56 protein-coding genes (2 of these 56 only partly in view) are annotated in these 55,376 nt (G+C 65.7%); 22 read left to right on the top strand and 34 right to left on the bottom strand.

What is annotated here, in order from left to right:
* The 4 genes in view from ACSQ12_RS18625 to ACSQ12_RS18610 are tightly spaced (at most 35 nt apart) and all read left to right on the top strand, a layout consistent with a single transcriptional unit that may run on beyond the window.
* Window positions 1-204, top strand: the 3' end of a protein-coding gene (locus ACSQ12_RS18625) for a carbohydrate ABC transporter permease (RefSeq protein WP_436066425.1). The gene continues 714 nt to the left of window position 1, outside the view; 204 of the gene's 918 nt are visible here — the last part of the coding sequence; its start codon lies beyond the left edge, outside the window; the stop codon is at window positions 202-204.
* 35 nt (window positions 205-239) lie between these two features.
* Window positions 240-1,301, top strand: a complete 1,062-nt coding sequence (locus ACSQ12_RS18620; RefSeq protein ID WP_436066424.1) for an NAD(P)-dependent alcohol dehydrogenase — start codon at window positions 240-242, stop codon at window positions 1,299-1,301.
* 2 nt (window positions 1,302-1,303) lie between these two features.
* Window positions 1,304-2,299: a carbohydrate kinase family protein gene (locus tag ACSQ12_RS18615; RefSeq protein ID WP_436066423.1), complete on the top strand. Its 996-nt coding sequence runs from the start codon at window positions 1,304-1,306 to the stop codon at window positions 2,297-2,299.
* Window positions 2,300-2,302: 3 nt separating this feature from the next.
* Window positions 2,303-3,781 carry a mannitol dehydrogenase family protein gene (locus ACSQ12_RS18610; protein ID WP_436066422.1) on the top strand — a complete coding sequence of 493 codons (1,479 nt, stop codon included), beginning with the start codon at window positions 2,303-2,305 and terminating at the stop codon, window positions 3,779-3,781.
* 170 nt (window positions 3,782-3,951) lie between these two features.
* Here ACSQ12_RS18610 and ACSQ12_RS18605 read toward each other — a convergent pair whose 3' ends face one another.
* The 7 genes from ACSQ12_RS18605 to ACSQ12_RS18575 all read right to left on the bottom strand — a co-directional run bounded on the left by ACSQ12_RS18605 (window position 3,952) and on the right by ACSQ12_RS18575 (window position 10,801).
* Window positions 3,952-5,328, bottom strand: coding sequence for an MFS transporter (locus ACSQ12_RS18605; RefSeq protein WP_436066421.1), 1,377 nt, complete (start codon window positions 5,326-5,328; stop codon window positions 3,952-3,954).
* Between the two features lie 87 nt (window positions 5,329-5,415).
* Window positions 5,416-5,868 (bottom strand): MaoC family dehydratase, encoded by a 453-nt coding sequence (locus ACSQ12_RS18600; RefSeq protein ID WP_209742347.1) that lies wholly within the window; start codon window positions 5,866-5,868, stop codon window positions 5,416-5,418.
* The gene (locus ACSQ12_RS18595) at window positions 5,869-7,062 is read right to left on the bottom strand and encodes a thiolase family protein (protein ID WP_436066420.1); all 1,194 of its coding nucleotides are present in this window, start codon (window positions 7,060-7,062) and stop codon (window positions 5,869-5,871) included. It lies immediately after the preceding gene.
* The gene (fabG, locus tag ACSQ12_RS18590; RefSeq protein ID WP_436066419.1) at window positions 7,062-7,838 is read right to left on the bottom strand and encodes a 3-oxoacyl-ACP reductase FabG; all 777 of its coding nucleotides are present in this window, start codon (window positions 7,836-7,838) and stop codon (window positions 7,062-7,064) included. Before fabG ends, ACSQ12_RS18595 begins: the two co-directional genes overlap by 1 nt.
* A 62-nt stretch (window positions 7,839-7,900) precedes the next feature.
* Window positions 7,901-9,097: an acyl-CoA dehydrogenase family protein gene (locus tag ACSQ12_RS18585; protein WP_436066418.1), complete on the bottom strand. Its 1,197-nt coding sequence runs from the start codon at window positions 9,095-9,097 to the stop codon at window positions 7,901-7,903.
* Complete coding sequence (locus tag ACSQ12_RS18580; protein ID WP_436066417.1) at window positions 9,094-9,558, bottom strand: acyl-CoA thioesterase; 465 nt, start codon at window positions 9,556-9,558, stop codon at window positions 9,094-9,096. The genes ACSQ12_RS18585 and ACSQ12_RS18580 overlap by 4 nt, the downstream gene beginning before the upstream one ends.
* Window positions 9,551-10,801, bottom strand: a complete 1,251-nt coding sequence (locus ACSQ12_RS18575; protein ID WP_436066416.1) for a CaiB/BaiF CoA transferase family protein — start codon at window positions 10,799-10,801, stop codon at window positions 9,551-9,553. Before ACSQ12_RS18575 ends, ACSQ12_RS18580 begins: the two co-directional genes overlap by 8 nt.
* 174 nt (window positions 10,802-10,975) lie before the next feature.
* Here ACSQ12_RS18575 and ACSQ12_RS18570 point away from each other — a divergent pair, with 174 nt between their 5' ends.
* Together ACSQ12_RS18570 and ACSQ12_RS18565 are read left to right on the top strand one after the other, a co-directional pair.
* Window positions 10,976-11,884 (top strand): LysR substrate-binding domain-containing protein, encoded by a 909-nt coding sequence (locus ACSQ12_RS18570; protein WP_436066415.1) that lies wholly within the window; start codon window positions 10,976-10,978, stop codon window positions 11,882-11,884.
* A gap of 117 nt (window positions 11,885-12,001) precedes the next feature.
* Window positions 12,002-13,207, top strand: coding sequence for an acyl-CoA dehydrogenase family protein (locus ACSQ12_RS18565; RefSeq protein ID WP_436066414.1), 1,206 nt, complete (start codon window positions 12,002-12,004; stop codon window positions 13,205-13,207).
* Window positions 13,208-13,309: 102 nt separating this feature from the next.
* Here the strand turns inward: ACSQ12_RS18565 and ACSQ12_RS18560 are convergent, their stop codons facing one another.
* Window positions 13,310-13,558: a hypothetical protein gene (locus ACSQ12_RS18560; protein ID WP_436066413.1), complete on the bottom strand. Its 249-nt coding sequence runs from the start codon at window positions 13,556-13,558 to the stop codon at window positions 13,310-13,312.
* Between the two features lie 175 nt (window positions 13,559-13,733).
* A complete protein-coding gene (locus ACSQ12_RS18555) occupies window positions 13,734-13,907 on the bottom strand; it encodes a CsbD family protein (protein WP_436066412.1) in 174 nt (57 codons plus the stop codon).
* 195 nt (window positions 13,908-14,102) lie between these two features.
* Between ACSQ12_RS18555 and ACSQ12_RS18550 the strand changes: the two genes are divergently transcribed.
* The 4 genes from ACSQ12_RS18550 (at window position 14,103) to ACSQ12_RS18535 (ending at window position 17,487) form a co-directional block, all read left to right on the top strand.
* A complete protein-coding gene (locus ACSQ12_RS18550; protein WP_436066411.1) occupies window positions 14,103-14,699 on the top strand; it encodes an adenylate kinase in 597 nt (198 codons plus the stop codon).
* A 366-nt stretch (window positions 14,700-15,065) separates the two neighbouring features.
* Entirely contained in the window at window positions 15,066-16,427 is a 1,362-nt protein-coding gene (locus ACSQ12_RS18545; protein WP_436066410.1) for an MFS transporter, read from the top strand.
* Window positions 16,424-17,227 carry a putative hydro-lyase gene (locus tag ACSQ12_RS18540; protein ID WP_436066409.1) on the top strand — a complete coding sequence of 268 codons (804 nt, stop codon included), beginning with the start codon at window positions 16,424-16,426 and terminating at the stop codon, window positions 17,225-17,227. Before ACSQ12_RS18545 ends, ACSQ12_RS18540 begins: the two co-directional genes overlap by 4 nt.
* On the top strand, window positions 17,224-17,487 hold the full coding sequence (locus ACSQ12_RS18535) for a hypothetical protein (protein ID WP_436066408.1): 264 nt from the start codon (window positions 17,224-17,226) through the stop codon (window positions 17,485-17,487). The genes ACSQ12_RS18540 and ACSQ12_RS18535 overlap by 4 nt, the downstream gene beginning before the upstream one ends.
* Window positions 17,488-17,564: 77 nt before the next feature.
* Here the strand turns inward: ACSQ12_RS18535 and ACSQ12_RS18530 are convergent, their stop codons facing one another.
* From ACSQ12_RS18530 to ACSQ12_RS18515, 4 genes are all read right to left on the bottom strand, one after another.
* Window positions 17,565-18,137 (bottom strand): MOSC domain-containing protein, encoded by a 573-nt coding sequence (locus ACSQ12_RS18530; RefSeq protein WP_436066407.1) that lies wholly within the window; start codon window positions 18,135-18,137, stop codon window positions 17,565-17,567.
* A 323-nt stretch (window positions 18,138-18,460) separates the two neighbouring features.
* Window positions 18,461-19,741 carry an alkaline phosphatase family protein gene (locus ACSQ12_RS18525; protein ID WP_436066406.1) on the bottom strand — a complete coding sequence of 427 codons (1,281 nt, stop codon included), beginning with the start codon at window positions 19,739-19,741 and terminating at the stop codon, window positions 18,461-18,463.
* Window positions 19,738-21,390, bottom strand: coding sequence for an alkaline phosphatase D family protein (locus tag ACSQ12_RS18520; protein ID WP_436066405.1), 1,653 nt, complete (start codon window positions 21,388-21,390; stop codon window positions 19,738-19,740). Before ACSQ12_RS18520 ends, ACSQ12_RS18525 begins: the two co-directional genes overlap by 4 nt.
* A 123-nt stretch (window positions 21,391-21,513) precedes the next feature.
* Window positions 21,514-23,388, bottom strand: a complete 1,875-nt coding sequence (locus tag ACSQ12_RS18515; RefSeq protein ID WP_436066404.1) for a Na+/H+ antiporter — start codon at window positions 23,386-23,388, stop codon at window positions 21,514-21,516.
* A gap of 74 nt (window positions 23,389-23,462) precedes the next feature.
* Here ACSQ12_RS18515 and ACSQ12_RS18510 point away from each other — a divergent pair, with 74 nt between their 5' ends.
* On the top strand, window positions 23,463-23,822 hold the full coding sequence (locus ACSQ12_RS18510) for a TfoX/Sxy family protein (RefSeq protein ID WP_436066403.1): 360 nt from the start codon (window positions 23,463-23,465) through the stop codon (window positions 23,820-23,822).
* A 40-nt stretch (window positions 23,823-23,862) separates the two neighbouring features.
* On the opposite strand, the gene ACSQ12_RS18505 is transcribed toward ACSQ12_RS18510, so the two are convergent.
* Window positions 23,863-24,339, bottom strand: a complete 477-nt coding sequence (locus tag ACSQ12_RS18505; protein WP_436066402.1) for an NUDIX domain-containing protein — start codon at window positions 24,337-24,339, stop codon at window positions 23,863-23,865.
* Window positions 24,340-24,404: 65 nt separating this feature from the next.
* Between ACSQ12_RS18505 and ACSQ12_RS18500 the strand changes: the two genes are divergently transcribed.
* Together ACSQ12_RS18500 and ACSQ12_RS18495 are read left to right on the top strand one after the other, a co-directional pair.
* A complete protein-coding gene (locus ACSQ12_RS18500) occupies window positions 24,405-25,178 on the top strand; it encodes an oxygenase MpaB family protein (protein WP_436066401.1) in 774 nt (257 codons plus the stop codon).
* 81 nt (window positions 25,179-25,259) lie between these two features.
* Window positions 25,260-26,180, top strand: coding sequence for a DUF817 domain-containing protein (locus ACSQ12_RS18495; RefSeq protein WP_436066400.1), 921 nt, complete (start codon window positions 25,260-25,262; stop codon window positions 26,178-26,180).
* 9 nt (window positions 26,181-26,189) lie between these two features.
* Here the strand turns inward: ACSQ12_RS18495 and ACSQ12_RS18490 are convergent, their stop codons facing one another.
* Entirely contained in the window at window positions 26,190-27,380 is a 1,191-nt protein-coding gene (locus ACSQ12_RS18490) for a hypothetical protein (protein ID WP_436066399.1), read from the bottom strand.
* A gap of 564 nt (window positions 27,381-27,944) precedes the next feature.
* Between ACSQ12_RS18490 and ACSQ12_RS18485 the strand changes: the two genes are divergently transcribed.
* Window positions 27,945-28,208, top strand: a complete 264-nt coding sequence (locus ACSQ12_RS18485; RefSeq protein ID WP_043484223.1) for a GlsB/YeaQ/YmgE family stress response membrane protein — start codon at window positions 27,945-27,947, stop codon at window positions 28,206-28,208.
* Window positions 28,209-28,309: 101 nt separating this feature from the next.
* Here ACSQ12_RS18485 and ACSQ12_RS18480 read toward each other — a convergent pair whose 3' ends face one another.
* Together ACSQ12_RS18480 and ACSQ12_RS18475 are read right to left on the bottom strand one after the other, a co-directional pair.
* Window positions 28,310-29,509, bottom strand: coding sequence for an NYN domain-containing protein (locus tag ACSQ12_RS18480; RefSeq protein WP_436066398.1), 1,200 nt, complete (start codon window positions 29,507-29,509; stop codon window positions 28,310-28,312).
* Window positions 29,510-29,612: 103 nt separating this feature from the next.
* Window positions 29,613-30,311 carry an HAD hydrolase-like protein gene (locus tag ACSQ12_RS18475; protein ID WP_436066397.1) on the bottom strand — a complete coding sequence of 233 codons (699 nt, stop codon included), beginning with the start codon at window positions 30,309-30,311 and terminating at the stop codon, window positions 29,613-29,615.
* 99 nt (window positions 30,312-30,410) lie between these two features.
* On the opposite strand from ACSQ12_RS18475, the gene ACSQ12_RS18470 reads away from it, so the two are divergent.
* Complete coding sequence (locus ACSQ12_RS18470; protein ID WP_436066396.1) at window positions 30,411-30,884, top strand: Lrp/AsnC family transcriptional regulator; 474 nt, start codon at window positions 30,411-30,413, stop codon at window positions 30,882-30,884.
* Window positions 30,885-30,897: 13 nt separating this feature from the next.
* Here the strand turns inward: ACSQ12_RS18470 and ACSQ12_RS18465 are convergent, their stop codons facing one another.
* Together ACSQ12_RS18465 and ACSQ12_RS18460 are read right to left on the bottom strand one after the other, a co-directional pair.
* Window positions 30,898-32,307 carry an aldehyde dehydrogenase family protein gene (locus tag ACSQ12_RS18465; RefSeq protein ID WP_436066395.1) on the bottom strand — a complete coding sequence of 470 codons (1,410 nt, stop codon included), beginning with the start codon at window positions 32,305-32,307 and terminating at the stop codon, window positions 30,898-30,900.
* The gene (locus ACSQ12_RS18460; RefSeq protein WP_436066394.1) at window positions 32,300-33,349 is read right to left on the bottom strand and encodes a homoserine dehydrogenase; all 1,050 of its coding nucleotides are present in this window, start codon (window positions 33,347-33,349) and stop codon (window positions 32,300-32,302) included. The genes ACSQ12_RS18465 and ACSQ12_RS18460 overlap by 8 nt, the downstream gene beginning before the upstream one ends.
* A gap of 300 nt (window positions 33,350-33,649) precedes the next feature.
* Between ACSQ12_RS18460 and ACSQ12_RS18455 the strand changes: the two genes are divergently transcribed.
* Complete coding sequence (locus ACSQ12_RS18455) at window positions 33,650-35,107, top strand: amino acid permease (protein ID WP_436066393.1); 1,458 nt, start codon at window positions 33,650-33,652, stop codon at window positions 35,105-35,107.
* Between the two features lie 111 nt (window positions 35,108-35,218).
* Entirely contained in the window at window positions 35,219-35,995 is a 777-nt protein-coding gene (locus tag ACSQ12_RS18450; RefSeq protein ID WP_436066392.1) for an IclR family transcriptional regulator, read from the top strand.
* Here ACSQ12_RS18450 and ACSQ12_RS18445 read toward each other — a convergent pair.
* From ACSQ12_RS18445 to ACSQ12_RS18435, 3 genes are read right to left on the bottom strand one after another with little or no spacing between them, the layout of a single operon-like run.
* Complete coding sequence (locus tag ACSQ12_RS18445) at window positions 35,988-36,749, bottom strand: IclR family transcriptional regulator (protein ID WP_436066391.1); 762 nt, start codon at window positions 36,747-36,749, stop codon at window positions 35,988-35,990. The genes ACSQ12_RS18450 and ACSQ12_RS18445 overlap by 8 nt on opposite strands.
* Before the next feature lie 44 nt (window positions 36,750-36,793).
* Window positions 36,794-37,543: a cyclase family protein gene (locus ACSQ12_RS18440; protein ID WP_436066390.1), complete on the bottom strand. Its 750-nt coding sequence runs from the start codon at window positions 37,541-37,543 to the stop codon at window positions 36,794-36,796.
* A complete protein-coding gene (locus ACSQ12_RS18435) occupies window positions 37,540-37,974 on the bottom strand; it encodes a hypothetical protein (RefSeq protein WP_307864368.1) in 435 nt (144 codons plus the stop codon). The genes ACSQ12_RS18440 and ACSQ12_RS18435 overlap by 4 nt, the downstream gene beginning before the upstream one ends.
* 162 nt (window positions 37,975-38,136) lie before the next feature.
* Between ACSQ12_RS18435 and ACSQ12_RS18430 the strand changes: the two genes are divergently transcribed.
* The 3 genes from ACSQ12_RS18430 (at window position 38,137) to ACSQ12_RS18420 (ending at window position 40,431) form a co-directional block, all read left to right on the top strand.
* A complete protein-coding gene (locus ACSQ12_RS18430; protein WP_436066389.1) occupies window positions 38,137-39,513 on the top strand; it encodes an NtaA/DmoA family FMN-dependent monooxygenase in 1,377 nt (458 codons plus the stop codon).
* 75 nt (window positions 39,514-39,588) lie between these two features.
* Entirely contained in the window at window positions 39,589-39,921 is a 333-nt protein-coding gene (locus ACSQ12_RS18425) for an ArsR/SmtB family transcription factor (RefSeq protein ID WP_011693378.1), read from the top strand.
* A gap of 12 nt (window positions 39,922-39,933) precedes the next feature.
* A complete protein-coding gene (locus tag ACSQ12_RS18420) occupies window positions 39,934-40,431 on the top strand; it encodes an SRPBCC family protein (protein WP_436066388.1) in 498 nt (165 codons plus the stop codon).
* A gap of 120 nt (window positions 40,432-40,551) precedes the next feature.
* On the opposite strand, the gene ACSQ12_RS18415 is transcribed toward ACSQ12_RS18420, so the two are convergent.
* Complete coding sequence (locus tag ACSQ12_RS18415; protein ID WP_436066387.1) at window positions 40,552-40,749, bottom strand: hypothetical protein; 198 nt, start codon at window positions 40,747-40,749, stop codon at window positions 40,552-40,554.
* A gap of 416 nt (window positions 40,750-41,165) precedes the next feature.
* Between ACSQ12_RS18415 and ACSQ12_RS18410 the strand changes: the two genes are divergently transcribed.
* The gene (locus ACSQ12_RS18410; protein ID WP_436066386.1) at window positions 41,166-41,882 is read left to right on the top strand and encodes a DUF2306 domain-containing protein; all 717 of its coding nucleotides are present in this window, start codon (window positions 41,166-41,168) and stop codon (window positions 41,880-41,882) included.
* Here the strand turns inward: ACSQ12_RS18410 and ACSQ12_RS18405 are convergent.
* The 10 genes from ACSQ12_RS18405 to ACSQ12_RS18360 form a co-directional block, all read right to left on the bottom strand.
* Window positions 41,842-43,617, bottom strand: a complete 1,776-nt coding sequence (locus tag ACSQ12_RS18405; RefSeq protein ID WP_436066385.1) for a thiamine pyrophosphate-dependent enzyme — start codon at window positions 43,615-43,617, stop codon at window positions 41,842-41,844. The two genes, ACSQ12_RS18410 and ACSQ12_RS18405, sit on opposite strands and share 41 nt — an antisense overlap.
* Window positions 43,618-43,864: 247 nt before the next feature.
* Window positions 43,865-45,379 carry an amino acid permease gene (locus ACSQ12_RS18400; protein ID WP_011693374.1) on the bottom strand — a complete coding sequence of 505 codons (1,515 nt, stop codon included), beginning with the start codon at window positions 45,377-45,379 and terminating at the stop codon, window positions 43,865-43,867.
* A gap of 75 nt (window positions 45,380-45,454) precedes the next feature.
* On the bottom strand, window positions 45,455-46,399 hold the full coding sequence (locus tag ACSQ12_RS18395; protein ID WP_436066384.1) for a glutaminase: 945 nt from the start codon (window positions 46,397-46,399) through the stop codon (window positions 45,455-45,457).
* Entirely contained in the window at window positions 46,396-47,994 is a 1,599-nt protein-coding gene (locus ACSQ12_RS18390) for a PucR family transcriptional regulator (RefSeq protein ID WP_436066383.1), read from the bottom strand. The genes ACSQ12_RS18395 and ACSQ12_RS18390 overlap by 4 nt, the downstream gene beginning before the upstream one ends.
* 249 nt (window positions 47,995-48,243) lie before the next feature.
* The gene (locus ACSQ12_RS18385; RefSeq protein ID WP_209742383.1) at window positions 48,244-48,537 is read right to left on the bottom strand and encodes an ArsR family transcriptional regulator; all 294 of its coding nucleotides are present in this window, start codon (window positions 48,535-48,537) and stop codon (window positions 48,244-48,246) included.
* Between the two features lie 67 nt (window positions 48,538-48,604).
* Complete coding sequence (locus ACSQ12_RS18380; RefSeq protein WP_436066382.1) at window positions 48,605-49,906, bottom strand: dicarboxylate/amino acid:cation symporter; 1,302 nt, start codon at window positions 49,904-49,906, stop codon at window positions 48,605-48,607.
* Between the two features lie 88 nt (window positions 49,907-49,994).
* Window positions 49,995-51,410, bottom strand: a complete 1,416-nt coding sequence (locus tag ACSQ12_RS18375) for an aspartate ammonia-lyase (protein WP_436066381.1) — start codon at window positions 51,408-51,410, stop codon at window positions 49,995-49,997.
* 206 nt (window positions 51,411-51,616) lie between these two features.
* On the bottom strand, window positions 51,617-52,345 hold the full coding sequence (locus ACSQ12_RS18370; RefSeq protein WP_209742386.1) for a FadR/GntR family transcriptional regulator: 729 nt from the start codon (window positions 52,343-52,345) through the stop codon (window positions 51,617-51,619).
* Between the two features lie 92 nt (window positions 52,346-52,437).
* Window positions 52,438-52,689, bottom strand: coding sequence for a DUF2630 family protein (locus tag ACSQ12_RS18365; protein WP_436066380.1), 252 nt, complete (start codon window positions 52,687-52,689; stop codon window positions 52,438-52,440).
* Between the two features lie 169 nt (window positions 52,690-52,858).
* Complete coding sequence (locus ACSQ12_RS18360; RefSeq protein WP_436066379.1) at window positions 52,859-53,653, bottom strand: carbon-nitrogen hydrolase family protein; 795 nt, start codon at window positions 53,651-53,653, stop codon at window positions 52,859-52,861.
* Between the two features lie 32 nt (window positions 53,654-53,685).
* On the opposite strand from ACSQ12_RS18360, the gene ACSQ12_RS18355 reads away from it, so the two are divergent.
* Window positions 53,686-54,342, top strand: a complete 657-nt coding sequence (locus ACSQ12_RS18355) for a GntR family transcriptional regulator (protein ID WP_436066378.1) — start codon at window positions 53,686-53,688, stop codon at window positions 54,340-54,342.
* 72 nt (window positions 54,343-54,414) lie between these two features.
* Here the strand turns inward: ACSQ12_RS18355 and ACSQ12_RS18350 are convergent, their stop codons facing one another.
* Window positions 54,415-55,376, bottom strand: the 3' portion of a protein-coding gene (locus tag ACSQ12_RS18350; RefSeq protein WP_436066377.1) for an MFS transporter. It continues 430 nt past the right edge of the window; 962 of the gene's 1,392 nt are visible here — the last part of the coding sequence; the start codon falls outside the window, past its right edge; it ends in the stop codon at window positions 54,415-54,417.

Genomic DNA, 55,376 nt, shown 5'->3' with positions numbered 1-55,376 from the left:
AACGAACTGCTCCTGGCCCGGGTCCTGACCGGCGTGGTGGCAGGCACCGCCCCGGTCTTCCTGACCGGCTTCGTCTCCGGCCAGGGCCTCTTCCTCGCCAAGGTCTGCGCCGCCGCCGTCGTGATCTCCCTGCCGGTGCTGTTCGCCGGCTTTGCCGCCCAGGACAAACTCGTCCAGGGCCTCTCCCTCGGCGCCGTGAAATAGCCGGCCGTCCCTTCGATTCCCAGAGGATTACTCACATGACAACACCAACCGTCCAGTCCAGCACCCACGTGCCCGCCGAACTGCCCGCCACCATGCGCGCCGCCATCCTGAAACGCCAGGGCGACATGGCACTGGAGACCCTTCCCGTCCCGCAGCTCGACGCCGACCAGGTCCTGGTCCAGGTTGCCGCCGTCGGCGTCTGCGGCAGCGACGTCCACTACTACGAGCACGGCCGGATCGGCGACTACGTGGTGGACCACCCGCTGATCCTGGGTCACGAACTCTCCGGCCGGATCGCCGCCGTCGGAAGCGCCGTGGACCCTGCCCGCATCGGCAGGCGGGTCGCCGTCGAACCCCAGCGTCCCTGCCGTACGTGCAAGCAGTGCAAGGCCGGCCGCTACAACCTGTGCCCGGACATCGAGTTCTACGCCACCCCGCCGATCGACGGCGCCTTCGCCGAATACGTGACCATCCAGAGCGACTTCGCCTTCGACATTCCGGACAGCGTCAGCGATGAGGCGGCAGCCCTCATCGAACCGCTCTCGGTGGGGCTCTGGGCCTGCGAACGTGCCGGGATCAAGCCCGGCAGCCGGGTGCTGATCGCCGGTGCCGGCCCCATCGGCATCATTGCTGCCCAGGCCGCCCGCGCTTTCGGCGCCACCGAAATCTACATCAGCGACATTGCCGAGGACCGGCTCGCCTTCGCCCTGGAGCACGGCGCCACGCACGCGCTCAACGCCAGGACCGACAGCGCGGAAGGGCTCGACGTCGATGCCTTCATTGACGCTTCCGGCGCACCCCAGGCTGTCCGTTCCGGCATCAAGGCCGTGGGGCCTGCCGGGAGGGTGATCCTCGTGGGGCTCGGGGCGGACGACGTCGAACTCCCCGTTTCGTACATCCAGAACCGGGAGATCTGGCTCTCCGGAGTGTTCCGGTACACCAACACCTGGCCGCTGGCCATCCAGCTGATCGCCGACGGAAAAGTGGACCTGGACATCCTGGTGACCGGCAGGTTCGCCCTCGCCGAATCCGAGGAAGCGCTCAAGGCCGGCAAGCAGCCCGGGCAGCTCAAAGCCGTGGTCTACCCGGGCCGCTGACCATGATCACCGTCATTGGCGAATCCCTCGTCGATATCATCAACGATCCGCACCGCGCCGGCTCCACCCAGGTGGGGCCAACCCAGGCCGGCTCCACCCAGGCAGGGCCAACCCAGGAGCACCCGGGCGGGAGCCCCCTCAACGTAGCGGTGGGGGCTGCCCGGCTGGGCCTGTCGACGAACCTCGTGACCCACTACGCAGATGACCGGTACGGGCTCATGATCGAGGAGCATCTGCACTCCAACGGAGTCGCGGTGATCAGGGGCGGCAGCGCACCAACGTCAACGGCAACCGCCACGCTCAGTTCCGGCGGCGCCGCGACGTACGCCTTCGACGTCAGCTGGGACATCAACGGGGCATCGCTTCCTGCCCTGGCCGCCGTCGAGGGGTCCCACCACGTCCACACGGGGTCGGTCGCTGCCGTGCTGCCTCCGGGGGACCAGGCCACGCTTGCCCTCGTGAAGGCGGCCCGGGCCCACGCGACCGTCAGCTACGATCCCAATTGCCGCCCCGGGATCAGCCCCGATTCTGCGGCGGCACGCGCGCAGGCGGAAGTCTTCGTGGCCGCCAGCGATGTGGTCAAGGCCAGCGATGAAGACCTGGCCTGGCTCTACCCGGACAGGACGCCGGACGAGTCGATGGCAGCATGGCTCGAGCTTGGACCGGCCATCGTGGCGCTGACACGTGGCGCGGACGGGCCGGTGGTCATGACCCGGCGCGGCCGCGTGGAATTGGCCGCCGAACCCGTCACAGTGGCGGACACCGTCGGGGCGGGAGACTCGTTCATGGCCGGCCTGATCTGCGGCCTCGCCCAGCTGGACGCGCTGGGCGCTCCCGCACGCTCACGCCTGCAGGACATCACCGCGGGTGAGCTGCACGCCCTGGCCGCATATGCGAACAGGGCCGCTGCCATCACTTGTTCCCGGCCGGGCGCCAACCCGCCCACGTCAGCTGAACTGGGTTCCTTGACCGGCTCCCTCACTGCATCGGAAGGTTAGACAATGCCTGCACTCGAACCCGGCGTACTTTCCGGATTGTCCGCTTCCGTGGCGGTACCTTCCTACGACCGCTCCGGCCTGACCGCCGGGATTGTCCACTTCGGCGTGGGCGGATTCCACCGCGCCCATCAGGCCATGTACCTGGACCGGCTGATGAACGCCGGCAAGGCGCATGACTGGGCCATCTGCGGCGTCGGGGTCCTGCCCGGCGATGCCCGGATGAAACAGGTGATGGACAGCCAGGGCTGCCTGTACACCCTGGTGGTGAAGAACCCGGACGGAACCCGGGAAGGGCGGGTCATCGGTTCGATCATCGAGTACCTCTTCGCGCCCGACGATCCCGAAGCCGTGATCGAGAAGATGGCCTCCGACGCCGTCCGGATTGTTTCGCTGACAGTCACCGAGGGCGGCTACAACTTCCACCACGTCACGGGCGACTTCGACGCCGGCAACCCCGACGTGGTCCACGACCTCCAACCCGGTGCCGCACCCAGGACCACCTTCGGACTCGTCACCGAAGCGCTGGCCCGGCGTCGGGCACGCGGGCTCGCGCCGTTCACGGTAATGTCCTGCGACAACATCCAGGGCAACGGCGACGTTGCCCGCACCATGTTCACGGACTTCGCAAAGCTCAAGGACCCTGAGCTGGGCGCCTGGGTGGAGGAGAACGTCCCCTTTCCCAACAGCATGGTGGACCGCATCACCCCCGTAACCACCGACGCCGACCGTGAGGCAATCGCCGAGGAATTCGGCGTCGAGGACGCGTGGCCGGTGGTGTGCGAACCGTTCGAACAGTGGGTCCTTGAGGACCACTTCAGCCTCGGGCGGCCGCCCTTCGAGGACGCTGGCGTCCAGCTCGTCGAAGACGTCGAACCCTACGAACTGATGAAGCTGCGCCTGCTCAACGCCAGCCACCAGGGCATGTGCTACTTCGGCTACCTCGCCGGCTACCGCTACGCCCACGAGGTGGCCCAGGACGGTTTGTTCGCGCAGTTCCTGCTGGACTACATGGACGAGGAAGCCACGCCCACGCTCCACCCTGTCCCCGGCATCGACCTCGATGCCTACAAACGGACACTGATCGAGCGGTTCTCCAACGAGCACGTGCGGGACACCCTGGCCAGGCTGTGCGCGGAAAGCTCGGACCGGATCCCCAAGTGGCTGGTCCCGGTGATCCGCATCAACCTCGAAAATGGTGGGGAGATCCGCCGGTCCGCGGCGATCGTTGCCAGCTGGGCCCGGTATGACGAAGGCACCGACGAACAGGGAAATCCCATCAACGTTGTGGACCGGCTGAAAGGGCCGTTGATGGCAGCCGCCGCACGGCAGCGCGAGGAACCGCTCGCCTTCATCTCCAACCGCGGAGTCTTCGGCGATCTGGTGGACAACCCGGTCTTCGTGGCGGCGTACACCCAGGCGTTGAACGACCTCCACCGCGTCGGTGCCCGCGGATCGCTGGAATCCCTGCTGTCCCGTTCATAGGTCAGCGCAAACGGACGACGGCGGGAGGTCCCGCCGTCGTCATCACGTTCATGGTGGAATGAATCCAGAAGATTGAATTTTCAACAAAATATGGAATTTGGCATCTTTACCTTCGGCTCAGGACTGCCGTCACTGTGCTGTCCGCGCAGGACCCCGACCGGCGAATGGGTTCAGAAGGCGTCGGCCTCCGAATTGAGATCCCGGTCGCGGGTTTCCGGAGCGAAGAATCCGGCCACCCAGCCGATCGCGGCGTAGCTCATCAGGATGCCGGCGACCGGGACCCAGCCCGGTCCAGTAGCAGCAACGATGGCGGCGGCCATGATGGGCCCCAGGCCGCCGGAAAGAACGGCGCCGATCTCCTTCACTGTCGTCATGAAGGAGAAGCGGCGCTTCGACCCGAACATCTCCACCAACCAAGTGGACTCCACGCCGTACATGTTAGGCAGCGGACCGCCGACGAAGATGACGAAGACGAGGGCCACCAGCACGGGGTTCCGGGTTTCAATCATCAGCATCGCGGGAATGGTGAAGGCGAACTGGAAGCCGGAGAGCCAGAGCCAGACCTTGCGCCGGCCGAACCGGTCCGTGAGCTTCCCGGTCAGCAGAACTGTGGCGACGCCCAGGATCGAGCCGAGCGTCACGCCGGTCGTGACCAGGTTTGCGTCCATTTTCACCACCGACACCGTCCAGCCGATAAGGAAGCCTTTGACGAGGTAAACCGAGCCGTTCTCACCGAGCTTGATGCCCAGTGAGACAAGGAATGACTTCTTGGCATCCGCCGCGTCACGCCATACGCTTTGCTGCCTGCTCTCGGCGCGCGCCGCCTCGCGCCGGGCCTTGACCGCCTCGAAGACCGGCGATTCGCTGATGCTGCGCCGCAGGTACAGCGCCACCAGGGTGGTGCCCACGCTCAGCAGGAAGGGAATGCGCCACCCCCAGGCAAGGAATTCCTCCTTCGGCATCTGCGATAGCAGCAGCCACAGGCCGCTGGCCAGAAGCACACCGGTCGCTGTCCCCAACGCCACCACAGCGCCGTAGAAACCGCGTTTGCCGATGGGGGCGGATTCAACCAGCAGCAGCGAGGCCCCGGACAATTCGGCGCCCGCACCGAAGCCCTGGATGAGCCGCAGCAGCACGAGGAGGATGGGGGCGACAATGCCAATCTGGGCGAAAGTGGGGAGCAGACCCATCCCCAGGGTGGCGATCCCCATCATCCCGACGGTAATGACCAGAACAGTTTTCCGCCCGTACTTGTCCCCGAGGTAGCCGAAGTAGATCCCGCCCAGAGGCCTGACAAGGAACCCGGAACCGAAGGCGGCAAAGCTGGCCATCAGTGCCATGGCCGGGTCTGTGTTGGGGAAGAAGAGCGGTCCGAAGACCAGCGCTGCTGCCAGCGTGTAGAGCGTGAAATCCATGTACTCCAAGGCAGAGCCCAGGAAGGATGAGATCGAGGTGCGGCGCAGTTCGGCCGGTGACACTTCCGGATGCAGGGCAGTGCCCTTAGTGCTCGCCTCGGCGTATTTCAGGTTTGGGTTTTCAGTGACCACGGAGTTTCTCCTCGTGAAGAGCCTGCACGCAGGCTCGGCCGTAACGTCGTTGTTCGGATGGTGGTGCAAGGTGATATCGGAGTCGGTTCAGCTCCGGAGCAGGGAGACAGTCTCCGCGATGCAGGCCGGTTTTTCGGAACCTTCCAACTCGACGACGTGCTGGAACTGCAACTGCCGGCCGTGTGCCGTTTCGGTCACCGAGGCCAATGTCAACCTGTCCCTGATTCGCGAGTTCACCCTGGCCGGCGCCGGAAACCTGACCCGGTTCAGGCCATAGTTGATGATCATCGCCGCCCCTTGGACCTGGTAGACCTGGCTGGCCAGATACGGCAGCATTGACAGGCTGAGATACCCATGGGCCACCGTGGCGCCGAACGGTCCGGCAGCGGCCCGCCCCGGATCGGTATGGATCCACTGCTGGTCCAGGGTGGCATCGGCAAAGGCCTGGATCTGGGATTGGTCCAAGGTGTGCCAGCCGCTCACCCCGATTTCCTGCCCTGTCATGTTAGCCAGCTCGGCGGCGTCCTCGAACAGTCTCATCTAAACCCTTTCCAGCAGCATGGCCACGCCTTGGCCCAGGCCGACACACATTGTGGCCAGGCCTCGGGTGGCGTTTTCGCGCTCCATCCGGCCCAGCAGCGTAACGACGATACGGGATCCGGAGGAGCCCAGCGGATGTCCGAGGGCGATCGCGCCGCCGTCGTTGTTGACCGTGCCGGCATCCATCCCGAGCAGCCGCATGCAGGCCAGTGACTGCGCTGCAAAGGCCTCGTTGAGTTCGACCGCGCCTACGTCGTCCAGGCTCCAGCCTGCCTTGGCCAGCGCCTTCCGGGTGGCCGGGACCGGGCCGATGCCCATCACTTCGGGGGCGACCCCGGCGGCCTGGCTTGTGACAATGCGCGCCCGCGGCGTCAGGCCATAGCGTGCCACGGCCTCGCCGCTGGCGACCACGACTGCGGAGGCACCGTCGTTGAGTGAACTGGAGTTGCCCGCGGTTACGATCCCGCCGGGCTTAACGATCGGCCGGAGGCCGGCCAGCGCGTCGGCGGTAGACCCGCGCCGGGGCCCCTCGTCGGTGTCCACGAGCGTTACTTCCCCGCGCCGGCCGGTGACCGGGACGGGGACGATTTCTTCACTGAAGCGGCCGGCGTCGATCGCAGCCACGGCCCGTTCGTGCGAGCGCAGCGCGAAGCTGTCCGCGTCGGCGCGGGAGATCCCTTCGCGGCTGGCCACTTCTTCAGCGGTTTCGGGCATCGATTGCCGGGCATTGGTGTCCATCCGCGGGTTCACGAACCGCGCACCGATTGAGGTGTCCGCCAGCTCCCCCGGTTTAGCGAAGGGCCTCTCCGGCTTAGCCAGCACCCACGGGGCGCGGGTCATGGACTCGACACCGCCGGCAACCACGAGGTCGGCGTCGCCGTTGCGCACTGACTGGGCCGCCATGCTGATGGCCGTCAGACCCGAGGCGCACAGCCGGTTGACCGTGACGGCGGGGACGGCGTCGGGCAGCCCGGCCAGCAGCACCGCCATTCGGGCAATGTTCCGGTTGTCCTCTCCGGCCTGGTTCACGCAGCCCAGCATGACCTCGTCAAGGCTGGCAGGATCGACGCCGGCGCGGGCCACTGCGGCCTGCAGAACGAGTGCGGCCAGGTCGTCGGGCCGGACCGTGGCGAGAACGCCCCCGTGACGGCCCACCGGGGTGCGGACGCCGCCGACCAGGAATGCCTCGGGCATCAGCGGGCCCCGCCGTTGATGTAGAGCGTCTGGCCGGAGACGTAAGAGGAATCGTCGCCGGCGAAGAAGGCCACGGCGGCGGCCACTTCCTCCGGCTGGCCCACCCGGCCCAGCGGGGTGCGGGCTGCCACCGCCTCCTGGTGTTCAGCCGGGCTGCTACCCACGCGTTCGGCCGTTGCCGCGGTCATCGAGGTGGCGATATAGCCGGGGGCCACGGCGTTAACTGTGATGTTGAAGGGGCCGAGTTCGATGGCGAGTGTCGCCGTGAGGCCCTGGATGCCGGCCTTCGCGGCGGCATAGTTGGCCTGGCCCCGGTTGCCCAGCGCGCTGCGGCTGCTCAGCGAGACGATCTTCCCGTACTTAGCGGGGACCATGTACCGCTGGGCGGCACGGGAGCACAGGTAGGCGCTCGTGAGGTTGGTGGTCAGGACCGAGTCCCAGTCCGGCCGGTCCATCTTGAAGAACAGGTTGTCGCGGGTAATGCCCGCGTTGTTGACCAGGATGTCCAGCCTTCCGAACTCGCGGTGAATTTCACCGAAGACCCGGTCCACGGTCGACTCATCCGTGACGTCGCAGCCGGCAGCGACGGCTCTACCGCCGGTCGCGAGCACCTGCGGGTGCTCCGAGATCCGCTGCGCAGTGTCCTTGGCGCCGTCCTCGTTGAGGTCCAGGACGATGACGGTGGCGCCACCGGTGGCCAGCTTCATCGCAGTGGCGGCGCCGATGCCCTGCGCGCCGCCGGTGACAACTGCCACCCGGTTGGTGAAATTGCTCATGGTGTTTCCTTCGCTTGCGTGGAATGTGACTGATGACTGTGTGGCGGCTGCCCGGCCCGGACCTAGCTGAAAGCGGAGAGGCCGGTGATCTCGCGGCCCACGAGCAGGGATTGAATGGAGTCGGTGCCCTCGTAAGTGGAGACGACTTCCATGTCGGTCATGTGCCGCGCGACATGGTTCTCCAGTAGCACGCCGTTGCCGCCGAGCATGTCCCGCGCCTCGGAACAGATCCATCGCGCCTTCTGCGCCGTGTGCATCTTGGCCAGCGAGGCCATTGGTCCGGTCATCCGGCCGTCCTCAGCCAGGACGGCGAGCCGGAAACATATCAGTTGCATGGCCGTCAGTTCGGCGAGCATGTTGGCCAGTTTGTTCTGGACAAGCTGGAAGCTGCCGATCGCTTTGCCGAACTGTTGCCGGGTTTTCGCGTAGTCCACCGCGATCTCGTAGGCTGCCATGGCGTGGCCGAGGGATTCCCAGGACGCTCCGCTGCGAGTGGACGTGAGTACACGGGTGACGTCCTTGAAGGAGCGGCAGCCAGTGAGCCGGTTGTCCGCTGGCACCCTGAGGTTGTTGAGGGTGATGTCTGGCTGGAGAATCGCCCGCTTGCCGATCTTTCCGGTGATGACATCAGTGGAGTACCCGTCCGGATAGCTGCCGTCGTCGTTGCGCTCCATCACGAACGCCTTGACCTTGGCATCATCTTCGTCCCGGGCGAAGATGATGACGACGTCGGCCATGCTGGCGTTGCCGATCCACCGCTTGCGGCCGGTGATGATGTAGCTGTCACCGTCCCGCCGGGCGCTAGTCTCCAAGGCCACGGAATCGGAACCGTGATCAGGTTCGGTCAGGGCGAACGCGCCTATCTTATCCAGCGTCGCCATGGCGGGGAGCCAGCGCTGCTTTTGCTCTTCGCTGCCAAGCATGTTGATGGTTCCCATCGCCAGGCCGGACTGCACACCGAGGAAAGTGTTCACGGAACCGTCCCCGCGGGAGACTTCTGCGGCGACTATCCCGGCGGCAAGCCTGCTCAGGCCGGGGCAGCCGTAGCCGGTGATAGTGGTTCCCACGATGCCGAGGGCGGCGAGTTTGGGAATCATCTCGAACGGGAACTCGGCCCGTTCCCAGTAGCCGTTGATGACGGGCAGCAGGTCTTTGTCGACGAAGCTGCGGACCTTCAGCCGGAGGGCCCGGTCCTCAGCGGTGAGGAAATCGTCCATGAGGTAGAAGTCGGTGCCTTGTTCGGCCAATTGCGGTGTCATTGGGTCAGCTCCAGGGGTGTGTCGTCGGGGATCAGCGGTTGACGGGGTTCCGTGCTTGCTTGCGTGGGCTGGTATTGGGCGAGCCAGCGCCGTTCGTGTTCCGCCAGCGGCCGTGCCGTGCCGGTCTCCGGCCAGACTGAAACAATCACTGTCCTGCCGTCCACGGCGACTGCGCCGTTCTGAGCGCCGCTGAATGCGAGGCTGAAGGAGCTGGTGCCGATCCTGCTGACCGTGAGTTCAACGTCAAGGTCTTCGCCGTGGTGGACCGGCCTCCGATAGTTCAGTTCGAGGGCAGCCACCACCGTGGGGGTCGCTCCTGCGGAGCGGCTTCCCGGCAAGGTGGCCCGCCACTGGATCCTCGACTCCTCCAGCAGTGTCACGACGGCGGCATGATTGACGTGTCCATTGAGATCCTGATCCGACCAACGCGGGCGGATCCGGGTCCGGTATGCCTCAGGCATGGGCTAACGCCTTCTGGTGCAGCAGCCAGTTGCGGACCAACTCGGAGCTTTCGTTGAGCTCCGGTGGGGCCAGCGCATAGTCCACGGGAGTGCGGGAGTACTCGACCGGATGCCGCACCGTCGGAATCTTTCGCGACCCGCTGCCGGCCAACACCACCGGCTGCAGTCCCAGTTGTTCGGCGAACTCGATGCCGCCGCCTACGTCCTGGATCGGCGCGCACGGCAGCCCGGCGGCAGAGAGCTCGCTGAACCAGCGCGCGGCGGACTGAGTGGCCAGCCGCGCGTGGAGGATGTCCCGGAGCTCATCACGGTGCGCATTGCGTTGCCGGGTCTTGGCGAACTTCGGGTCCCGGGCCACTTCAGGGATCGCCAGCGCCCCGCACAGCCGGACGAACTGGGCATCGTTACCGGTCGCGACGATGAGCATGCCGTCGCCTGTCTGCATCGGCGCGTACGGGTACATGCTGGGGTGCTCATTACCCATGCGGGTCGGCACTACGCCTCCCGTGACGTATGCCGCGGACTGGTTTACCATGCCAGACAAAGCCGAGGACAGGAGGTTTAGCTCCACCAACTGGCCCTCGCCGGTCTGGTCTTTGTGGTGCAGGGCCCCAAGGATGCCGATGGCCGCATGCAGGCCGGTAATCACGTCAAAGAGGGCGATGCCGGCCCGGTACGGTTGCGTGTCCTGGTCCCCGGTCAGACTCATCATCCCCGAGGCGGCCTGCACGAGTAGGTCATATCCCGGGATATGCGCACCGGCGCCGGTGCCGAACCCGGTGATGGAGGCGTAGATTATATCCGGCTTCAACTCCGCGGCGGCGGCATAGTCCAAACCCAGCCGCGCCATGTTGCCGGGCTTAAAGTTCTCGATCATCACGTCGGCGGAGCGGATCAGTGAACGCGCCACGTCCAAGTCCTGCGGATCTTTTAGATCCAGGGCAATGGAGTGCTTGTTGCGGTTCACCGCCAGGAAGAAGGTGGCCTCGCCGTCTCGGACCGGGGGCATGTAGGTCCGGGTGTCGTCGCCGTCAAGGCCTTCGACCTTGATCACAGTGGCGCCCATGTCAGCCAAGAGCATGGTGGCGTAAGGGCCGGCCAAGACCCGGCTGAAATCCGCGACGACGACGCCGGCCAGTGGCCCGGTGCCTTCGCGGCCCAGGATGTCAACGCCTGGCCGGATTCCGCCTTCGGCAGGACGATTGGGCCCTTCAGCCGCCGCTTCACTGCTCGGTTGTGTCATTTAAATCCTCCGGTGTGTGGTCTGCATCACCACCTTTGCAAGCGGATTGATTCTCGTCCAATACGCATTAGGTGTGGGAGTGATACCCCACCGCCATCAATGCCTATTTCGCAGCGGTGGGTATCTTGGGCGTATGAACAATGACGTTGACCTGAGCGGGAGCTGACCGGGGCCATGGAAATACAACAGATTCGCATCTTCCTCGCCCTGGCCGAGGAGTTGCACTTCGGCAGGGCTGCGCTCCGGCTCCACATGGCCCAGCCGCCCCTGAGCCGGTCCATCCAGCGACTGGAGCACGAACTTAAGGCGCCTCTCTTTACTCGGAGCACGCGGACGGTCCGTCTCACGCCGGAAGGGGAGGCGTTGCTGGCGCCGGCCCGGGACATACTGGAGGCCTGCCGCCGTTCGGCCCTCGCGGTCGCCTCGGTGGGCCGCGGCGAAACCGGGCGGGTGCGGGTCGCTTTTGCCGGCGTGTCCTCACACGTGATGGTGGGCAAGCTCGCCAAGCGCGTCCGGGAGACGCATCCCGGAATCGATTTTGAACTGTCCAGCTCCAACTTCGCCCTGCCGGCCATGGACAAGGTCTTGAGCGGCGCCATGGAAGTAGGCCTGGGGCGATGGAACTTCATCCCGGCGGTCCTGGAGTCCCGGGTCGTGGCCAGCGAGCGGCTGGTGGTGGCCCTGTATGACAACCATCCCCTGAGCGGCCGCGCTTCACTGCTCATGGCGGACCTTGCAGATCAGCCGTTCGTCACCCTGCCGGAGCACCCTGGCGCGATCCTCCACGACCACCTTCGGAGGCTGTCAAGCGCGGCCGGATTCGCCGCCGAAATTGTGCAGGTCGCCCCGGATTCCCATACGCTCATGGCACTCGTGGCGGCCGAAATCGGCGTAGCCCTGACGGTCTCGTCTGTCCCGGAAAACTTCAGCCACCCCGGGGTCACTTTCCTGCCATTGGACGACCCGGCTGATGTCATCCAGCTGCGACTGGTTTGGCGAAAAGACAACACCAGCCCGGCGCTGAGAGAGGTCCTTCGGCTCTCGGAAGACGTCTTGCCGTCGCCGGACAATGCCGCTTATTGATGCGTCCAGGACATCAGTGGTCGCAGAATACGGTATTGGATCTTACGCAATCCAGCTGGCACAGTGGTCGGAGATCGCCAGCCCTTAGAGCCAGCGCCGCCCCCAGCGGCCCAGCACATGCCAGGAGAACAAACTGTGACCGTATCCGAAACCACCCTGGTGCACGACGACGTGCTGAACCTGGACAGCCTGCTCAGCCCGGCTGAGCTGCAACTGCGCAGCACTGTCCGGGAGTTTGTGAACGAACGCATCCGCCCCAATATCGCCGGCTGGTACGAGGCTGCACACTTCCCCCTGGAACTCGTCCCCGAACTCGGGAACCTTGGGGTCCTTGGGATGCATCTGCAGGGCTACGGCTGCCCGGGCCGCAGCGCAGTCGAATACGGTCTCGCCGCAATGGAACTGGAAGCAGGGGATTCCGGACTCCGGACCTTCGTTAGCGTTCAGGGCTCCCTTGCTATGAGTGCCATCCACAAGTGGGGGTCCGAGGAGCAGAAGAAAGAGCACCTCCCGGCGATGGCTCGGGGAGAAAGGATCGGTTGCTTCGGGCTTACCGAACCTACCGCCGGCTCAGACCCGTCCAGCATGGCTACCTTCGCGGTTCCCGACGGAAGCGGCGGCTGGGTCATCAACGGTGCCAAACGCTGGATTGGGCTTGCCTCGGTGGCCCAGATCGCGGTCATCTGGGCCAATACCAGTGAGGGTGTCCGCGGCTTCATCGTGCCCACGGACACGCCCGGTTTCACCGCGACACCCATCGGCTCGAAGCTGTCGATGCGTGCCTCCATCCAGTGCGACATCACCCTGGACGACGTCCGGCTTCCGGGCGCGGCGCTGCTTCCGCGCGCCCGGGGGCTGAGCGGCCCGTTCTCCTGCCTCAACGAAGCTCGCTACGGCATCATCTGGGGTGCCATGGGTGCGGCAAGGGACTCGTATGAAACCGCCCTCGCGTACTCGCAGGAGCGACTGCAGTTCGGCAAGCCCCTCTCCGGGTACCAGCTCACCCAGGAGAAGCTCGTCAATATGCTGCTGGAAATCCAGAAAGGCACGCTTCTTGCCTTACACACCGGGCGGCTCAAGGACGCCGGTGCCTTGGAGCCGGTCCAGATCTCAGTCGGCAAGCTGAACAATGTCCGCGAGGCCATCGCCATCTGCCGGGAGGCCCGCACTCTCCTAGGCGGCAACGGCATCACGCTGGACTACTCGCCGCTGCGGCATGCCAACAACCTCGAATCCGTGCGCACCTATGAAGGCACGGACGAAGTCCATACGCTGATCCTGGGCCAACGCATCACGGGAATCTCTGCGTTCCGTCAAGGGTGACGGCCGCAGCTGCTCTCACCTCGGTACACATGGACCGCACGCGCAGTGTCGGTGTGACGGGGCACCGAACTCGGCCCCCGGGGCATTCACCAGGACTGGCCGTCAGTGCGGCACCAGTTCATCGCCGTGACTCCTGGGCCGGTGGCGGTCGCGCAAACTTGTGAAGAGTGCGGTGATGCCCCTGATGAGTCCGACCGCGAGGGTCTTCACTGCGAGAAGAACAATTCCAATGACTCCCGTCACCAGCAAGAGCAGGAGAAACAGGATCAGGATTGGCAGCAGTAGGACAACTATCCCCGCTATTGCTGCCATGTAAAGGAGCGCGTACCCGGCAAGCGTGGTCGGATCCACTGGACTTCCTGTCAACAGCCGGACCATTTGCTCCGGATACTTGCTGCCCGTTCCCGTTGCAGCCTGGGGTGATGCGGTCTGGACGATATGCGACGTCGGCCGCTTTGGGGCAGGCCGTCCGGGCAAGGAAGGGTGCCGCCCGCGTCGGGGCGGCACCCTTCCTCTCGGCGGCGGACTATTCCTTGAAGGCGTCCTTGACCTTCTCGCCGGCCTGCTTCAGATCGGCTTTCGTCTGGTCAGCCTGGCCTTCGGCCTTCAGGCCCGGATCGTTCCTGGCCTCGCCTGCCGCTTCCTTGCCTTTGCCGCCAAGCTTCTCGGCAGCATTGTCAATCTTGTCTCCCAGACCCATGGTGTTGCTCCCTCCGGTTTGGTCGCCGCCGGCGATCCGCCAGCGGCCTACAACTTCATCGTAAACCCGATCATGCCCAAATAGTAAGCATGCTGACTGGATTGCCGCGCACGTGCCGATGCAGCCTGGTTGCAACCTTCGAAGTCCTAGCATGGGGGCACGCTTTCAACCACGGCGCAGCGAAAGGTTAACCGAATGACGAGAATGTTGATTATCGGACCGCCCGGCTCCGGCAAGGGAACGCAAGCGGAGCGCATTTCGGAGCGCCTGGGCGTTGCTGCGATCTCCACGGGGGACATCTTCCGCGCCCATGTGAGGGGCGGGACGCCGCTTGGCATCGAAGCCCGGAAGTACATGGACGCCGGCGATTTCGTTCCGGACAGCGTCACCAACGAGATGGTGCGCAGCCGTCTCAGCCAGGACGACGTCGAAACCGGCTTCCTCCTGGACGGCTACCCCCGCACTGCCCCCCAGGTTGACTACCTCGACGGGGTTTTGGCTGCGCGGGAGCTGACGCTCGACGTCGTCCTGCAGTTGACCGCCGACGATGAGGAACTGGTCAAGCGTCTCCTGGGCCGTGCCGAGGACACCGGCCGGAGCGACGACAGCGAAGCCGTCATCCGCCACCGGCTGGACCTGTATCATCGGCAGACCGAGCCCGTGGTGGCTGCGTATGGGGGGCGTGCCATTCTGGCCCGGGTCAACGGCATCGGCGGCATCGAGGAAGTCACCGCCAGGGTAATGGGCGCCATCGGGAACCCAAGCAGGGTCTCGGCAGCAAACGACCGGTGATCCGGACAGGGAACCTTTCATAGCCGAGCACCCTGCCTTGAAGGGAAAGCGGCACCAAACGCAAGCGGTCGACGGCGGGACTTCCCGCCGTCGACCGCTTGCGTTGCGCCTTGGGGCAGGCGGCTCGCCGCTGCTGCAGAATCACGATTAACCCTTGACGGTGTGATCTACGTCGCGTAGATTGTTCAACAGTTCGGATTGTTCAACGATCCAACGATCGCTCGCAGTTTCGACTTCCGCAGCCCGCCGCGGTGGTCACGCACCCGCCCTTTGCACCGCTTGCAACTCCGCGAGCCGGACAACATGGCGCCCCAGCACCATCCGCCCGCATTCGGATGACATCCACACTTTTCATGGAGGATACACATGGCCACTCCATCAGTAATGGCCCCCGGTGACCCTAAGCCCGTTATAGGGCGCAAGAGCATGTACAAGGCATTCGCGGCCAGCCTGACCGGAACCGCGCTGGAGTTCTACGACTTCGCCGTCTACTCCGCCGCTGCCGCGATCGTTTTTCCGCTGATCTTCTTCCCGGCCTCGGACCCTGTCACGGGCACCCTGCTGGCGTTCTCCACCTACGCCGTGGGCTACATTTCCCGGCCGGTCGGCGGCATCATCTTCGGACGGCTCGGGGACGAGATCGGCCGCAAGAAGATCCTGGTCATCACGCTGATGCTCATCGGCGTGGCCACGTTCCTCATCGGCCTGCTGCCCACGTACGACAACATCGGCGTCATCGCCCCGGCCATCCTGGTCTTCCTCCGCTTCGCCCAGGGCGTGGGCGTCGGCGGCGAATGGGGCGGGGCAGTGCTGCTCTCCAGCGAATTCGGCGACCCCAACCGCCGAGGATTCTGGGCATCCGCCGCGCAGATCGGCCCGCCCGCCGGCAACCTGATGGCCAACGGCGCACTCGCCGTCCTGACCCTGACCCTGTCGGAGCAGGCCTTCCTCGACTACGGCTGGAGGATCGCATTCCTCATCTCGGCCCTGCTGGTGGCCTTCGGGCTCTGGATCCGGCTCAAACTTGAGGACACCCCCATCTTCAAGGCCATGGAAGCCAGGGGAGACAAGCCCAAGGCCCCGATCCGGGAAGTCCTGACCACCCAGCGCAGGCCCCTCATCGCAGCCATGCTCAGCCGGATCGGCCCGGACGTCACCTACGCCTTGTGCACGGTCTTCACGCTCACCTACGGCATCCAGGAGCTCGGCTTCGACCGCGGCCAGGTGCTGGTGGCTGTGCTCATCGGTTCAGCCCTCCAGCTCTTCACCATGCCGCTTGCCGGCGCCATCTCGGACCGCATCAACCGCCGGCTGGTCTACGCCATTGCCGCAGTGGCCGCCGCGGTGTGGGCGTACCTGTTCTTCATCGTCCTCGAGGGACGGTCCCCGGTCATGCTGGTCGTGGGAACGGTCCTGGGCCTGCTGTGCCACTCCTTTATGTACGGGCCCCAGGCGGCCTTCGTGGTTGAACAGTTCTCGCCGCGGCTCCGCTCTACCGGCAGTTCACTGGCCTACACCTTCGCCGGCATCATCGGCGGCGCCATTGCACCGTTCATGTTCACGCTGCTGCTGAGCACTTTCCACAGCTGGGTCCCGGTTGCCATGTACCTCAGCGTCGCGTGCCTGTTGACCCTGGTGGGCCTGGCGCTGGGGCGGGACTCCAACGTTGCCGAGGACGCGGAATACCTGCAGTCCACGGTGGAACCCGCTGAGGCCGTGGCCCGATGAACCTGGACACCGCCCTCATGGCGCCCTCCGATGCACGCCTGAAGTTCCGCAACGGCCTGGTCACCCCCACCTCCGGATGGAGCGACGGCTACACCCAGGCGAACCTGATTGCAGTGGCGGCCGGCTACGCTGACGAATTCATTGAATTCTGCCAGCTCAATCCCAAGGCCTGCCCCGTCATCGACGTCATCCCGGCGGGACGTTTCGAAAGCATCCTCGCCGCGGGATCGGACATCCGCAGCGACATCCCCGCCTACCGCGTATGGGTGGATGGCGAACTTGCCGAAGAGGTCTCCGATGTGACATCGGTCTGGCGTGAGGACATGGTGGGCGTCCTCATCGGCTGCAGCTTCACCTTTGAAGCCGCGCTGGCGAGCGAGGGCATCCCGCTGCGGCGCACCGAGACCGGCCGCAACGTGCCCATGTACCGCACGAACATCGAGTGCACCCCTGCCGGACGCATCCACGGTCCGATGGTGGTCTCCATGCGTCCCATGCTGCCGGGGCTGGTGGACGCGGCCATCCGGGTCACGTCCGAAGTGCCTAAGGTCCACGGCGGCCCCGTCCATGTCGGGTCTCCCGAAGATCTCGGCATCGCGGACATCAACCGCCCCGACTTCGGAGACGCGGTGGAGATCCGGCCGGGGGAAGTGCCGGTCTTCTGGGCCTGCGGGGTAACCCCGCAAAGCGCCGTGATGGCATCCAGGCCTTCGTTTGCCATCAGCCACGCCCCCGGACACATGTTCATCACGGATGTTCCCGAGAGCAACTACCGGGAACCGGCAGGAGTGTCATTGTGAAGAAAAGACTTCCCGTTGCCGAGGCACGGGCCCGCAGGATCATCAACCTGACCGCACCGCGGCGCCAGGCCACCGGAACGCACTGCGAACTGACCGGCGTCTGGCAGAGTCCAACAGGAACGAGCATCTCACTGTTCGAGGGCCAGCTCCTGCCGAGCGATTCCGGCCGGCCCTGCATCTGGACCTACGCAGGCCTCCCGGCCAGCAAAGCCGGATCCGGCGACGCCCGCCGCGCAGCTCCGGAGCACCACAGGCTGTAAAGACACCAAACCGCAAGCGGACGACGACGGGACCTCCCGCCGTCGTCCGCTTCCGTTTGCGATTGGGTGCGGGTGCGCTACGGCAGCCGCGACGCCCGCAGCAGTGAGGGCGTGCCGGCACTTTCGGGGTCGAGGGGCACGGGGCTGACCAGCACTGCCGGACCGCGGTGCAGGATGCCGCCTGAAACCACCTGGCAGCGCACGCCGCCACGCCCGCGCATGGCCTTGTGCGCGCCGGGTGCGAGCATCTGGTCCATCCAGGCGCAGGGGTGGGCGGGCCGCCCGGCCTTCAGCCGAACCACATCCCCGCCCGATTCCAGCGCAAACTCCCCGCCCAGCAGCGGAGCCAGATGGGCGCCCCTGAGGACGACGTTGCGCCGGGTCAGCAGCGGGTCAAGCGGTGCGGCCCCCAGCTCCGCGGCGATGGACTCGAGTGCCTCAACGGCAAAAAGCGTGACGGCAGCATCCATGTGGGCGGCCTTGCCAAAGAACCTGTCACCCACGATGCCCTTGCCGGCCACCATCTCCACTTGGTCGGCGTCGGTGGTGGGCACGTCCGCCGCCCCCTCGCGTGCGCGGCCAAAGTAGGCATGCGCCGGCGACACCAGAAGATGCAGGACCTCAACGTTGTACCTGTAGCTTGCCGTCATGCCTTAAAGCTATCGTTCATTGGCGGGCCGCCGCAGGGTGTCAGCCCGCTGGCAAGTCCTGACAGGCCCTCCCGCGATGCCCGGGAGAAGGACGTATCCCTCCACGTCACTGGGGACACTCCCCGGCTGGTGGGCCGGATCATCGCTGACGCGACTGTCTACGGCTCACGGGCCAAATGGCCGCTGCAACTCACCATGGATTTCGTCCGTGTGGGAGGCGAGTGGCTTGCGTCGCGCTCGGTGGCCACAACCTGGTAGGTCGGGGGCGGCATAAAGAAACGGCGAATGGATGACGGCGGGATGATCCCGCCGTCATCCCTGCGTCACAGCCGCAATGATCCGGCCCGCGACGTTCCGTCGTATCCTCCGCCGGGGGCCTTGAGGCCGTAAATGGTGCCGATCGTCGGTGCGACGTCAGCTGTCCGCGCCGGCTCCGATGACACCGTTCCCGGGACCACAAACGGGCTCCCGCCCGAGATGAAGAAGGGAATGGGCTCGGTGGCGGGATGCCCGTGGTTTCCCGGGATGGGGTTGGAAGCTACATACGGGTCGGAGAAACGCCAGCCGGCGCGGCAGTACGCCACGAGGTCGCCGGCCTCGACCCCCAGACGAAGGTCCGCCGGCTTGTGGACGGACAGCACGCCCTCATGGGCACTGACCAGCTGTTCGACGGCAGCCATGCCCGCGGTCCGGTCGGTTTCGGAGCCGGTCCAGTAGAGCAGGTCCGCCCCGCCGTTCTGGGCTATTTTGACGTTGGATTGCAGCTCCGGGCGGGCCTGCAGGATCAGGTCGACTGAAACCACGTTCGTGGGGATGGACCAGTCCATGGAGTGGTCGGCGAGCACCATCACCACGCTGGATTCCCACCTGCCCGTGCCTTTGAGGTGGTCGATGAAACGCCCCACCTGCACGTCAGTGTCCGCGAGGGCGGCTTCCCGTGCAGCGCGCAGCGTGGTGCCGGAAAGATCGGAGTGGCCCACGCGGTCAATGTCGCCGAGGTTCGTGAACACGAAGTCCGGGTCCGGCCCGCCCACCATCGCGAGCAGCGCGTCCATCGTGGCGGCATCGGGCGCGTGACCGGTGACCGGCAGCAGCGGCTGCGGTTCCCAGCGGTAGCTGGCGCGGGTGCCGAAGATGCCGTAAAGGTACTTCTTGCTGAGCACCGAGCCGGTGGTGAGCCCGCGCTCCTGCAAGCGGTCCAGGAGGGTCGCGAAGTGCAGGTCCGTGGACCGGTCGAGGTCGCGGACCACACCCTCGGCCCTGTCGTAGATTGCGTTGGCCGGAACGCCTGAACGATCCGGCCGGACCCCGGTCATCATCATCACGTGGTTGGGAATGGTCTCCATGACAGGCAGGGACCGGGCCGCCGGGAAATTCGTTCCGGCCGCGCGCAGGCCAGCCAGCCTGGGAGTCAGCGCGGGGGTGATCTCGTCCGGGCGGCAGCCGTCCACCACGAGCACGTAGCACCGGGTCCGTCCCGCAGCCGGTGCGGCCCACGCCGTTCCTGGCGCGGCGGAAAGGACGACGGCGGCACCGCCGGCAGCGGCGAGCTGCAGGAACTGCCGGCGTCCCGGCGTCGGGCGTGGGGGTGTTGAACGGCTCACGGGAGTCCTCCCTGGGTTGGCGTGACTTTGCCGGTGTTGGCTTGAACGTTGAACGATGTGGACAGTGCGGATCCTGAGCTGGCCGAGGTGCGTTCGGCCAGGACGTACCAGTCCATCCGGACTCCTGCAGGCGTTACGTCCAGGACTGAATAGCCGTGCGAGTCGAAATCGAGGTATTTCACGTGCGGGTTGGCCGCCTTGATGGCGTTCTCGACGGCGACGGATCCGGTCCGGGGCGGGACGTTGAGGATGTCATCGAGGTTGTCGCTCGTGACGGACGTGCAGACCAGTTCCGCGGCCACGGAATCGCCGGTGGCCGGGTAGCTGGCCGGATCCGCGGGGATGTCGCAGGCCCAGCCGGAGTGGATATCGCCGGTGAGGAACACAGTGTCCTTGACGGCGTTATCCCGCAGGTGGCGGACCACGCGGTTGCGGTCCGCCTCGTAGCCGTCCCACTGGTCCACGTTGTAGGGCACGCCGCTGATGCTCGTCCCGCCCATCAGCTTTTGCACACCGGCCAATTCGGCCGTGCTCAGGGTGGAAGGAACCCGGACGGGTGCGATCATGACCGGGTTGCCCACGAGCTTCCACTGCGGGCCGGCGGATTTCAGGTTGCCCAGAAGCCAGTCCATCTGGGCGGCGCCGGTGATGGTGCGGGCGGGGTCGCTGACCGCAGCGTCTGTTCCGTTGGCGGCCTGCCGGTCCCGGTAGCTACGCAGGTCCAGCATGGACAGGCTGGCCAACGAACCGAAGTCGAGCCTCCGGTAAATCTGTCCGCCCGGTTCGTAGCGCACGGGCATCCATTCGGCGTAGGCCTGGTGCGCGGCGGAAAACCGCGCGCTCCAGGCCCCTTCGGCGCCTTCAGTGTGGTTCTCCGCGCCGCCCTTCCAGGCGTCGTTGGCCGATTCGTGGTCATCCCAGGTGACGATAAAAGGTGCGGCAGCGTGCAAGGCCTGCAGGTCGGTGTCGGTCTTGTACTGCGCGTGGCGGCGACGGTAGTGGGCCAGCTGGGTCATCTCGTGGGCAGGCTCGTGGGGGCGGACCACCACGTCGCGCGCCTGGTATTCGCCCGGCCCATACTCGTAGAGGTAGTCGCCGAGGTGGAGTACGGCGTCGAGATCCCCGCGGCCGGCAAGGTGGCGGTAGGAGGAGAAATAGCCCGCCTGCCAGTTGGCGCAGGACACGACGCCGAACTTCAGCCGGTCCACTGGAGCGCCGGCAGCCGGCGCCGTGCGGGTGCGTCCCGCCGGGGACACCGCCGAGCCAAGGGTGAAGCGGTACCAGTAGCTCGTGCCGGGGGCGAGCCGGCCCGCGATGACCTTGACCGTATGGTCGCGGGACGCGCCTGTATTGGCCGTACCCCGGGCCACGATCTTCTTGAAGCCGGCGTCGGCCGCGACCTCCCAGCCCACCGACACGTCCGGGCCCAACCCGCTTCCGGGTAGCGCATCGGGCGACGGCGTGACCCGGGTCCAGAGCAGCACGCTGTCAGGCATCGGGTCACCGGAGGCAACACCGTGACCGAAGGCTCCCGCGCCTGCTGCGTTGGCAGGGACGCCAGCGGTGCCGGTCAGCGCGGTGCCTGCGGCTCCTGCCGCAGCCACCACCACAGCAGAACGCAGTACTTGACGACGAGTAAAGTTGTTCATGGTTCCAGTATTCCTACCCGCGAGTAGCGGATTGGGCTTTCCCGGCCCCGGTTTCCCAGCTGTTTGCCCACTGTTTGTCCGTTGGCCAAAGACGCGATCCGGCCGTAAGTGATGGAATCCGCTTCACCCCAGCAGGTCGTCCTCGTAGCACCAGCGCCAGTCTTCACCCGGCTCGATACTTCGCATCACCGGGTGGCCGGTGGCCTCGAAGTGCCTGGACGCATGTGTTCCGGGGGAGGAGTCGCAGCACCCCACGTTTCCGCAGGCCAGGCACATCCTGAGGTGCACCGTCGTCGTCCCTTCCCGGCGGCAGTCCGCGCAGAACGGCTCGCGCGGTACCTCCGCGTCCGGCGCGGACTCCAGATGGCCGCACACCCCGCCCGGCCTCGCGATGCCCTCCCCGCCGCCCTCGCCGGAAGCGTCCAACTCATCCAACGAGACGTCCAACATCGATTCCTCAACGTCCAGGCGGTCCAGGACCTCGCTGAGTACTTCGTGCGCGTACTCGCCGCCGCGCCGCAGCTCCAGCACCTTGGCCCGTTCCGCTTCCAGCATGGCCAGCCGCAGCTGGGCGTAGCGCTGGCTCGGGGTCGCGGCCTCCGACGTCGGCCGGCCGAGCCGCTCCCAGGCCGCCAGCCCGCGTTCCTGGGTCCGCCGCTTCAGCATGGACACCACCTCCGGCGGGTCATCGTCGCTGCGCAGTTCCTGCAGCCGTTGCACCCCCGCGGCGGTGGCCAACTGCATGAGGGAGGCCTGGTTCAAGGCGTCCTCCCGCTGGTCCGGACCCTGCACCCGGAGCAGCCGGACCAGCGCAGGCAGGGTGAACCCCTGTAGCGTGAGGGTCCCGCCCACCACCACCATCGCGGCCAGGATCAGCACCGGCCGGTGTTCCAGTTCCGCGGGCAGCACAAGCACCGCGGCCAGCGTTACCACCCCGCGCATCCCCGCCCAGGACACGATCGCGGCGAACTGCCACGGCGGCGCCGGATCGTTTCGCCGCACGGCCGGGATCAGCCGGGGCAGGTAGGTCGCCGGGAAGACCCACACCGGCCGCAACAGCAGCACCGCAAGCAGGATCACGGCGCAGCCGGCCCAGATCCGGCCGGCGCCCAGCGAATCATCCTGGACGCCCTCGATGATGGTCCGGACCTGCAGCCCGATCAGCAGGAACACGGAGTTTTCCAGCAGGAACTGCACCGTGTTCCAGTTGCTGCGCTGGCTCAGCCGGGCGGCGCCGTTGGGCATGGACGGCGCCTTGGTGCCCATTACGAGCCCGGTGACGACGACGGCGAGCACCCCGGAAGCGTGGATCGCCTCGGCCGGGAGGTAAGCGACGAACGGGGCTATCAACGACGTCGAGGTGTTGATCGGGACGTTCCGGATCCGCTTGCGGAGCTCGGTCAGCACGTAAGCGGCGGCGAGGCCCACCACCAGCCCGCCGCCGGCCGCGAGCAGGAAACCGCCGGCGATCCCGGCCACGGACACGGACCCGGCAATCGCCGCGATGGCGGCGCGGAGGCACACCAGCGCGGTGGCATCGTTGACCAGGGATTCGCCTTCGAGGATGGTGACAATCCGGCGCGGCATTCCCACTTTCCGGGCGATGGCGGTCGCGGCCACGGCGTCAGGCGGGGCGACGACGGCGCCGAGGGCGATCGCGGCGGCCAGCGGGATCTCCGGGAACAGCCACCAGACCACAAAGCCCACGCTGAGGGTTCCGAAAATGACGTAGCCCACCGAAAGCAATCCGATGGCGCGCCGGTTGGAACCGAAATCGAACAGCGAGGTCCGCAACGCGGCTGCGTACAGCAGCGGCGGCAACAGCCCGACGAGGACAAGTTCCGGATTCAGTTCAATGCGCGGGACGAAGGGGAGGAAAGAACCCGCGACGCCGGCCAGCACCAGCAGCAGGGGTACGGACACGTTGAGTTTCCGGCCCAGTGCGCTGCCGGCGCAAACAACGGCCACGAGAACCAACAGTCCCAGGGCGATCTCCATGGGCTCATTCTCTCAGGGGCCCGGCTGTGCCGGGCCGGGGTGATAATGAAGACCCCGGACCGGAAGGCGCCTTCATGGAAATGGCCAAAGCCACTGAGGCTGACAAAGAGCAGTTCAGGGCACTGATGGCAGGGCTGCCGGGCATCGAGATCAAGCCGATGTTCGGAAACCTCGGCGCCTTCGTCAACGGAAACATGTTCGCGGGGCTTTACGGCTCCACCCTGGGACTGAAGCTCGCGGATGCTGACCGCGACGAGCTGATGACGAGCCGGGAAACCCTGCCATTCATCTCGGCCGAACGGCCCATGGGCGGCTATGCGGGGCTGCCGGTCCAGGGCCCGCCGGAAGAGATCGAGCCGTGGCTGGCCCGGGCGCTGGCGCACGTCGCCGCACTGCCGCCGAAGGCGCCCAAGAGTTCCAAGCCAAAAAAGTGATTAAGGACGACGGCGGAGCGTCCCGTGAGTCCGCGTCACCTCAGGAAGCGCTGTCCCGGAGACGCTGAACGAGGGCGTCAAGGATGGGAAGCTGGCCTTTCACGAGCTTGGTGCGCGCCTCCGGCTCATTGAACCACCGGGCGTCGTCGATCTCGGGATAATGCCTGATGACGCCGGAGCCCCTGGGCCATTCCAGCGGGAAAGTGTTGCTCTCAATACGTTCGGGCTGGAAGTCCCACTCGGCTGCGAACACGGTGATGACCTTGCCGGACGGCTGCCGGAAGGAACCTAGCTCGATGTAGTCAGCCGGCGGTGCCGGGGTGCCCATTTCCTCTGCGAACTCGCGCCGGGCGGCCGTCAGGGCATCCTCATCCTCAGGGTATTCACCCTTCGGGACGGACCACGCGTGTTCGTCCTTGCGGGCCCAGAAAGGTCCGCCCATATGGGCTATCCACACCTCCAGTTGAGCCGCGGGATCCCCCCGGTACAGCAAAATCCCTGCGCTTCGAACAGTCATGGTGCCTCCTGGTCCAAGGCTATACGCGGCGACGCTGGGGGGCGGCTCTCGGGTAGTGTGTGGGCATGGTGCGTGGACTTGCCGACATGGGAGCAGAAGGCGTTCTGCTGGCCGGGGCAGGGCGGGCAATTCTGCTGCAGATCGCGAACCCGGCGGTGGGTCACGGCGTCGCCGAGCACAGCAACTTTGCCGAGCGTCCGCTGGACCGTCTTCGCGCCACCCTCACCTACGTATATGCCGTTGTCTACGGCACCGAGGAGCAGGTGGCGGCGGTGCGTCGCCGCGTTAACCGTGCCCACGGCCCCGTCCGCCGCAAACCCGATGCCGGTTCCGCCGGCTACAACGCCTTCGACGCGCAGTCCCAGCTCTGGGTGGTGGCAACCCTGTACGACACCGCCGTCACTGTTTACGAAAGAGTCTACGGAGCGCTGGACGACGACGCCGCAGACCTCATGTACCGGGACTACGCGAGACTCGGCACCGCCCTCCAGCTTCCCGCGGAACTATGGCCGGCGGACCGCAAGGCGTTCGGAAGCTACTGGAAGACCTCGCTGGAGGGGCTGGAAGCCGACGACGTCACGTCACGCGTGGCGCGCAGCCTGCTCTATCCGGAGGACCCCCTGCTGTGGCAGCGCCTTGCCATGCCGCTGGCCCGCTTCATCACCGCAGGCCTCCTGCCGGACAAGCTCCGGCGGGGCTTCGGACTGCCGTGGAGCGAGCGTCACGGCCGCTGGTTCGACCGCACCATGCGGTGGTCCGCCATGGTCTATCCGCGGCTGCCGCGGCGGGTCCGCCACTGGCCCAAGAACTACTGCCTGGGCCGGCTCAGCCCGGCCTAGGTTCTGAAACGCCCCGTGGTCCGGCTCAATCCGGCGGGGAAATCAACATTGCCACTCGTGGCGGGGGAACGAGGTATATCAGTGCGGAGTTTCACATCCGTAGAGCTCTTGATCGATCAGCGTGCCCACCGATTCCTGGACAAAGGGCCAGCCGGTGGCGCCCGCTCCAGGCTCACCGAGTTCGTGGTCTTCGGCCTCAAGCAGGGCTGGGCATGCATCTTTGGTGCCGCGCTCCTCGCCGTGCTCCTGGCGGCACGCCTGTGGTATCCGGACAATGCCGCTTTGGCCAGGAACGACTTCCTGACCCTCGCCGCCGTCGTCATCCAGATCCTCATGGTGGCCACACGGCTGGAAACTGTCCGCGAGCTGAGGGTTATCGTCCTGTTCCACATCGTGGGGACTGTGATGGAGCTGTTCAAGACCGACGTCGGCTCGTGGTCCTATGAGGCCGACGGTTTCCTGCGCATCGGTGCGGTGCCGCTCTTCAGCGGCTTTATGTACGCGGCGGTCGGCTCCTATATGGTGCGCGTCTACCGGCTCTTCGACCTGCGCTTCGGCCGGTACCCGCGGCGGTGGATCACCGCGGTCGTTGCCGCGGCCGTCTACGTGAACTTCTTTACCCACCACTACATCTGGGATGCCCGCTGGGTGCTGCTGGCCGCCGTCGTGATCGTCTTTGGGCGGTGCATCATGCACTTCCGTGTCTTCCGCCGGACCTTCCGGATGCCGTTGGTCCTGGCGTTCCTGCTGGTGGCGCTGTTCATCTGGATTGCGGAGAACATCGCCACCTGGTCGGGGGCCTGGCTTTACCCCAACCAGGTGGACGGCTGGCACATGGTCTCGCCCGACAAGCTGGTTTCGTGGTTCCTGCTGATGATCATCTCAGTGGTGCTGGTGGCCTGGGTCTACAAGCCACAGCCGCCGGAGGCGCCGGAGGATGCCAGCGGTGAAATCCCTTTGCATGTGGTTCCGGATGGAGGGGTCGCACGGCCCTCATCATGAGTGAAGGCTCTACAGCCCGGCATGGGAGAACACATTGCCAAAGAAAGTGGCCAGCCCGTCCGCGGTGGCCTGGGCTTCAGCCTGCGAGGACGTCTTGGTATTGGCCTCCACCGACAACGTCCCCTTGCGCGCGCCGGCCCTGACGTGCCATTCGCCTGTCCCGTCCGGCAACTGATAGGCGACGGCGTAGCTTGAGTCGGCGGCAATGGTTGTGTTCAGCTTCGAAACGGCCGACCACTCGCGCGAGCCGCCGCCAAAACCGACCTCCTGGATCGTCGTGCACTCCCGGAGTGCAGCGGCCCGGGTGTCAAAGGGATAAGGCGGCGCCGCCGTCGTCGTCATGCTGATCACGCTGAACTCGGTGTAATCCATCTTGCTGGCACCCTGGATCTGCCCCTGGCCGAGGACCGCGCCCGGGAGCGAGCCGTAATATGCTTCGTCGTTGTAGGTGCACGGAGGCACCGGCCCCTGCAGCGAAGGGCCCGCGGAGGAGCCGGGCGCCGGGCCGATGACCGAGGCGCCGGGCAATGCCACGGGACTTCCGTCCGGCCCGGTGACGCCCTTGAACAGCGCCACGAGATCATCGGCGGTGCGGGAGTTGGGCGGCGGCGCGGCAACTGTCGGAGGCTTTGTCACGGCCTGGTCGATGAGTTCCTTCGCCAAGGCGGCCATGGAGTCGAGGGCCGGCTTCGCGTCGGCCTCGGAGTTGAGCTCGGCGACAGCGAGACTCAGCGTGATGGAGAGCGTTCCTGCAAGCACCCGCAGAACCACCGAGCCGTAATCCCCCGGGCCCTTCGGTTTCGTGGTCTGCATCAAGCCGTGCTGTTTTTCGCCGATCGGGGGAGCAGCCAAGAGCTGGACGGCGTACGTTGAGGTGCGGCCGGACTCCGTTGATGCCAGGTCAAACTGGCCGCAACGGGATGCCGGATCGTCCATGTAGCCGAAATCGGCCTTGGCGATGGCATCCTTTTCCGCGCTTCGCAGTGTGATCATGATGGTGGTGGCCGGTCCCGACTGCGCACCCATCGGCATGGCGCCCTCGGCGAAGTTCACGCCCTTGTCGGCCCAGCGGCTGAAGGGGTTTTGGGGGACGAGGCTGATGCACTCGCTGGGTGTGGTTGCGGTGCTGACCTCGGGGAAGGTGCCGCTCGAGGCTCCGCTTCGCTGGCGGGCGGAGTCCTGCGCCGTGGGAAACTGCACGCCCCGGTTCTGAGCTAATCCGTTGATGATCGCCACGAGTTCCTGGTCCGTGAAGACCGCGTTGGGAAACCCCGTTGTTCCAGGCCCGCTTGATGAGGACGCAGGCGGCGCAGTGGCTGTCGCGGTTGGTGTCCCGCCTGAGGGAGTGTCACCCGGCGTCCCGCCTCCGGACGAGCATCCCGCCAGCGCCAGCAGGGCGGCCACGGCGCAAGCCATCCACCGTCCGCCCCGCCCGAACCCACCGCCGATTTCGATTCCGCAAACGGGCATCCTCGGCCTCCTTTTCCAGAAGCCAAGGCTATGGTTCAGCAGGCATACCCACTAGGGTATTTGGGCCTCAGGCGCGGTCCGCGGGTAGTTGGTGACGGCGGTGCGCGTGTGCGGCCGCATATTCGGGTGGCGGCCACTCGTGACAGGCCGTAGGACACTCCCTAGAATCCACTCACCGGCAGGTGCCGGCAACCCGGACCGCGGAGGGCAGCAGGCAAGGGGCATGACCCGCCCAGCAGGAATCCCTGCTCCTGCCGCAGGTATGCGGTTCTCTCATTCGGAAGGAAGCTCGTCATGGGAATTCTCGGATTTCTCCTGCTCGGCTTGATCGCGGGAGCTATCGCAAAGGCCATACTTCCCGGCAGGCAGGGCGGCGGCTGGGTAGTCACGATGGTTCTGGGTGTGGTCGGTGCCATCCTTGGCGGATGGATCGGTTCGCTGGTCTTCGGCGGCGGCCTCGCTGAGTTCTTCGATCTCAGGACCTGGCTGCTGGCTATTCTGGGCGCCGTGATTGTGCTGGGCATCTACGGCGCCGTCACGCGCCGAAGCAGGGCCTGACCGCGGTACCTAGGGACGGCGTAAGGCAAGGAAGACCGGGACGGACGACGGCGACTCCTCCCTGCCGTCGTCCTCTCACCGGCGCGCCCGCCGCAGGGGAACTAGGCGTCCAGGTAGCCGCCGCTGGCCCAGCGGCGCAGCGCCGCCTTCTCGCCGTCGTCGAACTCCATCAGCGCCACACGGCAGAGCTCTTCCACGTTCTCGGTCCAGGCAGCCGCAAGCCCCTCCGCCGTCGCATTTTCATTGAGCTGGTAATTGACGTAACCCAGACCCTGGACCACAAAGTTCACCGCACCGCGGGACACCGGCTGGCCGGCGGTGACGCAGTCATCCCGGACGAGCCGAGAGAGCTCGTTGCGGTTGACCGGCTGTTCGCGAAGCCGTGACGCCAACGCCTGGAATAGCTGCCGGAACTGCGCCTCGGAGAGTGCGGGCACGTCCGTCACCCTGGTGACCCGTTCCTCGATGCCGGGCTCGACATCGGCATCCGCAGGCAGGTCGTCACTGGAAAACCTGTGAGTGTCCCAGACCCAGCCGCCCCGTGAGGGGGAGTATTCAACACCGTTGCCGATCTGGGCCACCCAGGTCCCGAATTTTCCGTACCCGCCCCAGTCTGTTTTCAGGGATGGGTCCGCCGTGAGTGCACGGTGGGCCACCATGGCTCCGACAACAGGACCCGGGGCAGCCCGGACGAAATCGCAGACCTCCCGGACCGCGGCGGAAACGGTCTTCGATTTTGCCTTGGGTTTTGCCTTCGCCGCCGCCTGTGCCTGCAGCGGCTGGACAGAGGCCACAGCGTGGATTGGCTCCCCGGTGGTGCCGTTCAGGATCGCCACGAAGTCGTGGGACTCCACCACGCTGTCCGCCATCTCGCGGTAGGCGAAGGCCACGGCGCCGGCGGCGATGACCGTGGTCATCTTGTCCGCCGCCCGAAAGCGCTGGATGAGGGACGTGAAATCAGCATCTGCCGAGGCGATGAAGAACTCGTCAATGCCTGCGCTGCCGGACAGCGCGTCCATCGCATCCAGCACCAGGTTGATGTCGGTGCTGGACTTCCCGCGCTGCGTCAGCGACGGGCAGTCGATCACCCGGAAACCGGCACGGGTCCAGTACGTCCGGTACTTCGAGTACACCACCGGGTTCAGGTAACAGTTTCTGATCAGGAAGCGGCGGGAACTTTCGGCGGAGCCGCCGGCGGACAAGGCATCCGCCCAGTGTTTGGGATCCTCGGCGAAACGCTTGGCCGCGAGCGGATCGAGGGCCAGTAACCCCGTGTATACGTTGTCGAAGTCGACAAACATGGCCGCCCGGATTCCGGGCCGTCGGGCAGGGGACGGCGACTCTTTCATCTGCCCAGTGTGCCAGCACGCCGGGAAACCCGCAGCCGCTTGATTCACGACACGCTCAGCTGACGGCGACGCCGGCGGATAGCAGCCGCCCAAGAATATCGGGCGTCTCTGCAACAGCCGAGGCTTCACGGGCCTCCGATGGTTCCCCGTAGCCCCACGAGACAAAAATCGTAGGGATCCGGTGTGCGGCCGCTCCGGCAACATCGTAGCTCCGGTCGCCCACCATGACCGCGCCGGAGATGTCCACCCCCTGTGCGTCGAGCCGTGCCAGCGATTCGGCAATCACATCCTCCTTGGAAGCCCTTCCGGCTGAGTCGGAGGCACCGCAGATGTCAGCGAAGTGACGGTCAATCCCAAAGGCGCGGGCCAGCCGGACCGCCTGATCCTCCACCTTGGACGTTGCCACCGCCATCGGACACCGCAACAGAGCCAGTTGATCCAAGAGGCTGTCAATACCGCCGAAAAGGCCGGATTGCAGGGCCCCTGTTTCGGCGTAGGCTGCGCGGTAGTGCCGGAGCGCGTCCCGGGCGGTTGCTTCGTCCAGGCCGGCGCTGTGCCTGAACGACTCGTACATTGGCGGTCCGACATACTTGAGCAGTTCCCGGTGCGGAGGGACGGGGGCATTCACCGCCCTGAGCGCCCGGGCGGCGCTGTCCATCACCCCCGGTGCGGAGTCCAGAAGCGTCCCGTCCATGTCGAAGAGAATGCAGGTGATGGCGGCGGGCGCCTGATTGTCCCGGTGTGGACGTATCATTTCTGCGGAGCCTTTCTGGCTACGGCATCAGCGCACCCGGTCCGAGGGGCAAGGGTGAACTGATGATTGCGGCGGAGGGTAGGGATGGGCGGGGCGGGTTTGGATCACATCGACCAGAAGATCCTTGCGGAACTCACAAAGAACGCCCGGGTGTCCCATGCCGAACTGGCCGGCAGGGTGCTTTTGTCCCGAAACGCCGTGCGGCAGCGTGTTGACCGCCTGGAGCGGCAGGGCTACATCCAGGGCTACACGATCGTGGCGGGCAGCGTGGGCCAGAGCATGGTTTCCGCATTCCTCATGATTTACCGCAAGGACCGCATGCGGGGTGCCGACGTCCTGGCAGCGCTGCGGACCATTCCCGAAGTGGTCCTCTGCGATGTCCTGAGCGGCGACTTTGACCTGCTGGTGAGGCTGGAGGCACGATCGCTGGACAGGGTCCAGGAGATCTGGGAGCAGATCGCGGCGCTGCCCGGCGTGGGCGATACCGTCACGGCGCTGACCCTGTCCAACGTCATCCGGCGGCGGGGAGCCGACGGGCCCGGAGCCGACATGCCCGGAACAGCCAGGCCTTAGGCCTGCTGCCTCGCTAGCTTCTGATGCAGACCACCTTGGGCTGCGTCATCTCCTCAAGGGCGAACCGGACGCCTTCGCGGCCCATGCTGCCGTACTTGGACCCGCCGAACGGCATGCCGTCAAACCTGTAATCGGAGGAGTCATTGATCATCACTCCGCCCGCCTCCAGATCCCGTGCCGCACCCATGGCCGACGCGAGCGAGCGGGTGAAGATGCCCGCATGCAGGCTGAACTCGATGGAGTTCGCCAGTTCGATGGCTTCGGCGCAGGTGCTGAAAGCCTTGAGCATCACCACCGGTCCGAAGACTTCCTCCTGCCAGAGGCGGCAATCCTCCGGGACAGACTCCAGGACCGTAGGCAGCAGGACATTTCCCTCCGCCCGGTTTCCTGCCAGGATCGTCGCGCCGGCGCTAATGGCCCCGCTGATCTTGAGCTGGACCTCCCGGACCGCAGCGGGGGTAATCATGGGGCCAACATCCGTCCGTTCCTCGGCGGGGTCGCCGGTGACCAGCACGCTGGTGGCCGCCAGGAACTTCGCACGGAATTCGCTGTAGACGGAGCGGTGGACCAGGACCCTCTGCACTCCCACGCAGTTCTGCCCCGCAGCCCAGAATGCGCCGGATACACAGGATTCCACCGCGCGGTCCACGTCCGCATCGTCCAGGACCATCACCGGTGCGTTGCCGCCCAGGTCCATGGCGAGCTTCTTCAGCCCGGCCGTGCGGGCGATCGCCTCCCCGGTCGCGAACCCGCCGGTAAAGGACACCATCCGCACGTCCCGGGTCCTGACGATGGCAGCAGCAACATCCCTCCCGCCGTGGACCACCGACAGGACCCCCGGCAGCAGGCCGGCGTCGAACAGGGCGTCGGCCAGCAGCTGTGCGGACAGCGGCGTGAGGGCTGACGGCTTGAGTACGACGGCGTTGCCCCCTGCGATCGCCGGGCCCACCTTGTGTGCCACCAGGTTGAGGGGATCGTTGAACGGAGTGATGGCCGCAATGATCCCCAACGGCTCACGTGTGAACCAGCCGGTCCGGTCCTCCGATCCGGCGTAGGCGTCGAAGGGGATGATCTCGCCGGCTATCCGCGTTGCCTCCTCCGCGGATAGCCGGAGGGTGTTGACGGCCCGGTGCACCTCCTTGCGTGCCTGGCGGATGGTCTTCCCTGCCTCCGCCACGATGGTCTGTGCAAAGACTTCGCTCCTGCGCTCGATGTCGGAGGCGGCCGTTGAAAGGATGGCGGCGCGGGCATGGCGGGACAGCGACTTCGCCGCCGCGGCGCCCGAGCGTGCCGCGGCCATCACTTCTTCAACAGCGCTGACATCGGTGACGGGGACGTGTCCCACAACCCTGCCGTCGTAGGGACTGGTTACCTCGTGGAGCCGGGGAGCGCGCACAGCCTGCAGGATGGTGGCCTCAGACACGTGCCAGTCCTTCCGCCACCTTGTGGATGGCCATGATGTCGGAGAGCAGCGCATAGGCCGTCTCGATGCGTCCGGCGCCGGGGCCGGAAACCGTCACGGAGCCCAGCAGATCGGTGTCGAACGAAACCGCGTTCGTGGCGCCTGAGATGCCGGCAAGGCTGTGCGCCACATCGACGGCGCGGGGTGCGACGCTTGCCGCGATGCCGCCGTCGGGAGTCCGCCTGGCGGATCCGATCAGCTTCCAGCGCCGGCCGGCCGAAGCGGCTGCCCGGATATCCTCCGGCGTCAGCGCAGAGATTCCCTCCCGGTGGACGTCCTTCAGCTGCAGGTTCCCGCCAAGCAGTTCGTTGGCGAGGATCAGCACCTTCAGTTGCACGTCGAAACCCTCGAGGTCCGCGGCGGGATTCGCCTCGGCGTAACCCAGCTCCTGGGCCTCCCGGACAGCCTCGCCAAGTTCAAGGCCGGCTTCCATGCGCCCCAGAACGTAGTTGCTGGTGCCGTTCATGATCCCTTCGAAGCCGTTGAGCTGCAGGCCGCCAAACATCTGCTTGGCAAGCCGGATCACCGGAGTGCCGCTCATGACGGCACCTTCAAACTCGAAACGGACACCGTGCTGTTCCGCCAGGGCTGCCAGTTCCCGGCCCCGAAGCGCCACGGGCCCCTTGTTGGTGGTGCACACGCTCTTGCCCGCCTCCAGCGCCCAGCGGACGTGCGACACCGCGGGCTCACCGTCGTCGGGATTGGTGAAGGTGGCCTCGCAGACGATGTCCGCTGTGCAGTTGCGGATCACGCCCTCGTTATCCGGCTCCGCGGAGCCGCCGTGGCGGGCAAAGGTTTCGCCGTTGCCGCCCAGCGCCAGGGCCATGGACAGATCAATACCGCCGGCGTCCACAAGGGACCCGAGGCGCAGATCCGTGATGGCTACTACCCGCAGGCCGAAGCCCAGCTCGGCGCGGAGTGCTTCCCCGCGGGCGGCGATCAGCTCAGCAAGGCTGCGGTTCACTCCGCCGAAGCCAATCAGTGCAAGGTCATAGGTGGTCATGCCGTGTCCTTCTCTCGGAATTGCTTGGTGTTTCCATGCTCAGGGCGCTCCGTGTCCGTCCCGCCATGTGATTCCGCCCAAAGGACTACGCAAAGTGACCAAGGATGACGCCATACGTATCGTCGGCCCTTAACAATCGTGCAATATATGCATCTAGGAATGTTTTTAAAGATCAAAAAGGCGTTTTGGTGTTACTTTCATCACGGTGGTTGGGTTTGCCGGTCTGGTCCCCAACGCCCTCCGAGGCTTTCCGGTGCATCCATCCCGTTCGCACCTCGACTACTCTCCCGGGAGCAATTCATGGAACTTTCTTCCACAACCCGCTTGGATCCGCAGGCTTCTTCATTAGCTGAATCGGGACCCGCCGAATCAGGGCGCGGACCGGCGCCGGGGCTCCAGCGATCCATGGGACCGCGGCACCTGGTGATGATCGCCATGGGCGGCGTCATCGGGTCGGGCCTTTTCCTCAGTTCGGGCTACACGATCTCCCAGGCCGGCCCGCTGGGCGCGGTTCTGGCGTATCTCGTAGGCGCCTTCGTCGTGTACCTCGTTATGGCCTGCCTCGGCGAGCTGGCCATCGCCTATCCGGTCTCGGGCGCGTTCCACATCTACGCTGCCAGGTCCATCGGTCCGGCCACCGGTTTCACCACGGCCTGGCTGTACTGGCTGTGCTGGGCCGTGGCCCTGGGATCTGAGTTCACCGCCGCCGGTCTGCTCATGCAGCGATGGTTCCCGGGAATCGAGGTGTGGGTCTGGTGCGTCATCTTCGCCTCCGTACTGTTTGCCCTGAACGCCGTCTCGTCGCGGTTCTTCGGCGAATCCGAGTTCTGGTTTTCCATCATCAAGGTGGGCGCCATCGTCGTCCTGATTGCCTTTGGCGGCGCCGCGCTGGTGGGGTTCCACCCGCTGGCCGGAGGTCCCCACCCGTTCCTGCTCGAGAACTTCAACACCTCGGGTGGACTGTTCCCCAACGGCTTCTCCGGAGTCCTGGTGACTGCCCTGGCGGTCTTCTACGCTTTCTCCGGCTCGGAACTCATCGGCGTCGCAGCGGGGGAAACGGCAAATCCCGAGACCAGCATTCCCAAGGCAATGCGGACCACGGTGTTCCGCCTGCTGATCTTCTTCGTGGGGGCCATCGCTGTCATCGCCGCCACCATCCCCTTTGACCAGGTGGGCCTGGACGAGAGCCCCTTCGTCACCGTCTTTTCGTCCATCGGCATTCCCTATGCCGCGGACATCATGAACTTCGTCATCATCACCGCACTGCTCTCCGCCGGAAACAGCGGCCTGTTCTCCTGCGCAAGGATGCTCTTTTCCCTGTCCGAGGAAGGGCACGCGCCGAAGGCATTCCGGAAACTCACCAAACGGGGGATTCCCCTCATCGCCCTCTGCGTCAGCATGGTCGGCGGCTTGGCTTCGCTCATCAGCAGCGTGGTTGCTCCGGAATCGGTCTATCTCGCGCTGGTGTCTGTCGCCGGGTTCGCTGTTGTGGGGGTCTGGATGTCCATCACGGCTTCACACTTCTTCCACCGGCGGGCCTTCGTGCGGAACGGCGGGAACATCGACGACCTCGCCTACAAGGCGCCGTTGTTCCCGGTGGTCCCGATCCTTGCCTTCTCGCTGTGCCTCATCTCGCTGATCGGCATCGCTTTCGACCCGAACCAGGTCGCAGCCCTGTACTTCGGCATTCCGTTTGTGGGCGCCTGCTACGCGTTCTTCTACTACAAGTACGGACGGCGGCAGCAGCTCGCCAAGTAGCCCGCTGCGGCAGTCCTGCGTCAACCCGCCGGCCCGGCGGCCCAACCAGTGTTGGGCCGCCGGCGCTGTGTGAGAATGGGCGTTGAAGTCCACCAGAGGGAGCGGTTCAGCTTGGAATTGTCGGAAGCGTCATCGCTGGGCCAGGGCCTTCGCATTGTCCGGCTGATCGTCGACCGTGAGAAGCGTGGCAGGGGACTGCTGGGGGTATCGCAGCTCGCCGCCGAGCTGGAGATGGACCAAAGCCGCGTGTCCCGGCTTACCCAGGAGCTGTGCGAGCTGGCCATTCTCGAGCGGGTGGAACGCGGACCGTTCCGTGCCGGTCCGGCCTTCTTCCAGCTCGCGGCCAGCCTCAATGTCGGCTGGATCGGCCAGGCCAGGAGCGAGCTGGAACTTTTCGTGGCGGAGTTCGGGCTGCGGGCCCGGCTGTCAGTCCGGGACGGTGTCCGGGTGATCCTCCTCAGGACGTCGAGCAATGACGGCGTGCTGGGAAGCTTTGTGAAACCGGGCATGGTCACACCCGTCTGGTGCACGGGATCAGGCCGTGCCCTCCTCTGGGACCACGCGGCAGCCGAGGTTGAAAATCTACTTCAGGGCATGGACTTCATCGGCGTGGGCGGCCCCAGGGCGGCCCATTCCGTGCCGGAAGTCTGCGAACTGATGGAACGTGACCGTCCGCAGGGCTTCATCAGGGCGGCCGAGGAGTTTGAGCACGATGTCCATGAGCTGGCCGTGCCAGTGCGGGATCCGGGCGGAAGCGTCAGCGCAGCCCTCTCCGTCCTGGGCAGCCGTGCCGCCGTTGAGCTCCGGACGGGGGAAATTGCCGATGCGCTGCACTCGGCAGCAAAGCGCCTCGCCGCGGCGGGTTCAGGCGGTGCCGGAATCAGCTAGGACGCCCCAGGGCCGCTTCAAGCCGGCCGCCCCACTTCAGGGCCGCAGCGGCAATTTCTTCGCACTTCGGCTCCAGCCGCGCCTTTGATCCGACCACCTGCAACGCGGCAATGGTCTCGCCGCGGAAGTCGCGCACGGGAACGGCCACGGAGTACAGGTGAGGCTCCGCCTCTTCATCCACCACGGAATATCCGCGCTCCCGCGCCCCGGCCAGGCGGGCAAGGAAGTCGTCAATATCGGCGGGAGTATTGGGGCCATGGCGCACGAATTCGGTATGGCTGAAGACGGCCCGGACCTCGGCGTCGCTGGAATCCCACAGCAGCGCCTGGCCGGCGTCGCTGCAGTACGCGGGGTAGGGCCGGCCGATCCACGAGCCCACCATCGTGCTGTTGGGCGGGACATGCTCGCCGATGGTTACGGTGCTGTCCCCGTTGAGGACGCCCAGGAAGCAGCCTTCGCCGGTATCCTCGACCAGCCCCTCCAGCGCCGTCAATCCCTCGGTGCGGAGCCTTTGCTCAGTGAGTAACTGCGCATCCGTGTAGAGGCCCCAGTCCAGCGAATACTCCCGGTGCCCGCCACGGAGCAGGAAGTGCTCCTGCTGGGCGGCCTTCAGCCCGCGGGAGATCTGGCTGCGGTCCCTGCCGAGATCTGCGGCGATGTCCCCGACAGTCGCGCCCCGCGCCCCGCCCTTGTGACGGGACCCGACGGCGAAGACGACTTGCATTCCGCGGCCCATGCTGGAGATCTTCGACATGGATCCGATCTTAGTTCCTGGCGCCGGAGGGAAGGGGGTTGCCTTCAGTGGATCGCGAAGACCCGGGCCGGGAATCCACTTCCGCCTTGCGGCTTCGGCCAGGTAGCCACCAGTACAGCCCCTGATTCGGGCAGGCCGTCCAGATTGGCGAGCAACTCTATCTGCCAGCAGTCCCGGGCAAGGATGTACGTTTCCAGGCTGAAATCCTGGTTCGACGTCGCCTTGCCCGGGTCCGTGTCGGTCTGCTCGTGGCCGATCGCCGTGATGTTCCGCTCGCCGACCAGGAAGGACAGCACCTCCAGGGACCAGCCCGGGGTGTGGCTGACGCCGTCGGGACCCCGGTTCGCCATGGCCTCCGGGTCCGGCCAGCGGCTGCTCCAGCCGGTCCGGAGCGCCACGAACGCGCCCGCCGGAATCCTTCCGTTGCGCTCCTCCCATGCGCTGACGTCATCCAGCGTGGGTGTCGCGTCAGCGTCACCCACGGCCCGCGCGCTGATGTCCAGCACCACCAGGGGCAGCACCATCTCATCCACCGGGATGTTGTCCAGCGTGCGCCCGCCCCGGATAAAGTGCGACGGCGGGTCGACATGGGTGCCCCACTGGCCGACGATGGAGTAGACGTGTGCCGTGAAGCCGTCGCCGTTTTCCAGGTCGAAAAGAGCCGTCCTGCGTTCGTCCGGAAAAGCAGGGAAGTGTGGCTGGCCGGGGTGGAAGGCGTGCGTCAGATCGGTGAACGACCGGCCGGACAGCAACGACTGGAATCCTTCCCAGAGCCCGGTGGCCTGGACTGTCATGACGCCCGCCCCAGGGCCGGACGAACAGACGCTGCCGTGGAAACCCGGACCGGCTCGGAAAGTTCGATGACCGGCACCTCCCACGGGTGAACTTCGATCATGCGCTCCACGAGCCGGCTGACGGCTTCGTCGGACAGGTCGGCGTCCAGATACGTGGTCAGGACAAAGGTGGGCGAAAAGGTTCTTTCGTCTGCGCGGCCGAAGGTGGGATTTGCTCCGGCCGAGGCCGTGAACCCCTCGAATCCGAGGCTCGATTCGAAGACGTGCCGGTAGTTCCCGAAGTCCCCGAGATCCGGGCAGGACTCCAGTGTGTCGAAAAGTGACGAGAGGCCCGGGTCCGCCTTCAAGACCTCCAGGTCACCCTCCACCAGCCGCCTCAGGGAACCTGCGCCAATGGGCCAGTGGACGCGGAGTTTGCGCACACTTTTCATTCCAATATCCATGCCTTGATGCCTCTTCCTTCGATCGTCAGGAGCCGTCCGTGCGGCTTTTGAATCATCCTGACAGACTGTGATGAGCAGCACAAGCATATTTACTTGTATATGATGCACGTATCTTGACATTGTCCCGTCCACGAAAGCGAAGTGATTCCCTTGAGCACCCCTGCCGCCCCGCTGCTTTTCGCCCTCTACGAACAGGCAAGCGTCGGTTGCGGCGGTGCCCCGAGCCTGTGGACGCACCCGTTGGATGACCGCCTGGGGGTAAATTCCCTGGACCGCTGGCGGGATGTGGCAGTGACTGCGGAACAGGCCAACCTTGATGCGCTGTTCTTCGCCGACGTGCTGGGCCTCTACGACGTCTACGGCGGATCTGCCGACGCCGCCCTCGGCTGGGCCGTGGAAGCGCCGGCGAATGACCCGTTCATCTACGTCCCTGCCCTGGCGGCGCTGACGGAGCGGCTGTCTTTCGTCATCACGGCCTCGACCACCTATGAGCACCCGTTCTCCCTGGCCCGGCGCTTCGGCACCCTGGACCACCTCAGCAACGGCCGGATCGGCTGGAACATCGTCACGTCCTACCTTTCCAGTGCGGCCAGGAACTTCGGCATGGACGAGATGCTCAAGCACGCTGACCGGTACGGCCGCGCCGATGAGTTCATGGATGTGTTCTACAAACTGCTGGAAGGCAGCTGGGCGGGCGACGCCGTCGTCGGCAGCAAGAGCGAAAAGGTGTACGCGCGCCCCGGTGCCGTCCAGCCGATCAATCACGACGGCGAGCATTTCCGCGTGGACGGACCGTCCTTGACCTCGCCGTCGCCGCAGCGGACCCCCACCCTGTTCCAGGCGGGGTGGTCTCCCCGGGGCCGCGAATTCGCCGCCAAGCATGCCGAAGTGATCCTGCTGCCCAAGAAGGACCCGCAGGAAATCGCCGCGGGGCTGGCGGACATCAACCGTAGGGCGCTGGAGGGCGGCCGTCCCGCCGGCGAGGTCCGTTCCATGGCGCTCGCCCGGATCATCACCGCGCCCACGGCGATCGAAGCGCAGGAAAAGTACGAGGAACTGCAGCGCAACTACCACCTGGAGGCGCAGCTGGTCAGCTATGCCGGCGACACCGGGATCGACCTCAGCAAGTACGCCGACGACGAGCCGTTGGCCACGGCGTCCAACGGACTCACCTCCTATGTGGTCAAGGGGGCGCCGCAGGACCGGCCGCTGACCGCGGGGGACGTGCGGCGCAAATTCTCCGAGGTCACGCGCGGAACGGACCTGCTGTTCATCGGCACGCCGGAGGATGTCGCCTCGCAGATCCAGGAACACTCGGCGGCGTCGGGGCTGGATGGCTACATGATCAACCCGCTGGTCAGCCCGGGTTCCCTGAACGACTTCGCCGAACTGGTGGTGCCGGAGCTTGCCAAGAGGGGGCTCTACGACACGGAACCGAAGAAGGGTACGCTGCGCTCCCGGCTCCGTACCGACGGTGCGGACCTGATGGCGGGCACGGCTTACGGGGCCGGATTCCGCCAGCATTAACCCGTTGACAGCGTTAACCCGTTGACAGCGCTAACCCATTGACACCCGGACACGACAGTCATAATCTACAACCAAATGGTTGTAGATCAGTTGAGTGATGCCGACGTTGACCGCCTGTTCCAGGCACTTGCGGATACCACCCGCCGGGACATCGTCCGGCGGGTGGCCGTTGCGGATTATTCCGTTTCGGGGCTGGCTGCGCTCTACGCCATGAGCTTCGCCGCCGTACAGAAGCACGTGGCGGTGTTGGAGCGCGCTTCCCTGGTCACCAAGGAGAAGCGTGGAAGGGAGCAGATCGTGCGGGGTAACCGTGAAGCCCTGCAGAAAGCCCGCCGGCTGCTTGACGAGTATGAAGCGATCTGGCGGCAGCGCGCCGAGCGGATCGCAGACATTCTGGCTGAAGGATAGGAAGGTTGCGCAATGCCTGTTATCAGTTCCACCAAGAATCTCGAGGCCCTCAGCCTGACCCTCGTGGCGGAGTTCGACGCCGGCGTCGAGCGTGTCTGGCAGATCTGGGAAGACCCGCGCCAGCTGGAGCGCTGGTGGGGCCCGCCCGCCTATCCGGCCACGTTTGAACGGTTCGACTTCCAGCCCGGTGGTAAGGCCGGCTATTACATGACCACCCCCGAAGGCGAGAAGCCCCGCGGCTGGTGGAAATTCACCACAATCCAGGCACCGAACCAGCTGGAGTTCGACGACGGGTTTGCCGACGAAAACGGCGACCACGTTGAAGCCATGGGGATCGCCCACGCCACCGTCACCCTCGAGGACCTCGGCGGACGCACCCGCATGACCATTAGGTCCACCTTCGAGTCCGAAGAGCAGATGCAGCAGATGGTGGAGATGGGTATGGAGGAAGGCCTGAAGGAGGCAGCCGGGCAGATCGATGCCCTCCTTGCCGAGCACTCCCATGCCTAGTGGCCCTCCGGACCATCGCTGACGGAATACCCCGAAAACGCAAAGCGGACGACGGCGGGAGAATCCCGGCGTCGTCCGCTTTGCGTTGTGTTGAGCCTGACTTACCAGGCTGCGGCTTTGCTAGATAGCGGCGCCCTGGGCGGCGCTGCGGTTCAGGCTCACCGTGAAGGTATTCGGCCCGCTGAGGGTGACTGCAACATCGTTCCGGTGGGCATTGGCCTTCGTGGAAATGTCGTGCACCAGGGCGTCCAGTGTGTGGTCGATCGCGGAGCGGTCCCAGATCTTAAGGGTCACGGAGTGATTGGTTTCGAACGTCATTATTCGGTGCCTCATTCATCAATTTGGTCATGGGCTTCGCGTCGGCGCGGAGCCCGGGACGGGTCTATCCGTGAACGCTCAGAGGCCTTGCGCAGCTCGGCGAGCTCACTGGTTTGGCCTCGTTGCGTCCACCAGGTTGGGTCGTTCTAAGCCGCTGCATTCCCTGCGCCTCAGCGCGGAAACAAGGGCTGGTGAGGCTGTGAAATCGCATTCTCAGCCGTCCTTTCCATGATGCCCGGAGGGGCGGCGGCGGCTCAAGCCAGGATCCGTTCATTGCGCGTGAGACTCATCACAAACCTGCTCGCGCGGCCGCTCGTGGACCGGTCCGGCGCACTTCCTTGACAAGTGTACGGCGTACACCTATCGTCTCTCCCAAGAGGTGTACGCCGTATACCTATCCCGCGAAGGGCCCGGCCATGTCAACTGAAACCATCACTTCCGCCGCTACGTCTGTCCGGCGCCCCCGGCTTCGCTGGCCGGTGCCCGCCGGACTTATCCTGCTCAGCCTCATTCCGGTGATTTTCGGAGCACTCCGGCTGGCCGAGCTGTCGTCCGGTGCAGCGGTGACGCCGCAGAACGCACGCTTCTTCGCGTCTCCCGTCCCCGTGGTGACGCACATTGTCAGCGTCACCGTCTACTCCCTGCTCGGAGCGTTCCAATTCGTTCCCTCGCTCCGCGGCAGGCGCGGCTGGCACCGCATCGCCGGACGCGTCCTCATTCCGGCCGGCCTGCTCGCAGCTCTCTCCGGACTGTGGATGTCCGTCTTCTACCTCCTCCCGGACGGCTACACCGATGTCCCGCTGCGGCTGTTCTTCGGCTCGGCCATGCTGGTGAGCATCGTCCTGGGGATCCTCGCCATCAGGCGCCGGGATTTCGCGGGACACAGCGCCTGGATGACGCGTGCCTATGCAATCGCCGTCGGCGCGGGAACCCAGGCCCTTGTAGGTATTGCGTGGCTGCTTCTGGCCGGCCCCAGCGATGCGCCCACGCGGGCAGTGCTGCTGGGAGCGGGGTGGCTGATCAATGTGGCGGTGGCCGAGTACGTCATCCACCGCCGCACCCGGCGGGCGGCGGGCGGAGTCCGCCGGCCGGTCAGTACGCCTTCACCCGCTGTTCCACGATCAGGTGAATGAGCGCGAACGTCCCGTCCCGGTCGATGGCCCGGAACGCGGCGTCGAGGGCGGACGGGACGCCCTCGTCATCGGTGACGGTGACGCCGAACCCGCCAAACGCTTTGGCCATGAGGCCGAAGTCGGGGTTCTTCAGCTGCGTCCCCGACACCCGGGACGGGTAGTGGCGTTCCTGGTGGGTGCGGATCGTGCCGTATTCCTGGTTGTCCATCACGATGATGAGCGGCGTGGCCCCGTACTGGGCTGCCGTGGCCAGCTCCTGCCCGTTCATCAAAAACTCGCCGTCGCCCGCGATGGTCACCACCCGGCGCTGCGGACTGGCCAGCGAGGCGGCGATGGCGGACGGGATGGAGTAGCCCATGGAGCCGTTCCTGGCGCTGATCATGGAGGCGTAACGGCGGGTGGGGAAGTAGCGGTGCGCCCAGTTGGTGTGCTCGCCTGCCCCGAACGTCACCATGGCATCCTCAGGCAGCCGCGGGACCAGGTTGGCCATCAGTGTGTCCATCCGGGCGGGCCCCTCAGCCGGCGCGGCCGGCGGCAGGGCGGCAAAGGAAGTCTGTTCGGAGCGCATCCTTGCCGTCCAGGCCTTCCACTCATCCTTGACGGGCAGGTCGATGCCCAGCAGGTCGCGGACGAAGGCATCCGGTTTGGCAACGATCTGCCGTGAGACGGGCCCCGACCGGCCGCGCAGTGAGGGGTCGATGGTCACCAGGAAGTTCTGCTTGTTCCAGTCCTGGCGGCAGACAAACCCGTCCGTGATCACGTCCCCGGGCACCGTCCCGACAAAGACGAGCAGGTCGGTTTCCTCCAGGAGGTCATACGTGGGGCGGGGGCGTCCGTAGCCGATCGGGCCCACGTAGGACGGCGAATCAAAGGAGACCGTACCCTGCGTGCGCCATTCCGCAGCGGCCGGGATGTGGTGCTTTTCGAGCCAGCCGGTGAGCTGGCCCGCCGCCTCCTGGGTCCAGTCGTTGCCGCCGGTGACAAACAGCGGCTTCTTGGAAACAGCCAAGGCACTGGCGAGGGCTTCGGCATCCGTGGTGCTCATGCCGCCCGCAGCCACGGGGATGGTCGGGTGCAGCGCCGGATCGATCTGCTGCCGGATGATGTCCTCCGGAAGGCCAACGACGACAGGACCGGGCCGCCCGCTCATCGCCGCAAACATGGCTTCCGCAACGATCTCGGACGCCCGCTCGGCGTGGTCCAGCACCATGACGCGCTTCGCCCCGGTGTCGAACCAGGCCTTGATGTCGAATTCCTGGAACGCTTCGCGGTCACGGTGCGCAAACGGAATGAGCCCCACGAAGAGCAGCATGGGGGTGGAGTCCTGCCAGGCGGTGTGGAGCCCCACATGGGCGTTGGCCGCGCCGGGGCCCCGGGTGACCATGGCTACTCCCGGGCGCTGGTTCATCTTGCCGTCGGCTTCGGCCATGTACGCGGCACCTCCTTCGTGCCGGCAGACCACCGTGTCGATGTCGGAGCCGTGCAGCCCGTCCAGCACGTCCAGGAAGCTTTCGCCGGGAACAACGTAGGCGCGTTCCACCCCGTGGGCTGCGAGGGAATCCACAATCACGTGCCCGGCGGATTTCAGGGTCCCGGAGCCTGCCGTCCTGCCGCGGGGGTTCAGTGTTCCGGGGTCAGCCGAGGAGGCCGGCTGTACTGCGAGGTGATGGATGGCGCCGCCGTCGATGGGAGTGGTGTCGGTTGCTGTCATGGTGGATGCGGATTCCGTTGTCATCTCTGCTTGTCTTCTGGGGTTGGGTGTTGGTTTGAGTGTGTTGGGTGGAGCGCCGGTGGCGCCTAGTCGGTTTCCGGTCCGGTGCAGAAGAAGCAGCCGTCCTCGCAATTGTCCGTCGTCTGGTTTTCCGTTGACGCCCCGATGGGTTGGGGGCTTAGCAGGTCTTGTCGGTTCATGGCGGGCTTTCGTCGGTTGTTGGTGGGGTCTGGGACTGCGGGGCCGGGGGAAAATGCGGGCGGGTGGTCGCTTATCGGATGGGAGTTCTGTTGGCCACCACGGGCGCGGCGCCCGTGTATCCGTTCCGGACCTCGGCGATTTCATGGATCCGTTTCCGGCAGGAGTACCAGCCCGCCACCATCAGCGCGCAGGCCACGAGGGTCACCAGCAAGGTAAGCGGGGAATCGATGAACACCATGACCAGCACGCCCAGCAGGAACAGCAGGCTGAGGTAGCCGGTGTAGGGCGCACCGAACATCCGGAAGGCGGGACGCTCCACCCAGCCCCTGTCCGCCCAGCGTTTCAGCTGGATCTGGCACACCACGATGGTGGCCCACGTGACAACGATGCCCACCGACGCCACGTTCAGCACGATTTCGAAGGCCTGCGCCGGGACGAGGTAGTTCAGCGGGACGCCCAGCAGCGAAACCACCGCCGTGAGGGCGATGCCGCCGTAAGGGACACCTGCCTTGTTCATGCGGGCGGCGAACCTGGGGGCGGAGCCGGCCATGGACATGGAACGGAGGATCCGGCCGGTGGAGTAGAGGCCGGCATTGAGCGAGGACAGGGCGGCCGTGAGGACCACCAGGTTCATGATGACGTCCACGCCCTCGATGCCCAGCGAGCCGAAGAACGTCACGAACGGGCTGACGCCCTTCTCGTACGACGTGTAGGGAAGCAGCAGTGCCAGAAGGAGGACGGAACCGACGTAGAACACCGCAATGCGGAACACCACCGAATTGATGGCCTTGGGCATGATCTTCTCCGGGTTCTCGGTTTCACCGGCGGCGGTGCCCACGAGCTCGATGGAGGCGTAGGCGAACAGCACACCCTGCATCAGGATGATCATGGGCAGCAGTCCGGTGGGGAAGATGCCTCCGTTGTCCGAGATCAGGCTCAGTCCCACGTCCTGCCCGTCCACCGGCGTCCCGAAGATGACAAAGTACGTGCCGATGATGAGGAACGCCCCCAGGGCTGCCACCTTGATGAGGGCGAACCAGAACTCCAGCTCGCCGAAGACCTTCACCGAAACGAGGTTGAGGCAAAGAACCACGACCAGCGCGATCAGGGCCCAGGTCCACTGCGGCACCGCGCCCATCCACGGGACGTACTTGCCGAAGAAGTTCATGTAGAGCGCCACGGCGGTGATGTCCACGATGGTGGTGGTGGCCCAGTTGATCCAGTAGAACCACCCCGAGATGAAGGCGGCCTTCTCACCAAAGAACTCGCGGGCGTAGGACACGAACGAGCCCGACGACGGCCGGTGCAGCACCAGTTCGCCCAGCGCCCGGAGGATCAGGAACGCGAAGAAGCCGCAGACGGCGTAAGCGATCACCAGGGAGGGGCCGGCCGCGTTGAGGCGGCCGCCGGCGCCAAGGAACAGGCCGGTGCCAATGGCGCCGCCGATCGCGATCATCTGGATCTGCCGCGCCTTGAGGCCCTTGTGATAGCCGGCGTCTTCCGCGTGGATGAGGGAATCGGGTGCGTGGGCGTGGCCGCCGTCGGCCTCGTACAAAGCAACCTCGCCATTGGGGTTGTTGGACATGGGTGTTCCTTTCGACCTGTCAAAGATCTAAATGGGGGTTCTAACGGGAGTTATTGGAAAACGTGGGTGAGCGGGTCAGAACACGGACCAGCCGGTGCGGTCGGCCAGGTCCGCGAGGGCCGCAGTCCCGGCCAGGGAGTTGCCTTTGGAATCCAGCCGGGGGCTCCAGACGCAGATGGCCCCTTCGCCGGGAACGATCGCCAGGATGCCGCCGCCCACACCGCTCTTCCCCGGAAGTCCCACGCGATAGGCAAATTCGCCGGCCGCGTCATACATGCCGCACGTGAGCATGATGGAGCTGATGCGTTTGGCCTCGCTCCGGGAGACCACGGTGCCCTGCGCGCCCCGGCCGTCCTGTGCGAGGAAGAGCGCGGCCTTCGCCGTCTCCACGCAGGTCATCATGATGGAGCACTGCCTGACATAGTTCTCCACTACCGCCTGCGCCGGGCGCCGAAGGTTGCCGAAGTCCTTCAGGAAGTGCGCCAATGCAAGGTTTCGGCTGCTGTTGGCGAGCTCGCTCTTCGCGGCGTCCTCGTCGATGAACGGGCCCTGCCCGCCAATGCGGCGGCCCGCTTCGCGGGAGAGGAAGCGCAGGAGGTGTCCGGCGGCGTCGGGAAATCCTTCCATGAGATGGTCGGTGACCACCAGTGCGCCGGAGTTGATGAACGGGTTCCGGGGGATCCCGTGCTCCACTTCAAGCTGCACCAAGGAGTTGAAGGACGTGCCGGACGGTTCGCGAAGGACCCGGGACCAGAGCGCGCCGGGGTCATCCGCGCTGAGTGCGAGGGCCAGCGTGAAGACCTTGGAGATGCTCTGGATGGAGAAGGGAACGTCGGCGTCGCCGGCGCTGAACACGTCCCCGGCCGAGGTGGCCACTGCAATGCCGAAGCGGCTGAACGGCGGGGACGAGAGATGGGGGATGCCTGCGGGAACTGATCCTTCTTCAGTCCGCGGCCGGTGGTTTCGCACGATGTCGTCCAGGACCAGGTCGAGAGGCGGCGAGTCGAGTGCTGTCGTCATGGGTTGCCCGGGTGCTCCTTATGCTTGCCGGCCCACTCCTGGATGTGGAGCAGGGCGACCAATGAATGGCGGGGATCGGTGAAGTTCAGGCCGGTCACGCGGCTGGCCTTGCTGATCCTGTAATAAACGGTGTTCTTGTGCAGCTTCATGCGCTTGGAGCATTCGCTGACGTCCAGGGACGCCTCGAAATACACCCGAAGGGTCTCGGCCAGTTCCCTGTCATCGCGGAGGAGGGACCAGAGGCTGCGGTGGCGGAAAGCCGAGGCGGTGAAATTCTCCAGTGCTTCCTGGAAGAGGATGTCCACTTCGAAATCGTCCACGGTGGCCACGCCGGCGGTCCCGGACCGCCGCATGCAGCCGAGGAGGGCCTCCGTTTTGGCGGTCACCGAATGGATGGACAGCAGATCAGGGGCGACCGGTCCCACGGCGGCGAAGGGACTGATGCCCAGGTGCTTTCCGGCGTCCCGGACGATGGCTTCGGCCAGGCTCCGCAGTCCGGCTTCGGCGTTGGCGGACTGGAGTGCCGGGATGATCACTGCGGTATCGCCGTTGAACTGTCCCACGACGGCTGACTGTTTGTAGGCGGCCGCATGGATGGACGCGAGGTTGGCGAGTTCCCCGTGTTTGAGCGCTGCATCGTCGGCTTGTGCGTCAATTGCTGACATTCCGATCAGAATGAGTGCCGCGGGGCGGTCCGCCGGGATCTTCTCGCTGTGGGCGCTCGCCGCGGCTTCTGCCGGACCGGAGAGGATCCGCGCAATCCGGTCCTGGCGCATGTGCACGGACTGCTGGTTGCGGTAGCGGATCAGCTCGGCGGACGCCCGTGCAGCGGATCCGGTGAGGACGTAGTCGACGTCGGCCCCGAAACCGCCTCCGGTTTCCTGCAGCCAGATGTACCCCATGATGCGGTCGCCGGCGAACAGCGTGATGGCTATGCGCTCACGCAGTCCGTCCTGTGGCCGGGCCGGAACCCTGACTGGCAGGCGTGTCCGGTGCAGTTCGCGGTAGGCGCCGAGGTCCTTGAGGAGGAGTTCGTATTTCCGCGGACCGCGGCGGGCAAGGATCGATGCCTTGCGGAGTTCGTCGATGTCATTCGTCACCGTGGAGTACGCCAGGACCTTGTTGGCGGCGTCCTCGATGACAACGTGGCTGGACGTCAGGCGTGCCGTGGTCTGCGCGATGGCGAACAGGTCTTCTTCCAGCAGCGTCAGCACTTCGCTCTGGTAGCTGCGCGGCGCGGTGCGGTCCTTGGCGATGGACAGGAGCCGGTCCCAGTCGGCGGCCGGGTCCACCAGCAGAAGGCCTGTTCCTGCCGCGCGGAGCAGCTCTTCGGCTTCCTCAAGTTCACCCTGACTGCCCTTGACGGCAATCACCAGGGGAGGATTCTTCAGAAGGCGCCGCAGCGCGGGCAAAGCGGAGCGCCCGCGAACCCCGATCAGCAGGACAAAGGCGGCCCCGCCGTCGGACGTTTCGTCGTCGGAGTCAACGATCAGGAAGCGTTCAATCGGGGAATCCGCGCGGGACGGCCGGAGGATGAGGCTGGCGAAACCCAGAGGGAGATCCGACAGGATGTCGTCCACTGTAGCTGCGGCCATGGGCTTCCTTCTGCGTTGATACCCCGCCGGACGGCTCTGTCCGGTCACCCCATGCTATCCAGAGCATTTCGCGGAAAATATGGATGCCGGACTAAATCCGGCGCTGCGTTTTAGGTCCCCGTACCAAGGCGCTGCCGGCCGGGGGAGCGGACAAGGAACGTCGGCTTTTGCGGCACTCCGCTTAACGCACAGCGGACGACGGCGGGTGGTCCCGCCGTCGTCCGATTGCCGGGTGGCCGGCGCCGCCGGTCAGGAATCCGGCTCTGTCTTTCCAGGGGCGAGGGCGTAGAAGGGCGTGAACCGGCCCCTTTCGCCGGGGGCGATGTTGGAGCGGACGATCGAAGCGCTCTCAAGGGCGGCCAGATGGTGCCTGACGGAGTCCCGGCAGGAGGCGATGCCGTTACTGATATCGGCTACCTTGCTAGCGCCATTGCTTGCCAGGTAGTCGATGATTTGTGCCCTGATCGGTGTTCTCCGCGTCCTTGCCGTCCGCTCGAGGGTTTGCACGTCCTTCGGGCGCTGCAGCTCAAAATCAGCGGTCATTGGCTATGGCCTTTCATTCGGTGGGGTGGTGGGATTTGGTTGGAACGAGGTGGCCGGACGAGGTCCGTTAGTGCATCGAAACGCGCTCAGGCTCCCTGCTGAATTCAGCGTCCAGCGCGTCGGGGGACGTTCCGGAAGGCACCGCTTCGGGGCGGGAGGCGGACCTGTCGTGCTTCTGGCCGATGACCGCGGTGGCGATGGCATTTCCCAGGATGTTGGTGGCAGTGCGGCCCATGTCCAGGAGCTGGTCGATCACCAGCAGCACGCCAATGCCGGCGGCGGGGATACCGAAGCCGGGGACCACGGCGGCGACCACGACGAGTGACCCGCGGGGCACGCCGGCCATGCCTTTGCTGCTGAGGAGGAGCATGGCGGTCATCGCGATCTGCTGGCCAAGGTCCATGTCGATGCCGTAGGCGTTGATCAGGAAGACCGAGGCAAAGGTCATGTACATCATGGAGCCGTCCACGTTGAACGAGTAACCCAACGGCAGCACGAAGCCGGTGGTGCGCTTTTCGATGCCGAACTTGGTCAGGCCTTCGATGAGCTTGGGCAGGGCGGCTTCGCTGCTGGAGGTGGCGAACGCGATCACCATGGGTTCACGCACAATCCGGACCAGGCGGAAGGCCGCCCGTCCGAGGAAAGCGACCGCGACGGCGATCATGATCGCCCAGAGCGCGGAGAGGGAAACGTAGAAGCCGCCGATAAACGAGGCGTAGGTGGCAAACGCATCCAGGCCCTTGGCCGTGAAGGCTGCCGCGATGCCGGCAAAAACGCCCACCGGGGCCGCCTTCATCACATATCCGGTGACCTTCAGCATGACGCCCATCAGTTCGTCGATGGCATCCGCTATGGAGGAGCGGCCTTTCTTCCGGAGGTTCAGCAGGGCGATGCCGAAGAGAGCGCCGAAGACGAGGATCTGAAGGGGGTTGTTTTCGGTCAGTGCAGCGAAGACGCTCGTGGGGATGATGTGGGTAACAAACGCCTGGTAGTCGAGGGGCTTCGTTTCCATCCCCGCGTCACCGCCCGGCATCAGGTTGAGCCCGTCACCGACGTTGAGCACGTGGGCGGTGATGAAACCGAAGGCGCCCACCAGGACGGAGGCGGACAGGAACCAGATCATGGAGCGCCCAAAGAGCTTGCCCACGCCTGCGGATTTGGCCGCGCCCGCGATGCCTGAGACGAGTGTGGCGAAGATCAGCGGGGCAATGATCATTTTGATGAGGTTCAGGAACATGTGCGTCACGGTGTCGAGGACCGCCACGACGGACCCGCGTGAGTCCGCCGGCAGCAGCCAGTGGAAGAGCAGACCGCTGAGGATTCCGAAGACGAGTGCGGCCAGAATCCACATCGTTGATTTGTTTTTCATAGTCAGTCCTTGGGTAGAGGCCGGGATATGTGGGCACGGCGGTGTGCCCCTGCTCCCGTGGTCGGGCTGGGTGTGGTTCGGGTGGGCGCTACTTGCTGAGGTTGGCCAGGCGTTGGGGGCTGAGGAGGTCTTCGAGTTGCTCGGCGGTGAGCAGGTTGTGTTCGAGGACGAGTTCGGCGACGCCTTTGCCGGTGGCGAGGGCTTCTTGTGCGATGGCGGTTGCGGTGGTGTAGCCGAGGTGGGGGTTGAGGGCGGTGACGAGGCCGATGGATTGTTCGACGGTGAGGCGGAGGTGGTCGGTGTTGGCGGTGATGCCCCGGATGCAGCGTGCGGTGAGGGTGCGGCAGGCGGCTTCGAGGTGGGAGATGCTCTTGTGGAGGCTGTGGACGATGATGGGTTCGAAGGCGTTGAGCTGGAGTTGTCCGGCTTCGGCGGCCATGGTGATGGTGACGTCGTTGCCGATCACTTCGTAGGCGACCTGGGAGACGACTTCGGGGATGACCGGGTTGATCTTGCCGGGCATGATGGAGGATCCGGATTGGACGGCGGGGAGGTTGATTTCGCCGAGTCCGGCGCGGGGGCCGGAGGAGAGCAGGCGGAGGTCGTTGCAGATTTTGGAGAGTTTCACGGCGACGCGTTTGAGGACGCCGGAGAGGTGGACGAAGGCGCCGACGTCCTGGGTGGCTTCGATGAGGTCCGGTGCGGTGACCAGGGGCAGGCCGGTGATGTCGGCGAGGTGGCGGCAGGCGGCTTCGGCGTAGCCGGCGGGTGCGTTCAGGCCGGTGCCGATGGCGGTGGCGCCGAGGTTGATTTCGTGGATGAGCAGGTCTGCTTCGGCGAGGCGGAGCCGGTCTTCGCCGATGGTGACGGCGTAGGTGCCGAATTCCTGGCCGAGGGTCATGGGGACGGCGTCCTGGAGCTGGGTGCGGCCCATTTTGACGATTGTGCGGAATTCCAGGGCTTTGGCGGCGCAGGCTTCTTCGAGTTCGGCCAGGGCGTCCAGGAGTTCCCGGGCGGCGAAGATGGTGCCGAGTTTCACTGCGGTGGGGTAGACGTCGTTGGTGGACTGGGAGAGGTTGACGTGGTCGTTGGGGTGCAGGCGGGTGTAGTGGCCTTTGGGGTGTCCGAGGATTTCCAGGGCGCGGTTGGCGATGACCTCGTTGGCGTTCATGTTCGAGGAGGTTCCGGCGCCGCCCTGGATGACGTCCACGACGAACTGGTCGTTGAGTTTGCCGTTCATGACGTCGGTGCAGGCGGCTTCGATGGCGTCGGCGCGTTCGGCGTCGAGGAGGCCGAGTTCGTGGTTGGTGCGGGCGGCGGCGAGTTTCACGGCGGCGAGTCCGCGGACCAGGTGCATGTTGGAGGAGAGCGGCTGGCCGGTGATGGGGAAGTTCTCCACGGCCCGGAGCGTGTGCACACCCCAGTACGCGGCGGCGGGAACGTCCCGGTCACCCAGGAGATCATGCTCGGAACGGGTTTTCGGGGCGGTAAGGGGAAGAGTCATGGGGGTCCTCGCGGGGCTTCGTTGACGGGTTTGGACGTGGAAATTCTTGGACGGTGGGAAATTCTTGGGGCAATGAGCTTGGGCCGGGGCAGGCTGAAGGAACGCGCAGCCAGCAGGAGGCATGGGTGTGCCACGGCAGGGAGGCACGCGGGATTGCGGCGGGTGGGGAGGTCAGGGGACGCTGGGTGACATTCGGGGCTTCGGGTTTAGCGCGTATGGCCGGACGTGGAATTCTCTCTTCCGGGGACGATGGTGCCCAGGGCGCATTCCACCCCGTGCAGATGCATCCTCATGGCCTGGGATGCTTCCTCGGCTGATCCGCTCTCGATGGCAGCGAAAATGCGCGCGTGCTCTTCGCCGGATTCCTTGCGCCGGTCAGCCACGAGGTTGAGCGTGTTGGACTGGTTCGCCATGGCATCGCAGATGTCCGAGAGGAATGATTCGAACACGCCGTTGCCGCTGCACCGGGCGATGGTCACATGAAACTCGGTGTTCAACAGCACCCACTGCTGCAGGTCATCCTCCTCGGACATTTCCCGAAGGATTTCCCGAAGAGCCTCCACATCTTCGGCGCTGCGGCGTTGGGCTGCAAGCCCGGCGGCAGGCACTTCGACGTGGGGGCGGGCTTCCACCAGGGCGCTGGCTGAATACTTGCCGAGCTTGAGGTCCTGGGCCACTTTGTCAGCGATGACGAAGGTGCCCTTGCCTGTGTGCGTGGCGGTCAATCCCAGGGCGGTGCATGATCGCAGCGCCTCCCTGACCATCGTCCGGCTCACACCGTACTGCTTGGCGAGCGAGGCTTCGGAGTCGAGGCGGGTGCCGACCGGAATCCTGCCGCCCTCGATGGCGCTGCGGAGGGATGCGAACACAGCCTCGGCCGCGCCGACGCGCACCACTCGGTCTTGCGCAGCTGTCCAGCTGTCCAACAGGTTCATGTGACGACTATGGCACTTGTCACAGAACCTGTCAAAGGGCTCCTGAATGTTGCGGTGTCGGAGGTGGCTCGGCGCCCGCAAGGAAGGCCGGATCAGCCGCGGTAGTCCTCCACCTGCTTGACCGGGCGCACCTCGGCCTCATCCGGATTCTCCCCGTACTGCATCTTGGCCCGCCGCTGGCGCAGCAGGTCCCAGCACTGGTCCAGGTCCTCTTCGATGCGCTGGAGCCGTGTACGGTCCGGGGCGTGCTCGGCGCCGGGCGCGGCGGACTCCGCCTTTTCACGAAGATCGCGTTCCTCTTCAACGAGGCTTTGGATGCGGTGCAGGATGTCCTGTTCGTCCACGGTGTCCTTCTTCCTGGAGGGGGTACCAGCCAGCGTAGTGTCGCCCGCGGTGCGTGACCAGATCAGCTGGCCGGACGGGCGGCCCTGGCGGCCGAAAGCATCGGAAGCGGACGACGGCGGGAGGTCCCGCCGTCGTCCGCTTCCGTCACGTCTGCTTCCGTACTGCCCGCTAAAGGCTCCGCGCGTTGGCGAGGACCGGCAGTTTTGCGCGGACGTCGGTGATGACGGCGGGGTCGATGTCCACCACGGCCAGCTCAGGCTCCGCGCCCAAGGTGACCAGGGCAGTGCCGAGCGGTGACACCACAGCGCTGTGGCCGATGCCGGTGGGCGCGGTGCCTGCGTCCGGCAGCCCGATGCTGGCGGGATTGCCCTGGCCGCATGCCACCACGAAGGTGGTGCTGTCCACGGCGCGGGCCCGCACCAGCAGGTCCCACTGTTCCGCCTTGCCTTCGCCGGCGCCCCATGAGGCGCAGACGATATTGACCTGGGCCCCGGCCCGCGCGTTGGCCGCAAAGAGCGCGGGGAAGCGCACGTCGTAACAGGTGGCAAGGCCGATCACCGTGCCGTTGAGTTCGAACGTCACCGGTGAGGTGCCGGCGTCCACCGAATCGGACTCCGCGAAACCAAACGCGTCAAAGAGGTGGATCTTGTCGTAGGAAGTATCGATCCCCGGGCCGGTGACCAGGAGGGTGTTGCGCACCCTGCCATCGTCTCCGGGGGTAAACATGCCGGCGACGACGGCGATATCCAGGTCGCCGGCAATGGCCCGGACGGCATTGGCCCACGGTCCGTCCAGCGGCTCGGCGATGTCCGCCAGGCTGTTGCCGAAGGCGCGCATCGCCGCTTCGGGAAACACCACCAGCTCGGCTCCGGCGGCTTTGGCCCGGGTGGCGTATTCTCGAATCACCTCCAGGTTTGCTGCCGGATCGGCTCCAGTGATGATTTGGGCCACTGCTAAACGCATGAAATTACTCCAGTCTGTTGTATACATGATGTATGCGAAAAAGTTCGGGGACAGCGGCGTCCGGCCGCGAGAAGGCGTACGCGTACCTGCGCGAAAATATCCTGATCGATCCCGAAGTCCAGGGGAAGTTCCTGAATGAGCAGGAGCTTGCCGCCGAGATCGGCGTCTCGCGCACTCCGGTGCGGGAAGCGCTCCTGCTGCTTGTCTCGGACGGCCTGGTGGAACTGATTCCGCAGCGCGGAGCCTACGTCCCACCGGTGACCGGCCGTGAAATGTCCGAACTGATGGAACTGCGCGGAGTGCTGGAAAGCCACGCCGCGCGCCTGGTCATCGAACAGAAGCGCGTCCCCGCCCGGACGATGCAGGACACCCTGGACCAGCAGGCGGCCCTTCCCGAGGACCTGAACCCGGAGGCTGCCCGGGAGTTCATCCGCCTGGACACCCTGTTCCACCAACAGCTCATTGACGCCGCCGGAAATGAGCTCATTTCCCGGACCTACAGCAAGCTCCACGTCCGGCAGATCCTGGTGGGTGTGTCCGCGTTGTTCCGTACCGGAGGCCGGCGCGAGCAGGTGTGTGCCGAACACCAGGACATCCTCGATGCCCTGGTGTCCGGCGACGCGGTGAAGGCGCAGGAAGCCATTGACCATCATCTGGCCGTGACCCGGGACATCCTGCTCCGCACCTGAGGGAGTTTTTGTCCACATAACGCGACTTGCAAGGCTATTTGAACCCATGATGTGGACAAAAACTCCGGACCGTCAGCGGGATTCCGCGACGGCGGACTCCTGGCGCGCTGCTGCCGATCCTTCGAGCAGCAGGCGGTAGTCCTCGTCCTCCACGGTGTTGGAATCCCGGCCGAGCGCCAGGCCCACTGCCGTGACGGCGGCGGCAACGGCCACATAGATGGCTACCGGAATCCAGGTGCCGAACCGGGACAGCAGCAGCGTGAACATCAGCGGTGCGATGGCGCCGCCGATCACGCCGGCGAAGGTGTAGGCCAGCGAGCTGCCGGTGGAGCGGAGCCTGGGGGAGAACTGTTCCACAATGAAGGCGGCCTGCGGCCCGTACATAAAGGAGTGTGCCATGAGGCCCAGGACGATTCCCGCGATCAGCATCGGCTCATTGTCTCCGCCGAGGATGCCGAAGAAGATGAACGTCCAGACGGCGCCCAGCACGGCTGCCGTGCCGTAGACCAGGCGGCGGTTGAAGCGGTCCGATACGGCGCCGGCCAGCGGGATCATGAACAGCTGGAATGCGGAGCCGATCAGGACGGCGGTCAGGACCTGGCTGCGCTCGTAGCCGAGGGCCTGGATGCCGTAGGTAAGGGTGAAAACAGTGAACAGGGCGTAGAGCACGTCCGGGCCAACCCGGCACAGGGTGGCGGCGATGAGCGGCCGGAGTTCCTTGCTGAAGACCTCCCGGACCGGGGCGTTGGGCTGTTCGCCGTGGGCCTCGATGGCCTTGAAGATCGGGGTGTCTTCCAGCTTCAGACGAATCCAGAGGCCGAATCCGACCAGCAGGGCAGAGACCAGGAATGCGATCCGCCAGCCAAAGCTGATGAACTGCTCTTCGGTCAGGGTGAGGGTGAGGACTGCCAGTGCGCCGTTCGCCATGAGGTTGCCGGCGGGCGGGCCCACCTGGGCTGCGGATGCCCAGAAGCCGCGCCGGTGGGGATCCCCGTATTCGCTGGAGAGCAGCACGGCGCCGCCCCATTCGCCGC

The sequence above is a fragment of the Arthrobacter sp. LjRoot14 genome (assembly GCF_964253905.1).
In the GTDB taxonomy this organism is placed as follows: domain Bacteria; phylum Actinomycetota; class Actinomycetes; order Actinomycetales; family Micrococcaceae; genus Arthrobacter.
Note: the sequence above shows the minus strand (reverse complement) of the source record. Positions and strands in the feature narration are given on the sequence as shown.

Bases quoted from the DNA above. Each gene is read 5' to 3' on its own strand.
- ACSQ12_RS18620 (WP_436066424.1), top strand. From the start codon at position 240: ATGACAACACCAACCGTCCAGTCCAGCACCCACGTGCCCGCCGAACTG.
- ACSQ12_RS18615 (WP_436066423.1), top strand. From the start codon at position 1,304: ATGATCACCGTCATTGGCGAATCCCTCGTCGATATCATCAACGATCCG.
- ACSQ12_RS18610 (WP_436066422.1), top strand. From the start codon at position 2,303: ATGCCTGCACTCGAACCCGGCGTACTTTCCGGATTGTCCGCTTCCGTG.
- ACSQ12_RS18600 (WP_209742347.1), bottom strand. From the start codon at position 5,868: ATGAGACTGTTCGAGGACGCCGCCGAGCTGGCTAACATGACAGGGCAG.
- ACSQ12_RS18595 (WP_436066420.1), bottom strand. From the start codon at position 7,062: ATGCCCGAGGCATTCCTGGTCGGCGGCGTCCGCACCCCGGTGGGCCGT.
- fabG (WP_436066419.1), bottom strand. From the start codon at position 7,838: ATGAGCAATTTCACCAACCGGGTGGCAGTTGTCACCGGCGGCGCGCAG.
- ACSQ12_RS18585 (WP_436066418.1), bottom strand. From the start codon at position 9,097: ATGACACCGCAATTGGCCGAACAAGGCACCGACTTCTACCTCATGGAC.
- ACSQ12_RS18580 (WP_436066417.1), bottom strand. From the start codon at position 9,558: ATGCCTGAGGCATACCGGACCCGGATCCGCCCGCGTTGGTCGGATCAG.
- ACSQ12_RS18575 (WP_436066416.1), bottom strand. From the start codon at position 10,801: ATGACACAACCGAGCAGTGAAGCGGCGGCTGAAGGGCCCAATCGTCCT.
- ACSQ12_RS18570 (WP_436066415.1), top strand. From the start codon at position 10,976: ATGGAAATACAACAGATTCGCATCTTCCTCGCCCTGGCCGAGGAGTTG.
- ACSQ12_RS18565 (WP_436066414.1), top strand. From the start codon at position 12,002: ATGCCAGGAGAACAAACTGTGACCGTATCCGAAACCACCCTGGTGCAC.
- ACSQ12_RS18555 (WP_436066412.1), bottom strand. From the start codon at position 13,907: ATGGGTCTGGGAGACAAGATTGACAATGCTGCCGAGAAGCTTGGCGGC.
- ACSQ12_RS18550 (WP_436066411.1), top strand. From the start codon at position 14,103: ATGACGAGAATGTTGATTATCGGACCGCCCGGCTCCGGCAAGGGAACG.
- ACSQ12_RS18545 (WP_436066410.1), top strand. From the start codon at position 15,066: ATGGCCACTCCATCAGTAATGGCCCCCGGTGACCCTAAGCCCGTTATA.
- ACSQ12_RS18540 (WP_436066409.1), top strand. From the start codon at position 16,424: ATGAACCTGGACACCGCCCTCATGGCGCCCTCCGATGCACGCCTGAAG.
- ACSQ12_RS18530 (WP_436066407.1), bottom strand. From the start codon at position 18,137: ATGACGGCAAGCTACAGGTACAACGTTGAGGTCCTGCATCTTCTGGTG.
- ACSQ12_RS18520 (WP_436066405.1), bottom strand. From the start codon at position 21,390: ATGAACAACTTTACTCGTCGTCAAGTACTGCGTTCTGCTGTGGTGGTG.
- ACSQ12_RS18515 (WP_436066404.1), bottom strand. From the start codon at position 23,388: ATGGAGATCGCCCTGGGACTGTTGGTTCTCGTGGCCGTTGTTTGCGCC.
- ACSQ12_RS18510 (WP_436066403.1), top strand. From the start codon at position 23,463: ATGGAAATGGCCAAAGCCACTGAGGCTGACAAAGAGCAGTTCAGGGCA.
- ACSQ12_RS18505 (WP_436066402.1), bottom strand. From the start codon at position 24,339: ATGACTGTTCGAAGCGCAGGGATTTTGCTGTACCGGGGGGATCCCGCG.
- ACSQ12_RS18500 (WP_436066401.1), top strand. From the start codon at position 24,405: ATGGTGCGTGGACTTGCCGACATGGGAGCAGAAGGCGTTCTGCTGGCC.
- ACSQ12_RS18485 (WP_043484223.1), top strand. From the start codon at position 27,945: ATGGGAATTCTCGGATTTCTCCTGCTCGGCTTGATCGCGGGAGCTATC.
- ACSQ12_RS18480 (WP_436066398.1), bottom strand. From the start codon at position 29,509: ATGTTTGTCGACTTCGACAACGTATACACGGGGTTACTGGCCCTCGAT.
- ACSQ12_RS18475 (WP_436066397.1), bottom strand. From the start codon at position 30,311: ATGATACGTCCACACCGGGACAATCAGGCGCCCGCCGCCATCACCTGC.
- ACSQ12_RS18460 (WP_436066394.1), bottom strand. From the start codon at position 33,349: ATGACCACCTATGACCTTGCACTGATTGGCTTCGGCGGAGTGAACCGC.
- ACSQ12_RS18455 (WP_436066393.1), top strand. From the start codon at position 33,650: ATGGAACTTTCTTCCACAACCCGCTTGGATCCGCAGGCTTCTTCATTA.
- ACSQ12_RS18445 (WP_436066391.1), bottom strand. From the start codon at position 36,749: ATGTCGAAGATCTCCAGCATGGGCCGCGGAATGCAAGTCGTCTTCGCC.
- ACSQ12_RS18440 (WP_436066390.1), bottom strand. From the start codon at position 37,543: ATGACAGTCCAGGCCACCGGGCTCTGGGAAGGATTCCAGTCGTTGCTG.
- ACSQ12_RS18435 (WP_307864368.1), bottom strand. From the start codon at position 37,974: ATGAAAAGTGTGCGCAAACTCCGCGTCCACTGGCCCATTGGCGCAGGT.
- ACSQ12_RS18425 (WP_011693378.1), top strand. From the start codon at position 39,589: ATGGTTGTAGATCAGTTGAGTGATGCCGACGTTGACCGCCTGTTCCAG.
- ACSQ12_RS18420 (WP_436066388.1), top strand. From the start codon at position 39,934: ATGCCTGTTATCAGTTCCACCAAGAATCTCGAGGCCCTCAGCCTGACC.
- ACSQ12_RS18415 (WP_436066387.1), bottom strand. From the start codon at position 40,749: ATGACGTTCGAAACCAATCACTCCGTGACCCTTAAGATCTGGGACCGC.
- ACSQ12_RS18410 (WP_436066386.1), top strand. From the start codon at position 41,166: ATGTCAACTGAAACCATCACTTCCGCCGCTACGTCTGTCCGGCGCCCC.
- ACSQ12_RS18405 (WP_436066385.1), bottom strand. From the start codon at position 43,617: ATGACAACGGAATCCGCATCCACCATGACAGCAACCGACACCACTCCC.
- ACSQ12_RS18400 (WP_011693374.1), bottom strand. From the start codon at position 45,379: ATGTCCAACAACCCCAATGGCGAGGTTGCTTTGTACGAGGCCGACGGC.
- ACSQ12_RS18395 (WP_436066384.1), bottom strand. From the start codon at position 46,399: ATGACGACAGCACTCGACTCGCCGCCTCTCGACCTGGTCCTGGACGAC.
- ACSQ12_RS18390 (WP_436066383.1), bottom strand. From the start codon at position 47,994: ATGGCCGCAGCTACAGTGGACGACATCCTGTCGGATCTCCCTCTGGGT.
- ACSQ12_RS18385 (WP_209742383.1), bottom strand. From the start codon at position 48,537: ATGACCGCTGATTTTGAGCTGCAGCGCCCGAAGGACGTGCAAACCCTC.
- ACSQ12_RS18380 (WP_436066382.1), bottom strand. From the start codon at position 49,906: ATGAAAAACAAATCAACGATGTGGATTCTGGCCGCACTCGTCTTCGGA.
- ACSQ12_RS18375 (WP_436066381.1), bottom strand. From the start codon at position 51,410: ATGACTCTTCCCCTTACCGCCCCGAAAACCCGTTCCGAGCATGATCTC.
- ACSQ12_RS18370 (WP_209742386.1), bottom strand. From the start codon at position 52,345: ATGAACCTGTTGGACAGCTGGACAGCTGCGCAAGACCGAGTGGTGCGC.
- ACSQ12_RS18360 (WP_436066379.1), bottom strand. From the start codon at position 53,653: ATGCGTTTAGCAGTGGCCCAAATCATCACTGGAGCCGATCCGGCAGCA.
- ACSQ12_RS18355 (WP_436066378.1), top strand. From the start codon at position 53,686: ATGCGAAAAAGTTCGGGGACAGCGGCGTCCGGCCGCGAGAAGGCGTAC.